Here is a 55,155-nt window from a genome sequence, read left to right on the forward strand (position 1 = left end):
TATCGCCGGCTAAAAGACCATCGGTCATCAGAAAACCGCTGGCATCAATGCTGAGGCCGGCAGCCGCCATTGCAGTGCCCTCACTCTCATACCACTCATCTGGCAATTCAGCGCTGGTGCTTTCGGATTGATCGGCAATCATGCCAGCAGGTTGGTAGCTTCCGAACAGGTCAACACTGACCGCACCCGTCACCTGATTAATGCTGACTCTCTGAACCTCCATAGCCCGATCTAAGCTGTATTCATCCATCCCTAAGGCAGGAAGTAGCCGGATGTAATCCAGCTCATAGCTATAGTCTGCAGTGTGGTCATGGCCAATATCGATGCGGATTAACTCGATATCACCACCGGCCCAGTCGCTCTCTTGAGAAAGGTCTAATACAAGCTCCTGCCACTCGTCTTTAGCACTATTCATGCGTTCGATAAGATCGAGCATCTCATCTGCACCTGCGGCAAAATAGCTACTGTCGCCAGTGTATTTGTAAAATACCTTGCTGCCGGTACCTGCAGCGATCAGTCCATCACTAGTACGACGTGCGCGCATTTTTATATAGGGTAAATCTGCACCAGAAAAAGTGGGCGAGAAAGTGCGGCTAATCCAGGGGTTCTCCCCAACTACATTAACCACCAGCACTCCATCATTCACACTGGATGAGGTGATGCCATCACGAGGTATCCAGCCTTCATTATCACTGGCGAAATTATATTCATAGGGGCGATCCCCTCGGATCGAGTGATCGCGCACCTGCGGTAAACTCACTCGCACTATATCCCCTACTTCCAGGTCATTCTTACTTGGGAGTAGGCCTAGGCGCAGGCTCAATGGAGGGCCGGCAAAGCGATCCCGCAACGCGTCGAAAGTGTTTTTAACTGTGGTGTAGGTGTGGCGGGAGTTGTGCAGCCCGCGAAATTCCAGCGTGTGCTGTTTGGCTTCGCCGTGGGTGGCAATGGAGTCTGCATCAATCAGGTTATTGGAGCGCAAATATTTGCCGTCGAATCCGGGCTGCTCGTACCAGCTCCACTGAACAGTAAATATATTGCGCAGACCCGTCAGGCTATATTTCAGTTCGCCGAGGCTAGTGACATCGTCAGGGCCGATCGCTGCCACTGTGCCAGCATCGGCGAGCACTCCGGCCATGCGGCGGAAGCCCAGCTGGCCAGAGGCATTAACGGGCATATAGGCGCCGAGCAATAAATTGATCTCGGACTCAATAAACTTTTTACCGTCGGTTTTTTCGAGGCCGTCAAAACGCAGAATCTTGCCTTTGGTGTGATCGCTGGGCTTATACCAGTCTGAGCCAACATTTTCGAACTGATCAAGCACTACATAATTTGGATCTATTCCTAAATGCCAGTTGCTGGGCAACACATCATTGGTACCCAAGATAGCACCTGTCAGCAGCGCATAGGCCAGCTGAGGGCCAGGGCCTTCCAGGTAGACAAACTCTTCTACCTCTACCCCGCTTTCATCATCGCTGTCTTCTGGCAGTACATGGTCACGAGCATACGTACCGAACAGGCCTCGACTACAGCCAGTAAAACTACTATCGGTTTTACCGGTAGCCCGAAAAATTTCGAAACCGTCCTGATATTTAATTTTCAGATAATAGACAGATTGGCTCGGGGCGTCACCGTAGGCCGTGGTGTGTGGGTTTGGCTCAAAACTGCTGGTATCATATACCTGCAATGTATCATCAGATTTAGAGAAATCCGCAGCTAGGCGCGTGCTGTTAAGCACAAAAATATCGCTGCGCATTTCCCGCTGAATATCCCGGCAGCGCACCTTGTACAAGCCCGTGGAATAACTAATGGATTCCTCAGCAATCTGGGTTTGTTCCAGTCGAAAATTCGCCCAGCCGAGGCCGGCAAAACCGCGATACAAACGCACAGTAACCCCTTTAATACTGCGGCCCTGCTCCAACTCATCGCGCAGTACATAGGAAAACTGACCAGCAATATCGACCACCTCAAAACTAATTGCCCCGATCTCGGCGCGACCCTGCTCGGGAATCAATTTCTGGCTGGTCGAGCTGCATTTTTTTAACGCCCCAAGAATCGCATTAACAGGCAGGCCGGGAATATCGTTATGACTAGTGATATACAGCGGAAGGTCATAGCCAATCTCAATAACCAACCGCAGCTCACGCTGTGGGGACTGGTTATGTATGTCAAAGATTTCAGAGTTGTTTCGCACGTTAGATCTCTATCGCTGTAAATGACACGTAGAACTCACATGCTCCATACCGCATTTCATGGAATGAGTTTCGCTTGAGTCGGAATACAGAGCTAGCTTTTCCTCCAGGGATATCAGAGGTATCTAACTCAAAGGTCTCGCCGTTTGTGCAGCTCGCTTCAAACTCACGCCAATATTGCAGCTGTTCTTCAGAAAAGGGTGATACAGTCAATTGCCATTCAATATCTCGCCGATAAAGAATGCTTTCAGTATTTCCTGACAGTGCCGCATGCTCTTTACCTACAGGTTTAGAGGTCCGATCGCATTTCGTAACGGCAAAAGAGATAGACCCAGGGGAGCTATCCACCAGATCCCTTGTTGGGGTGTAGTTAATGCTCGGCATAATTTTTTATTAGCTTGCTAGCTCTTGCGCTTGACGGGAGTTGGGATTAATAAATACAACATCCTGCTCATTAATCATTTCTTCGATTTGCTCTAGAACTCGTTCGGCATTATCGCCATTTACATCACCCGCAATCTGAAAAATTACTTGAGTTCCAGCCTGTTGTTCACTGTTAGTTGAGATCGAGTCATTTGCAGCCAATGGTGTTGCAGGCGAAGTCAGACCGCCAGCCGAAGTAGAGGTAGCAGCTCCACCAGAGACACTGCCATGGGAAGCACTACCACTTGAAAAGCTCGCGCTTTGAATCTGAGAGATTTGAGCCGCTCCTGCCGCCGCCATCGCAATAGCTGCAGGAATACCCCAGGGATAGCCGCCAGAGTTGTTATAGGATTCGATAATGGCTGAAGGTAAAGTGGCAACAGCTTTGGCAAGACTCAGAGACTTCTGAATTTTGAACAGCTTTTTACTGCTAGAAGCCGAAACTCCAAGCATCATATCGAAAGCACTGGAGAGAGATTTCCAGCGATTCTTATTGCTATCTTGGTCTAACTTTTCTCGCTGCTTTGCGTGCTTCGCTTCCAAAGCAGTGAGGTTTCTCTGGTACTCACCCTCCAGAGCTAGACTTGCTTGTCGAGACTCTTCTTCAGTCGCGCGAACAGCCTCCAGGTGTTCAACCAGGGCTTCCCGCTTGGAGAGGTATCCTTGGTCAAGGATTTCCATCTCTTCATCTTGGCGAAGCAGTAAGATTTCTCTTTCGCTCAGCCAGGACTCTCTCAACCCCTGAAGGCGAGCATCAATCTCTTCATTAAATTGGTCTCGATTTCTCTGCAGTAACTCCTCGCGCTTTGCGGGGTCTTGAACATTTTCTTCAATAATACGATTTCGACGCCGGTAGCTCTCGGCAAGAATCTCCTCCTCCGATAACAGGCTTTGGCGTAGGTTCTCGACAGTATCCAGACGGCTCTGTGCTGTGCGCTCAAACTGCTCTTGTAGGGCTCGCTCAAGGGCCGGAAGATCATCTTGGACACTGGCAGAACTTAAACCGGATTGCTCACTGACGGACTCTAGGGAAAGAGGCTCACCACCATTCGTGAGTGATTTTGGCTTCCCGAGCTGACTAATTTTCCGATCGGTATCAACCAGCTTCTGATTCAATGTATCTATCTGATCATTTAGCTCCTGAACCCGAGAGTTTTCATTACCGAGTGGAGCTTGAAAGCCAAAGCGAGTGCCAGGCTTGGCGCCGCCATCTCTTAGTAAATCGCGTTGCTTCGTGAGCCGATCGAACTCCTCCTTAAGGCCATCCCTCTCGGCCAGGATTTTCTGTTCGCGGTTTATTCTCTGAGCCTCAGTTAACCCCTCCCAGCTTCGAGTAAGCTCATCAATCTTGCCGGTGAGCGTTTCAGCTCGCTCTTCAGTGGTTGGCTGTGTCGCATTCCAGGCAATTAGTGAAGTCACGGCTAACGCGATAACTCCAACAGGCCCACCAAGAAATGCAAAGGCAGTACGTAGTCCTGCAGCTGCAACGGTCGCCGCACGAGTCGTAACCGTGGTTCGGCTAATTACCTGACCTAATGAATTGGTTTGAACCGTAGCTTTATAGGTGGCTGCATTTAGCAGGCCCATCTGAACAATTTGCTTACTAATGGCACCTGCGAATTTTCCAGCTAAGATTGCCGCAACAGCAGTAAGCGCGAACTCCATACCATCAGCAACCTCACGCACCGCTTCGGCATCTGTTGAAAAATCAATGAGGACTTGTGCAAGACTAGATATTGAACCGGCTGCCGACTCAGATGCACCAGACACACCATCTAACTGACCAATCGCAGCGGTGATACCCGAATTCAACTGCTCCAGGCTTTGCCCCATTGATGTGCTTAGCTTTAATGCCTCGGCATCTATATCAGTAGCTGCAGCCTGGAACGCCTCTACCAAAGTCTTCGCGCTTAACTCACCCTCCCCTGCCATATCTCTCAGCTTACCCGCAGCAGAGCCAGCAGCATCGCTAGTTAGGTTAAGGTGGTCTATCAAGGCTTGTTGTAACCTTGGGGCATTCTCCATTACTGAGTTGAACTCATCGCCTCGAAGCACTCCAGAAGCAAGGCCTTGGGCTAGTTGGCGTAAGGCCCCAGCGCTTTCTTGGGCTGAAGCGCCAGACACAAGCATGGCCTGGCTAATGGTTTTGGTAACCGCAAGAATGTCTTCCTGGCCATCAAAAAGCTCACCCGCCGATTGTGCCAAGCGCTGATACAAAACAGCGGTAGAGTCCAAGGAGCCACGTGTTTCAAATGCAATTTCAACCAAGCTATGTTGAACATCTACCAACTCTTGAGTTGTATCAGTCACCAGTCTTAAACGGTTGGTAAGATTGGTCCACGTATCGGTGTACTGAACAATCTCCCGAATGGACAGTGCAGCACCTAGAGCAGTGAGGGCACCGGCTAATAAATTGCTGCTCGTGGCCATAGTTTGAATACGACCACTAGCCTCATCACTACTGTGCCCAAGGCTCTCCACAGTCCGCTCAGCCTTTGCGCCAGAGCGCTCCATAGCATCCAGCTTCCGCCGCGCAGCGTCCGGCCCCTCGGCCTCCACACGGATACCCAAGCGAGCAATTTGATCAATCGGCATTTTGAATAGCCCAAAAATTAATATCGAGCGCACGAATCACGGAAACCTCCCACGCAGACACATTGCGGCGCGTGAGCTGGCTCCAGTTCTGGATCTCGATGAAAGTGAGGGGTTCGGTTCCGCGAATCTCGCGGTAGTAATGGAAGAGATAATCCAGCCCTTCTGGAGGCTGTTCAGTTTTAAGTTCCGACGGAGTTATGCCGGTTGTTCTTTGGACTTGCGTGAGTTGCTGGCGGAGGCTTTCTTTGCATCCTTTTGGGATTTTGTCGAGCTGGAATTGACAGCAAGCCCAGTCGATGAAGGCTTGCTGTCGCTGACGAAAAAAAGCGCGCGGTTACTGGAAGCCCTGTCAATCTGGTCAAGCAGTTGTGGGGCCTCTCTCAGTAGTTCTTTTACCGCTGTCTCGGTAAATTTATCCTCCAGAGACCAACCAATAACTAATGCAGCAGCTGCACTATTTTTAGCCTCCCTTACTAGTTCGAAGCGTTTTTCTTTATCCTTTTCCAGGTTGGCTACAGCAAGGTCACGCTGCATTTCTGATTGAGCCATCTGGAAAGCATCTGAGTCGACACTCAGGATTTCCAGGTAGTGCTCTGTAGCCTTGCCTTCGGGAGTATAAAGGGGGAATTTCACCCCTTTATTACCCTTTTCCCGCGTATAAAAATCACTGGCTTTCATTAGGTTGCTATCCTCTCAATACTCAGGTTGGTAACTTCAGTTTCGTCATACACCGCCTGGAAAGGCAGAGGCAAAATGATTGCCCCCTCACCGGAAACATCTACTTGGCCACCGGTATATTTAATTTTTGGAAGAGTGAAAACGTAAGAATTTCCGGCTGCATCAACCAAACTAAACTCTAAGCTTGAGTCTTGCTCATTCAAGAATTTCTCAAAGAGTGTAGAGTTTTCAAAATAGGCTGAAAGTTGGCCTGTAACATTAGAGCGTTTTGCTCCTGGCTGAATTGTGGAATCACTACCAACGACATACCGCGACTCAAGACCGTTATCCAATGTAAGGGTTAATTCGGTCACTACCGCCAGGCTGGCAGCTCCCTCCTTGATAACACCTTTGAACGAGTCAAAAACCCGAGTAGTTGTCTCCTCCCCATAAGTGGAACCTGACATGACAGCAGCTTCTGGAGACATGTCCTTACCAATAACACCAAAGCTGCCACTTACTCGTGCTCCAGGGGCCACAGTGAGATTTAGAGTGTTAATCTCGCAGCCTGTATAGCGGTGATATGGCTTATCAGAAATATCCCCGAACTTCCGCTCAATAGTAAAACTGCGTCGAGTCTTGCCAACGACCAACTTGTCACTATCCCAAGTGCCCATGGTTGCCGCTTCAAGGAAGTCATCGAAGGAGCCATAAGAAAGGTTGATAGTGATATCGCCACCAACACTCCTATTCATATGGCGATAGTCAGTGATTTGGCGATCATCGCGAAGCTCTTCGTCTGCAGAGCCTTCTTTGGTTAGCGCTAGAGTTGTCCCCTTGCTTCGAATCGCTTTAAACGTGGGTGAGGCTGGAGTAACGCCATAGGTGGATTCAGCCACGTAAGCCATCGAATGTTGGCTACCGTCTGCCATTTGTATGCTCCTAACGTAGAGTGGTTGCGGACCAAGCCGCGCTTATATCAAGTTGATACCAGCCATCTACCACCCTGCCGGGAGAGATGGTTGAAGATTGAATTGTTACGATTTGGCTTGAGTACTCAGGAGTTGAGCCTGCCTTGAAGTGTGTGAGAATTTGGTCGGCCATTGTTAGAGCATCTCCTCGCCCTTTGCCAACTGAATAAAAAATACTGACCTGAAATATTCCTATCCGCTCATCCCTACCGATTTCACCAATAGTGTCCTGGCTACTATCTGCGGGTAGGTTATACACTGTCGCATATGGCGTACCTACACTCGGTTCAAACCCGTCATTCTCATAACCAGTAGGCAAGCCGAATCCACCCGATACATAGTGCTGCACCAGGGCCGAATAGATTTTGCTGTACATGGATTATCTGATTATTCGTCGAATAATTGATTTGATACGGAGGACGTTGCGGCGAACCATCCCCGCCGGGGCCTGTTTAGAATGACCGTACTCGAGAGGTTGGATATACGGCAGGTTATTAATTAAATAATTCACTTTATCCAACCCCCTAACATTCTGAATCACTTCTGCCTGAGACTCAGTACCTGAACGGTCCAATCGCAAACTTGAGCTCTGGGCAGGAGTGCCAACAGTCGTCTGCCAATTTCCGCGAGCCCGGCCAGTATCAACTGGTGTATCGCGGATAACGGAGTTAAACAGCTCGATATTGGTCGCTCGATAAATTCTGTCAGCCTCTGCCAAAGCATCCTCATTGAACTGTTTTAAGCTCGCTGAGAATTTCATTTGCGCACCTGACAGAAGTAAACCAGTGGAGTGCCAGCCGGATTAACCTCTTTAATATTGACCACTTGCCACTTTGCCCCATTGATTTCAGCCTGCGTGGTGAGAGTTGGAGCCCATTCAAGTCCAGCCGCTGCAATAGTTAGTTTTTTATCACCTCGCTGAACACTTTTACCCTCTGCGTACATCAGACCAGATTCTTTGAGGTTGTAGTCTTGCAGGATTACCCGAACAGTTTGGCTTACTGGCGTATCGCCTGAGCGTTTTCCTGCAACCGGGTCATCAACACCTTGAATGACATCGTGTAGCATTTGCTCAGAACCAAAGCGCGCAATAAGCCGCAAGGCCGTAGCGGCCATACGGTTATAGAAGTCGCTCATAGATTATGTCCGGACTAGAAAAAGTCCGTTGTTTTTCAGAAGTGGAGCAAGCAGAGCATCCGCTTTGGCAAATGCAGGGGTGAACTGTTGTTGAATGGGTGCCGCATACGTGACATCAATAGCACCTTCAACGCGCTCTTTAGTTATCGGCCCTGTATCGGTTGGTAACCGGTTGGGCTGAAGGTCATTCTCTCTCGCCTCAATTGCCAAGGCCAACTGTGCGTATACCAACTCACGCGGAATCTCATTGCTTGGGAAAAGTGCATCCGGATAGGAAATTCCCCAGGCATCAGCCCGGGGCCACTGTAAGGGCTGGCCTTGCGTTGAAATGTACCCCTTGTACCGATCTCGCTTGCCTTCCAAGAAATCCATAGCCCTGATAAGAAGCGGCTCACACTCAGCATCCGATAATGCAGATAGGTCTACCCCTCGCGCACCCGCATAGTCGCGCAAGTCTTGCACGCTGGCATAGCTGTTAGCACTCGAATTAGAGCCGGTGCCGTCTTCTATTGTCAGGGCCATGGTGTCGCCTACTTATCGCCTTTAGGGGCTTCTGCCTTTTTAGGCTCAGGATCAAATCGTGCATCAACGATTTTAAAACCCTGTTCGCGCAACTTCTTTTTCTCTTCCCGTGAGATGGGATGTTTTACATATTTAATTTTAGCGGACATGCTATCACCTGCTTGTCATGCACTGGCGGCCAAAGCCGCCAATAATTTACTTAGTGGAATCACCAACCGCGATAACGCCGGCAGTGTGTTTATCTGAGGTCATCACCTTGTCCCAGTTAGCACCGGTAGCTAGGTCCGCATCGGTGGGAGACTTACCACCGTTGGCCTCATCCCAGGTGTAACCCTTCAGACCCAACCCAAAGGTGTAGTCGACCTGCATAGTGGTTTCGATACGCTCCTTACCGTTGGAGGTCTGGATATTCGAAATCAGGTCGCCACCGTCATGCACAACAGCGGCGCTATCCACCAGCCCCAAAACCTTTTGCTTATTTGGGCTCCCTGACTCAAAGAGTGCGGGTGCGTCGGTGACAATTACTGCTTTACCGAGGATATCCACTACATTGACGTTTTGAGCTTCAAACAAACGGGTGGCATTGGTAAGGTTCTGGCCAATCAGCTTGTGCATTACCTCCCCGGTCATCACATTGGCAATCAGACTTCCGGAGTGGTCACCAAACTTAGCGTGAGCACTATTGAGAGCGGTGTAGCTGATACCCGCAGTTGCAGACACATCATTGACCACCGAGGTGTTGTTTTCGATGGCTGCCACTAGCGCAGCAATTGCAGTGAAAAGCTGGTCCTGCAAAAGTGCTTCGGCAAAGTTGCGGGATGCCACCTCCACCCCCTCTGCGGTAGGCTTGTTTAACCAAGTCATCTGGCCCGGCTCGAATAGGATAGGACCAAACCCACCGGCCACTTTTACAGAGCTGCGCTTGAGTTGGGTTAGATCAGTCGGAGCTTGGTTACCATTTGCTCCATATCGATTCACCCGACGCTGTGCTCCGTGAATGGCAGCAAAGAATGACTCTTGCAAGAAGTCACCCTCGAAACCCTCCGTGGTCAATCGGATAGCCCCATTAGAGGCCGCGTTAAACTTCTGCACCATTACCGCCAATGTTTCGATTGTGGCAGGCATGATGTACTTATTAAAAACTTCCATATGCGAAAGCATGGCTATTTACCTTTAGCTGTTTAAATCAGGGAATTTGGCCGAGATGGCCGCTGTGCGCTCCGAACGAGAGCCGCCCATGTTTCCGGTTGCAGCCCCGCCACCACCTTGGCCACCTCCACCAGCACCAGCACCAGCACCACCACCAGAAGCTTTGCTACCAAGAATCACCGGGGCGAATGCGGGATTGTTGGCAAATTCAGTTTTAAGATCGTCCAGGCTTGCCGCTGAGGGCTTGCCTTGGCCATCTTTAACCACCGTTACGAACTGACCGTCACGTTGCTCAGCAGCCAAGCGGGCCTTGATATGGGGAACCAGGATATCGGCGCTCCCTTGAACCGCTATCTCATTGGCCATGGACACAGCAACGTTATCCACGGTCATTGTGGTAATGCTGCCGTTCAAGGTGTCGATTTGTCCTTGAAGTTCAGCCTCACGATTGGCTAGCTTTTCCTTCCAAGAGTTATCAAGAGCTTCTACATCCCCACTCTTGCGAGCAGCCTCTTCCGCTGCGTCCTTGGCCTTTTTGGCTTCGGCCTTTTTCTCTTCCAGCAAGGAGGCAACCTGTGCTTTTAATTCAGCTACTCCCTCCCCTTGCGGGATGCCATCAACCTTCAGCTTGTATCCGTCGCCGTCCTTCTCATACATCGCGGCAACGGCCTCATCTAAACCCTCCAGGGTTTTGAGCCTGTATTTCAGCATGGTGTCTCCTGAGACATTTCGCCGGGATTTCCGGCAGATATAAAAAAGGCCCGCCGAAGCGAGCCTGTTATAGGGAAATAAGTAATTTGCTTAACTTGGGATAAGGTTTTCGCTAGCTTTTATGACCTGAAGTGTTTTCGCCTTCAGGCCAAAAATATCACCGAATATTCCTCCTGTTATATTTATGGAGGACGTGGAGTTGTCAGCAGCAATGATAATTCCCTTGGAATTTTGCAATTTGATAAACCCCTCCCATGATGAAACTTTCTCAAATTCTCCAATAGCAACCCCGTCAACTTCTACAGCGAACTTCTCTATAGGCTTTATAGATATATTCATTGAATCCCCGCTTTCTTAAATGCAATTGGCTCTTTCTGTTTCATCTCATCCAAGGTCAAGGGCTTAAAATTCCGCCCTAGATTTAGTGCTGCAAACCGCTCAGCAGACAACCCACCATTGAGGAGAAGCTTAGCCCGAGTTGGACCAATAGCATCTTGTATGAAGCTCAATGGCTGCTTTTGTAGCCACTGGTAATAAGTCAGGCCAGCATCGACATAACCATCCTTGCTAGCCCGAGTAGCGCCCTCACTTAGTGCCTGATACTTTTCCTTCAGGACCGCAATAACTGTACTGCGGCAGCGTATGTGAACTGGTGGACGCGGCCCTTTATCGAGAGGGAATACTTCGTTATCCAAACTACGGCACTGAATCGATGTACGGCTATCCAAAGTCGAAACCCAGCGCAATCCCTCCAGCAAGTCGGAGTTATTCTGAAGCGTCTCCATCCGCGCCGTGGTGGCCGTATGGGCAACCGCTGTTCGAACTACCGCATCCGCATTGCGCTGGGTTATCGCCAAAATACCGTCGCGGTAATTGTTGGCTTTGGATCCCCGGACATTACGAATAATCTGGAGAGTTGTTTGCCCCTCAAAGAAACCCTGACGGATTGCCCCGGTAACCCGCTTTCTCTCGCTGCTAGTCCAGTCCTTGATAAATGGCTCAATCAACTGACCACCATCAGGACCACGCACAGAGAGCGGTGTGGAAAGCACGGCGGCACGGACCTGAGCCGGTGCAGGAATTACAGTCTCTACCCCGGCAATCAATGCGGCCTGTAAATTGCGGACCTCAAATTCCGATTCATATTCGGCTAGGTCCAGCAGGTGGCCGGCAAGCTGGTCGTAATACTTACTGAATATCTCGGATAGATCGCTATCAACTGCGGCAAGCAACCGCTCCAGCCTTGCCCGGGAGAAGTCGGTTAAATCGTGGTTTGATAGGCGCTGCTTTATCGAGCGGTCTATCTGCTGCAGGAAAGCCGCAAACTGATTTACCTCACCAGACTTTAATCGCTCCAGATAGACAGCATGGCGAGTGCTTGAGGTGGCGAGAGCTTCACTCATCGTTTAACCCCGGCTCAGGCGCCTCGCTATCCAGCTCCTCACGAATTGCCTCATCAGTCTTCTCAGCATCAATAACGCCATGCTTCCGGAGGTTCGCCCACAGGTCGGAACTCGGTAAGCGACCGGACTGCCAAGCATTCACCAGAGCGGTGAGCATCTGCGCATCAAGATTGGATTCAGCAAAGTCCTGGTTGAGTTTGTACTCGGTATCAGCCTGTACATTCTGGAACTGGGCCACCCATTGAATAGCCTGGGTGTAAGCCTCACTGACGTTCTCGGCGACCAGAGACAAAACAGAGTGCTCTGATTCGTTTTCTGCCTGGGCTTCAGTGGCGGTCTTTACTGCTGAACCGCGCTCAATCAAGCGAGCACCCAAGGCGACCATTTGCTTTTCTTTCTGGTCCATTGCTTCTTTGACCAGAGTGTTCGGCTCAACCTGGGCAAATCCAAAGGCTCCGCCATCGGGGAGCAAAATTGGAGAGCGGGAGCCAATATAAATGCCCTGCTTCTCCATATGGTCACGCCATTTCTCAGTTAATCCAGAAATCCAAGGCTGCGCCTGACCGACGAAAAACGCTGAATCCTCATAGTCCGCTGAGTTGCGGTAATGAGCCTTGTTGAGGTTTGCCAGGTCTAACAATGGAGACCGATCGATACCCGAATCATTGTTCTCGGCGCCGACAAAGGTAAACGGGATAATGTCCCAGGCCTTCCCTACTCCATCTAACGGTGTATACGTATCGTGAATAATCCAGGTGCCAGTGTTTCCACTGCGCCATATCTCCACTGTGTAGCGACCATCAATCAGCTTAAGTGCGCGGTACTGAGTTTTCTCTTCGATGCCAAAACCATCTGAGGTGATTTCTTCATAGCTCTCACGGATAACAACCAGCCCCAGCCGGTGAACACCGCCAACCTTGATGGTCCGCCAATTGATAATCTGATTAGCGGGATAGCTCACTATCGATGCACGCACTAGCCCGGCTTGCTGTTCGGCCTTGGAGGTTTGCCCTTCAGTTTTTGGATAATCTACCAGCAGACCGCGTCGGCCAGACTTAAGCACCGCAGCAACCACAGACTGAGACTGCTGGTAGATGCTTACCCCATTGCCATTAGCATCTGAAGTCAGGTATTCCAGACCTGCCGGGATATCAACTGTTGGCGCTCGGCGAAATACGGCACCAACCAGGCCCTGTAACGTGCGACCGGTTGCGTTATAGAAAACTGCCCTGTCTGTGTACTGCTGATAGCGAGCTCTATTTGCTTCACTCTGGTCTTTTGGGTTCGGCATAGGCAGATAGGTGATGCCCTTAGCCTTAATAACCCGCTCACCCGCACAGATATCATCAACCAGCGTCCAGTCTGGCAGCGCCTTGGTGAAGTCGTCGCGCTGGTAAGTAACGTCATTTGCCATTAGTAGGCCATTCCCATGTTGATACTCATTGCCATAGTGCGGATGTTCTTCACTGAAACTGCGAAATAACGGAATGCGTCTGCGCCGTGGCTGGACCAGTCATGCAGCGGTCGATCTTTCCAGCAACCGTTCTTGTCATCCCACTCTTTGCGGTAGCTCTCCAAGCACTTGATACCCTGGTCGCACTTCTCTTGATCGAAGACACACTTAGGCAGAACTTCACGAACCGACTCAATACCGCCATCGACACTGCCATGTGGTGCAACATTAAAATTCAGGCTGTATGTCTCACCGTCTATCTCGTAGCCCTCGCGAGCCATTTCTCTACGAGATTTACCATTGCCACTGAAATCCCGGTTATCTATATCGTGAGGCGCCCAGTGTTCGGCATAGTTGTAGCCGCGCTCTTTCAGCACCTTCATGTAGTGAGCTATGCCTTCGCCGCTATTCTCGTAGTAATCAATAACGTGGTACTCCTCCCCCACCACGCGCACAAACCAAATGGAGGTCGAATCACCAACCCCGATATCCCAGAAGGTGTAAACCGGTAAATGTGAGTTATCAGGCAGCGAGCCAATCCGCCCCTCTTTGTAGAGCCGCTGGAACTGTCGTGAGTAGTAAGCGCCTTGGATAGATTGCTGGAAGGCCTCAGCGGGAAATGATGGGTACTCCCGCTTGATGTCATCACCGAGTGTTTTCTCTTTGGTGATGTACCAGAGCTTTTGCGCGTCGGTTAGGCTGATTCCCTGCTTGCTTTCGAGTTCGGCAAAGTACTTTTCGAATCGCTCAGGGACAGACAAAGCCCCCGACAGTGAATATTCAGGGTTCTTCCACCAGGGGTAGAAAAAGAACTTCCAGTCCAGGGCCGTTAAGGTTGCCCCTTGGTTATGTAACTTCTCCGATGACTGGCAGTAGTCGAAGAAATACCCCTGTCGGCCTTCTGCAGTCGATTCAATAGTGACATCGCAATCAATGGAAACGGCTTCAAATGCACCCGTGACAATCTCTCGAGCCTTATCCGGATACTTAGCGCATATCTTTCCGAATTCAGAGACGTGCAACTTACGGAGAGTGCCGCCCCGAAATGAGGTACTGACGGTTACCGAGCCGCCATTATGGAAAACCAGCTCGCCTGCCCTGTCGTTTCTGGCTGGGTTGGCCGCCTTGATAACATCCGGCAGCTGGTCATATGCGTATTTAACTTTCTCGCGGAATAGCCGTTTTGCATCATCCAGGTTGTGCGCTATCAGTGCACAGGCGCCAGACTCAAACAGGGCGCAATCAAGTTGGATAATGCACTGCTCAGTGGTGAACCCTAGCTGCCGCGCTTTGAGGATGATGTTCCGAGTGTGGTGGTTCTCGTAGTAGTCGCGCTGTTCCGGGTTCATCCGGAACTTAACTTTCTTGCCCCGCTTATCCTTAATCCAATAGAGATTGTTTAATCTCCAGTCTCTATTCGTAAGGTTGTTGACCAGTTCATGTGGTAGCGCCATCGCTGATTTGCTTCATAAGGGTTGCCATTTCATCAACTAGCTCTCCCTCATGATTCACCCTATCGCGGAATGCTTGGACTCCAACGTGCTTGCCAAGAAGTTCCAGGTTTTTGAGTTTGTCTGGCCATTTGATTTTCTTTAGGATACCGATCACTTCGCGGTCATCACCACGACCTTCCCAGAGTTCAGCGAGGTCCATGCCTGCCAGATATTGCCGCCAAACCTTGGGCCACTCGCTAATAGACTTTAGAGAGCCGTCATCCTGCAGAATATCCAGAACATCCATCTGGTCGATCTCAACCAGGCGATTCAGTACATAATCGGCATTGATTTGGGTGCGCTCAGAGCGGGCTCGTTGTGCTTTCCCGATGTATTTCGCCACCTCAGGTTTTCTCAGGAGTTTTGCAGCTTCTACTTCTGCGCTGCGCTGCGCTGCTTTGGGGTAGGCCAACCTGTAAGCCCTTGTTGCATTTAGGTTTTTATCAGCCAGATATGCATCAGCGAATACCTGCCATTTATCAGTTAAGTTATTTTGATTTCGCCTAGCCATTGTTATCACTAATTAAATGAATATTGCGCCATCAGGGTTTAAGATAATTATCTAGCCCCAAAGTACTTAAATTCGATAACTAACGGAGATTAATCATGGCCGATTTCTATCAAACAGCACTTGGTGCAAGCTCGACTTATTCCAGCGACCCTAAAGAGGCTAGAGCCCATGCCGTTGCAACAGCGTTAGAAATTATTCGTGCAAAAGTTAGTAGCTCATCGAGTCAAACAACAGAACAGCTAAAATCTGAATTTAATAGCCTTTCAAGCTACGCTAACCTAATCCAGGCAGCCATGGAGGGCGGCAATAAGTAGCTAACCTATTCCCCTCTCTCAATCAACCGCTCTAGCTTGCTATCAATACGCTGGAGCCTGGTTCTGATTTCGTCTTTGAATTCAGCTATGTGCTTTTGCTCTAGGGCACGCATAGCTGATTCGTGCTTAATTGCTTGCGCGTTCTCCCCTACCCGTTTTTCTACATCTGAGCCCCAGGCAAACAAGCCAGCCGCTAAAAGTATGATGCTGGCTATCTGAGTGATAGAGATGCTTTTGCTGAGGTGCCAATGCTCTGTTTGTTGGGTCATGATTGCTTCCAAGCCTTCATTGCTTTCTCAGCGCTTCGCCCCACGACATAACCACCGAGGCCGATTTTTACTATCTCTAGCAGTGCCAGGGTTTGCTCCTCGCTCAGATTTGGAGCTGTCCAGCCTAGCCAATGAAATACAATCAGCCCGACGAACGTGAGCATTGTTACTGGCCGCCAGTTTCTCTGTAGCCATGACTCCCCCGAGGCTTCTGCCGTGATTACCTGGGTTGCCGCTTTTAGCTCTTCCAGGTCCATTGAAATCAGCTGCGAATCAACTTGAGCTTTTAGGCGATTGGCTTCTGTCTTATCTGGGAATGCTTTGTCTATGACCTTACCGAGTAGATTTGATATGGCTGAAATCATTAGTAGCTCCAGACTGTGGGGCGGGTACGCTCGCCAGGTATTGATTCAAGGTCATCCAGGTGGAGGAATCGCTTGCCGACAGCGCCCTTTTGCTTAACTCCTATACCGGTAAACCCTTCCTCTTGAGCGATTTGGATTAACCGATAGGCTCGGCCTAGTGCCACTTGAACATCAACGGCCTGCCCGGTGGTATGTGTCATGGTGGCATTTAACCGAACGTTGTGTGCTGGGCAGCGATAGCCAGAGTTAATAATCATTGGCTTGCCGAAGCGCTCTCTAACTCTAATCAGACGCTTTAGCGTTTCATCTTTGAAATGATTTTTGCCACAACAACGACAGGCCAACTCCGACTCTGTGAAGTAGTCGTTTTGGAACATAGGAGTCTCAAATTTCAGGCATAAAAAAACCGGCTTGGGGGCCGGCTTAAGAAAGGATGGTCGCTGCATGAAAACCAAAGCAGCTGTGAACATACTACTCTCGGGCACAGATACTGTCAATACATACATCTGTACATATATACAGTTACACTAATTTGTGCGCCGTTCAGGCAATCTGGCACAAAAAAGCCCGCATTGAGCGGGCTTCATGGGAGGTTAAGAACCTTTATAAATTAGGTTCCACCATTCCCTATATCTGTACATACAACGAAGGTATCACATTCATCATTTCCATAACCAAATCCAGAGCCAGAACTGCCTCCTGTGCTAAAGCCTCCATCTCCACTACCGCTACCTCCAGAGCTGCCTCCTGATTCACCACCAGTTCCGGAAGTAATGAAGTGCTTTCCATACAAAGGATGATATTGATAAGTAGCTATCTGACCTGTCGTTCCAGATTGTACAACTACCACATCCCCTGGCTTCCACTGATTTACAGATTGGTTGACCTCAGAGCGAATATGGGCATTAACCTCGCCATCACTATAAATGTCACCTGTCATTGTCGTGTAGTACGTTGCAGCAACAACAGCTACAGAAGCCAAAACTAAAGGAAGTCCCCAAAAGCTACTTTTTTTCATAAAAATCCATTTATCTACAAATTGTTTCTAAGACGAAAATAAAATACAACAATTCTTATTGTTTTGTGAGTAAACCTCCCTTAACACTGGCTCCCTTTGATACGGATATAAAACTGCTTCCAAATGATTTACCATTTTTGTGTTCTCATTCACGTATGAAGATGGCACGGCTCCATTCAGTGACGAATAGACAATCTCAGCAGTTTTTGCATAGAAGTAAGACTTAAGTAAATCTTGCTCAACACCAAGCCCATAAAAGTATGTTGCCGAGAGCTCATGTAGAGCTTCTAAACTACCAGAAGCCCAAGCTGATTCTAAATATTCAATTCTTGTATTTCTTAGAGAATCAATTTCTTCTTGACTTAAGTCTTCGTAATTTGGAGGTATAAAGTTTGAAAACTCCAATTGCGCTTTTACATGCCCTTGATCAGCTGCACTGGTCAAGCTTTCAAACTCAGAAGGAAGTGAATGCCTACCTATTTCCTGACAAAGATTTGGAGATGCTAGGTTCGAACCTTTTCGGCAATATGAGCGCGCCTTATATAGCTCATATGTAGAATCAACATCATAAGGGTTTTCTATATATTCTTGCAGATCAAAGTTAAGCGTAGGGTCATATTTGACCATTTCTAACTCTACAGTCTTAAAATCGCCAGATTTTTTTGCAGAATCATCCTCAGAAAAAACGACTCTACTTCCATCTGCTCCATCTTTCTTGACCACCTGCTCGTATTCGACAGTAGGAGGTGCCAATTCACTCTCCCCCCTCAGAGAAAGATCATTAGATGCATAAAATGCATCGCCCCTAACAACAAAAAAAATCAGAGCAGCAGACAAAACTCCGAAAGTAATAAGTACGCTTGTTCTTTTTGAAAGTTGCATTTTTAAAGTGAATATAATTGCACGGCGCTGGATTCTACAAATCACCTAAAAAAAATCAACTATAAAAACCAAAAACAATCATGACGTTAAAGAACAACTCATGCGAAACATTCAGATGTGACTTTTATGCCCACAGGTTAGGGGTTTCAGCTCACTTATAAACATAAGCAAATTAATTTAATTAAAAGGTCCGCAAGATGATTCTAAAAAACCGGCTTGGGGGCCGGCTTAAGAAAGGATGGTCGCTGCATGAAAACCAAAGCAGCTGTGAACATACTACTCTCGGGCACAAATACTGTCAATATATACAGATGTATACATATACAGTTATGAAAATTTATGCGCCATTCTGACAATCTGGCACAAAAAAGCCCGCATTGAGCAGGCTTTAGGGCGTTTCGCTAGGAATCTGCATATTTATCCCAGCATGGGGTTTTTATACAGTTCTGACACAGAGAAAGTCAAGGGTTTCCAATTCATTGGTTTTTTGGGCTTTTGCTAATGGCCTCTAGGAAGAACAACAAGACTTCCCATCCTGTTGAACTGGCGGGCATGGAATCGTTCCATAAGAGCAAAATACACAGCAATCGCCCTTCTTAGGGCTTAGTAACTCACCACATTTTTTACATTCATAAAACCACTGGCAAGCATCTACTGGCATAGTTTCCGCGTGTTTGTAACCACATTTTGGGCAGGTAATCGTAGATGTTCTATTTATATCTATCGCCATTGCTTAATTGCCCTTTCCTGGAAAGCTATATTTAGAATTCTACTACCCAGCACCTAAATCTCTATGGGTGTTTTTCGACCCTCTTTAAGCCCAACCAGCCCTGCATCTTGTTCAAAACTGGTATGCCTTTGGAACTCCCCTGTTAGTTCTAAGAAACCAAAAGGCCCGTACTGAAAAGGCCTTAGAGTGTTTAACCTGGAGTCTGCGCACCTCTCTGAACATAGGGCTTATATGTAGTTCTCATACAGAGAAATTCAGGGGTTTTTGCTCCTTTATTGCCCCCCTGTAAAAAATATCACTATCTGCGAAGCTATCTACTTACTTCGAGCATACAACTCATCAACACTCTGCCTGCTATATATTTCTTCAATTTTATCTTTAATTGGACCAAGCTGCTTACATACCCAATCTATCATTTCTTCAAGCAACGCAATTATAGCTTTTGTATCTTTATCTTCACTTCTCAGTGAAACGTCCCTCGCCATATAAAATGTAAGAAGCCCTCTTCCTTTTGACGGCGGGAGTAAAGCTAATCTCCCTGAAATATTATCAAGATCAGTGATTCCTGCGTGCGCGGAGAAGTTATGCCGCTCCCTTATAAGGTACTTATGAGTCTCAAGCAGCCATTCTAAATCCCCACGGAAAACTTGCCTTTCTTCAAGCTTAATACCCCTCCCTTCCGTAGAAACAAAATTGCGCGCATACTTTGTGATAAATGATTCCCATAACGCATTCTGTATATATGGATCTCGATCATTAGTATTTACAATATCAAGGAATACCTTTCGGCATATTTCCAAGTCATTCTTGATTGACTCATACCCTATATATCTTTTCTCAACAGGCCCACTTAACTCTACATATGGACATGCTTCACCATCATAAAAAATTCTTATATCACCTTTAACCAAACCATCAATTTCATCTGCAATAGGAAGGACTGCCACCTCTATTTTATCTTGATTCACATCCATCATAAATCTACTCGTAAAACTATTGCGAAAAAAACACAACCCCATCTAACTAAAAGCTATTTATTACTACTGCAGCTTACAGCGAGCCAGAATTTCCTTATGAGTCTCACACTCACCAGCATACCACCTCAAACTCCAACTCCAGCTAGTATCCCTAGGCTCACAATCTGAGCAGTTGCCACAAAATCTTTCTCTAAACCCTTGGGTATCTGGGTTATCGTAGAGATCTTTTAGCAACCCTCCGGTGGCCATCTTGTGACCATGCTTTAAACACACCATGAAATGGAATCCACCTGCTGAGTGCATCTGCAAGGTTTCTGCAATAATTCCACCAGGCCGATAACACACAAATAAATTGCTGCAGTCACGCATTATCTCAGTAGGATCATAGTTCACAAGCGCTCTAGCTACCACTCTACCAAACTCGCACTCGGAATCATCGGGATCTAGCCTGAGACTTTTAGCTTGCCTATAAAAATATGACTTCTGCTCTTCAACACTTAGGTCATAAAAATTATTTATTTTAATGTTTTCCTTATGCTCGAAAACAATCTGCTCAGCCTGATCTAACTTCCCGTCTAAATGTGGCAAATATTCAACAACTCGCTGTCTGATCCTTTTAACAACATCAGGACTGACATCCACTTGAGAGGCGACCAGCAAATAAAGCCGATAAATTCTTGAGGCATCTCTAACTGCAACGAGATATGACATGACAAACGTTGACATATTGTTGCTCCAGCCTTCTAAGAAATCTATCGATTCCCTCCCCCCTCTTTCCTTATGAACATCATTAAATATCAATATACCTGCATATATATCTATAAAAATATCAGCCAAAATATGATACTGACCTTCCTTCAGCAGGCGATTACATAAATCAATTATCTTTTTCAGTAAAACACTGCAATCGTAGTGCATTTCCTGAATCTTACTCTCAAAAATCAAACGATAAAGCGAACCTTCCTCATGGCTAAAAGCTGAGAAGTGCGTAGCGTGAAGCTCATCCAATACGGACCTAAATGCTATGCTACGCGCCTTCCCAAAAGCAATATATCGCTGCCCCCTAATACCACTCTTTCTAGCCAGATCAATTAGCTGAATACACAGCATCTGTTTTTCTTGTAAAATTTCATAACGCACCGATTTATATGGCGCAATATTGAATGCCTGCAAATAATACAGAGCTGCCACAAATCTATCTTTCGGAGGAACAATAGCAGAAGCAAGTAAATTCCCTGCTGTTTGATATACTTCGTCGTAGTTATATTTAGCTAACGAGTTGTCGAGTTGTTGATGAAAAGCCTGATACAGGGTATCGCCTAGCTCCCCGATGCGCTCACTTAAAGAAAGAGGTTCTAAGTCACCAAATCTAGAAGTTGACTCTTTAAGTCCCTTTATGCTCAAGTAATCCCAACAATCAACAACCGCGTCAAAAAGACCATCAAAGGAATTCTTATCTTTCCGAACCAATCTGCTATCAACGGGAATATGAATCTGCATAGATTCTGTATTCTTTGATGAAAAGACATCCTCTCTTAACTTTGTATCATTTGTAATTGGCAACCAAAAAATTCTCTCGGATGACACCTCCACAACTACAAGAATCACAGGAATTCTAAAATTCAAATAATACTTAAGTCTCTCTATTTTAATTGTAAAAGACAGAACGGCCCCACCGTTAATAAAAGTTGATACTTCCTCTCCTTTTATCTGGACCTTAAAGACACTATTTTTACCTAAGGCTTTGCCCCTTTCGTCCTTTATTTCTATTTCACCATCAATACCAAAATCATCCTGATCCTCTTGGGAGCGATATATCCAATTACTTGGAAGGTTGTATGTAAAAATACGACCAGCTTCAACTCCTATTTCACCCGCATTCATAAAGCACCAACACCTTTTCTCCGGAAAGCCCTAATTCAATCAAGCTTAACCATAAAACCACATGCTAATTTTTAGATTTTGCATATCTATATCGCGCAATAACTTCATCAATTGGCTCAAGCGATCGAGCAGGCAAAGAATCAAGCAATCTCTCCAGCCGACTCCATAACCTTCGCCAGATTCTGTCCCACTGCTCCTTATTGCAGCCTAAGAGCTTTCGCGCCTGACGAAGATCAATTCTTCTTCCTGTAACATCACGAACCACAACAGAATGGATACAAAATAAGGCCAACTGCCCAACTTTCAACGGGTCATGAGGCTCGCCCCAGCTATAAAACTTCTTCATCATGTAACTCAGAAGATAAGCTCGCTCCTTATACCGGTTCCCCGGCGGTGCATAGGCAGCCATCCCCCAACAGTAAGCCAGCTCATCGGTTTCTCTCAGCTTGGCAATGGCATGCTGCACCAATCCCTTTTCACAAGCATCCATTATTCGCCCACTACTGCCCTTCCCCACCCTAGTTTCAGTTGCATAAACGGTCTGACCTGCCAAACGAGCAGTAACTTTTCCATTCTCATTCCGAATCTCATCGATGTAATGCTTCGGTCCCCGGCTCCGTACCGTCTGCCCACCCAACATTGCCGCATAATCAGATTGCTGGGTAGCTGTATCGAATGCATCATGCCAAGCCTGCCGAGCTGAGTGAAAATTCATTGATTCACCTTGAAGATTTTCCGGAATATCTTTGATGTGGGTTCTCTATCTCGATACCTGGCTTTGCCTGTGTCTTGCCAACGTAGGTAATCACTGCAAGCGAGCTCTTCGGCTGCACACCTGTCCCTTTGCTTACACGCATCGCACGGAGATGGCTCAAACAAGGCGCTCTGCTGGTTGCGAGTTAGCTCTGTATTTCCCCAGCTAGGCATTGGTTACTCCTTTATCAATCCCTTTTCCCGCATCTTGCTTTGGGTTTCGTATAGCGCTCTTAACTTGCTGCGCTCCATCTATCGCATATTCATTTCAGCTCTGGCGTTCGCCTGCTTAGTGCGCCAAGTTTCCACCTTCATCTCGGTGACCTTTATTCCCATACGTAACTTGAGCGCTACTTCTGTTGCGTATCTCAAGCCCTCCAGCAGCTCCACATACTCGGGGTGGGCGTAGGCTTCACGCTCTTGGGCTGCAGCAGAGAGGCCAGGTTTTGCACGCTCAGCATCCTTCATCAGTAGGGCCTTCTTGGACTTACGGAATTCGGATAGGTAAACCCGTTCAGCTTCTGCTTGCGCATACTGGGCCGTCTTTTGACGTAGCTCCTCAAAAGTCTTCTCTTGCTGGTCCATAAATCCCCCTACTCCAACCCAATCAAAAACCAAACACCTGAGCCAACCGCCACTACCCACAGAGAGAATTCCAAATAAAGAACTGTTTTGGTTGGGGCTGGCTCATTCATCACGCGACTTCTCGCATACTCTCTGAGTAGTCACGAAGCCGCTGACGGGCCTCGCTCAAGCTCTCCTTGTGGAAGCTACCCAGATAGTTGATATCGCCCCACTCGATGCGCTGCTGGGTGCGGATAGTGCTTGCAAACATCACATCTACTTGGTCGTCTCGCTTGGTGCGGAATACTGCTAGCGGACTACAGGGCTCAGTGGTTGAGATCCGCTGAAGGGCTTCTGGAATGGTGGCTATGGTCATGGGTATCACTCCCTGATGGTTCTAGGTTTACCAGTTGGTGTCGGTGAGTATTTCGGTCACGGACCGGTCTCGGGTCCGACCTTGATGCATCGATTGAGCGTGAGGCTGCTGCCCTTGCCCCTCGTGATTTAGCAGCCACTGGAACTGAAACCCTCGCCACCCCCTCTCGCAGCAAATGGCGAGACAGTGGTCAACGCTGTAGCCATGTTGGCTGGCTAAGTGAAGCTGCTTAGCAATCTGGTTGACGGCGGTTTGAGTGAGCGGCGCCTTGCGAACTTTTTTCCAATCCTCCAGAACTTCCTTCCCTGGCTCAGTTGGCCAAGATGAAAAATCTAATCCCCTATTAATATTTTTAGGTTCTTTTAGATTCTTTTTAGATTCGTGGTCCGTTTTTGGTACTGGTCCAGTCCCGTTTTTGGTACTGGTTTTGTCCGTTTTTGGGCCTGGTCCGTTTTTGGGACTAGTACCGTTTTTGGTACTGGTGATTTGGCCAAAATTCAAAGTGAATTGATTGCTGGAGCCGCTCGATTTGAGGCGAATAATCAGGCTAGATTCTTCCAACTGCTCCATTGCAGAAATTACAGTTTTGCGGTTGAGGCCAGTAGCTTGAGCAATGTACGCAATAGATGGATTACACTGTCCATTTGCTTCATTGTGGCAATTGGCAAGAGATAGCAGCACTAACTTGTGCGTAGACTTCACGCCCTGCTGCCATGCCCAGAAAGTGGCCTCAGCGCTCACGGCTAACTCTCCTTCACTTCAATAAAGTCAGAGGGAGTCTCTGAGACTCTCTGAGGATTAAAAACCGAGTCGACAACATCACCACACAACTGAGCCATCTGCTGGCGCCGACTTTCGTCTACTTGTAATTCACTGTAATTTTTCGGCAGCTGGGCAGGAATTGTTTTACGCAGCTCATTTTGAGTTAGCGCATTAGAAGTTTTATTAGACATACAATGCCCCTTTCTTTTGCTCTTGATGTGTGAACCATTTTATTTTTTATGGCACTTCTACAGCAGGGAATTTAGATCTTTCTAAAACGCGCGGACCTTAGAGAGGACCGCCATACTCGTAAGGGCTTCTTTTAAATCTGCCTGAGTCTGAGCAACGTAAACAGGTAAACATGCTTCAACCATGATTCGTAAAAGCTGTTCATGGCCGATACCCAACTCCGTCGCCCTGGACTTAAGTTGATCGAAGTCCGACTGCTTAATTCTTAAATTGCACTTTCTTAAGCTGGTCTCCATTGCTATTACCTAAACCATCCTTGAGTTAACGTTGTTTTCAGCTCTTCGGCTAGCTTTCACCTTCAGGGTTTTCACTTACACTCTCTGTAGGTCGAAAGTATTTTTCTGGGAGTGAAGGGGCACCATAAATATCCGGGCGTAGCTCATATCGAGTGACTGCACCGCCTGTGGCCGCTTCAATAGGGCGACATCGACCTGGAGGGATTGGTCTCACATTTTTAAACCATTGGGTTATTACAGGTGGCTTAACTCCGATACTCCTCGCCAGACCTGATTTGCTACCCACAATTGCAACAGCCCTCTCCAGGGCTTCTAGGTTGACGCTGTTATGAGCTTTGTACGTTTTCATAACCCAAATATAAGGCAATGCTTTACTTTTATCAAGCATTGCCTTTCAGGCATGTTATCCACTTAAATCAGGCAATGCTTGAAGGTGAAAAGCTCGGAAGAGCTATAGAAGAGGCCCGGAAAATCAAGGGCATTAATAAGGCAGAACTGGCACGCCAGTTCGGGGTCTCGAGCCAGTCTGTTCAAGGCTGGGTGAAAACTGGCCGAATAAAGAAATCAACACTTTTAGAGCTCATTGCTTACTTCGGTAAGGATGTTAGCCCGGAACATTGGGGGCTAACCAAAGCCCCGCTTGGCTACCCTACTACAGGCTCAAAAAGCCAAACCAATATTGGTGAAGAACGCGGCCCCTACGATTTGAATTTGCGGGAGGGCCCTCCGATAAGGGGGAAGGTTCCGCTAATCTCAACCGTTCAGGCCGGCAAGTGGATGGAAGTAATAGACAATTTCCAACCGGGCGATGCCGAAGAGTGGCGTGAAACAACTGCTAATGTAGGTCCAAACGCATTTGCGCTCCGCGTTGTGGGTGATTCAATGACATCCTTAGCAGGCGTTAGCATACCCCACGGGTCAATAGTGATTGTTGACCCTGATGCCGCTTACTGTAACGGGTCAATTGTAGTTGCCAAATTGATGGACGTTCAGGAAGCGACACTAAAGAAGCTGGTCGTAGATGGCCCAAACAAATACCTTAAACCACTAAACCCTGCTTATTCTCCAATACCTATTAATGGCAACTGCCAAATTGTTGGAGTAGCCAAAAAGGTAGAGTATGACCTTTAACGCTAAAGAAGGTTAACCTGAAATAGGGGCACCAGCTTTTATCGCCTGCACTCGGGCCATAAACTCCCTCAAAGAGAGTAATGCTGTTGGTTGCCCCCCAGGAATGCGCTCTTCTGAAAAAACGGAGTCCTCGTAGCCATCTCCGCTATGGATTCTTATCCGCACATCTTCAGCGGCTAACATTTCTTCCAGCAGCCCAATAGGCACGGCAACTGAGTTAGTGCTTGTGGTGTAAATTGTCCTAGAAACACTATTCCATCCACTGTTCGAATGGTCCGTGAGTTCAGCTGTCTTGAATGAGTAGATACTTCCAGAGATATTTACTTCTAGCCCAGTTAGATTTACGTGTGCAGAGTCCATAGAACTGCTAGAGCTATACTCCATAATTAGGGCCAAATACCCTGGAGACAAGCTGTTCCAGCGAGCACCAAGCTTATATGAGTTCCCCATTAGTCGTTTAGGGTTATAGAGGAATTGCGGTGTAACCTCTACGACTTTTGCGCCATCGAAAGTGGAAACTTTCTCAGTAACTACGCCCTGCCCGCCCATCTTAGACATCGCATCTGCCATTCCTGTGCACCCGCTCAGCGCCATTACTGCCAAGAAGACCAATAAGCAATAACTTATCATTTTCATTTTGTAATCCCTTACGCTTTTAAAACACTGAGAGTACCAGTTGCCTTCCTCGCAAGAAAGAAAGCTCGCCTCTAATCAAATAAAGCTCCAGATAAGGTAAATGACGCCAAAAATAAGGCATTGCCGTTGCTTTATATAAAGCATTGCTTTACATTTACTTTAACAACTCAGGGAGAATCCCCATGTTAGGAAGCAGCTCAACCGCCCCCGCCGAAGACGCTCTCAACGCCCATGAGAATCACCAAGACTCTCTGCCGGACGAAACCGCAGCTGAGGTAGAGAGCACTGAAGCTGGCATTGTTGAATACGTCCTGGAGTGCATTCTCTCTGGCGATAACGGTCGCCCACTCATTGAAGCCATGTATCGCCGCCGCTTTCTTGAAATCGCTCTCGATGAACTCGACAAGTTCCAGTTAAAGGACATCCTCCAGTGCGCGACCGCAAACGAGAAATTCTCTCGGAGCTGTGCATTAAAGCTGGCCAGGGAGTACCGCGAGGAACTTGAACCGCGCGCAGCAGAAGAGGGGCACATCGAAGGCCACCCACTTTCCCGCCGAAAGCCCACACAAGACGAAATTGAAAACACCGTATTTTTCATTGAGATGCACCTATTCCGTGAAACGGGAGCACTCAGCAATGAGTCGGCGCTAGCTCGGAATCTACTTGATAAGCACATTGGAAAGTTTCTCGAAAAATACGCTGAAGATTGTGATTCAACCGGAAACGGAAAAATTGCTGAAATTGCCATCGGCGGCGACCACACAGAGGCGGGTTACCAATATCACTCCATAGCGATGGAAACTGTGAGATTTATTGCTGGAAAATATTTCTGGCGATTCGCGCACGCTGCCCGTGATGCTGGTTACCTTGAATTGCCAAGTTCTTAAATCACTCAAAATTACTAAGCCCCCCTCTAATCACAGGAGTGAGCAAAATGTCTGAGAATCTAAGCATCTGGCAGCGAGTAAAGAAAACTGATGCTCGCTTTGTAAAAGAGTCAACGTTTGAAGGCCGCAAAACTGCCAGCATCAACCATATTGCCATGGTTGAGAAAGCAACTGAATTATGGGGACCAATCGGAATTGGTTGGGGTTATGAAATTATCGAGGAGCGTGACGATAAAGGTGCGCCAGTGTTTGCAGAAGGTCAGGAAGTTGGACACAACCTCACCCATACCATCAGGTTGCGCCTCTGGTACGTGATAGACGGGGTGCGCGGCCACGTTGAGAACTACGGTCACACGCCTCGTATTTACTGGTCAGATAACAAGAAGCGTTTTATCGAAGATAAAGAAGCGGCCAAGAAGTCACTTTCTGACGCTTTAAAAAAGTGCTTTTCCTTCCTCGGATTCTCCGCAGATATTTATAGCGGTGAATGGGATGACCCCGAATACCGCCAAGAACGCCAGCTAGAAAGCCAAATAGATAAGGCAGAAGACAAAGACTCCGCACGAGACAAGCAAACCAAAGAGCTTACCGAGTACGTACAGAAACACCTGAAAACATTGAAAAGTTCCCGCCACCTGCATGAAGCCGCCGGGATATTTAAAACCTCAATCAAGCATCTTGAGCGGCAAAGAAATATGCCGCACCTAACTGACGTTGCCAATAAAGGAATTACCGCCCTAACCCAAACCTACGAAGCACAAAAGGAACAACTCCAAGGAGCTGCATAATGACCGCATTAAAGCTGTACGAAATCACCGACCAAGCCCGCGATCTGAAGCAACTGGCCGAAGATAACGATTTAACCCCAGCGGATATTGCCGACACGCTGGAAGGTATCGAGCTTGAATTCAATGAGAAGGCTATTCAAATAGGCAACCTTCTCATGAACTTCACCCCCTTCGAAAAGGGGCTTGATGATGAAATTAAGCGGTTGCAAGCCAAGAAAAAAGCTCTGCAAAACCGCCGTAATTCAATCACCGAATATCTCCGCTCTAATATGCAGGAGTGCGGCATAAAGAAAATCGAATGCCCGGTGTTCACCATCTCCCTGAAAAAGCCAATAGCCAAAGTTGAGATTGAAAACGAAGACGCCCTGCCCGGCGAATACGTCACTGTGAAAAATACATTCACACCCGACAAGAAAGCCATTTTGTCCGCTCTTAAAGAAGGTCAAGAAATTCCAGGGGCTCGATTAGCTGAAGCTAAACCAGCACTACAAATTCGCTAGAACTCTCAAGGATAGGAAAATGGAACTACAGAAACTCGTCACCGAAAGTCTTGGCAGATACATTGATAGTGGAAAACTGGAAGAATCAATCGATTCGAAAGTTGAAGCAACCATTGTTGGAATTCTGGATTCAGTACTTAGAGAGTACAGCGATTTTGGACAGTCTTTAAAAAAGGCTATTGAAGATAAAATCTCTATCTGTACAAACCAAATAACCCTGCCCGAGTACAACAAATATATTACCGATATGATCGGTGAGCTGTACATCAAAGCTCTCCATGAGCAAGCAGGCGCACATTTAAAACCACTACTTGATAAGGCTCTAAAACCTGTTCCATCCGTAATGACATCTAAAGAGTTCTTGGAGCTCATTAAAAAGGAATGGCAAGAGGAGCACCTTCATAATGGGCATGAAGAAATAATACTGGAGTGGGAGCGATCCGAATATTTCACATGTGTAAAAATCCTCCACGGTGAATATTCATTCAATAATATTGAGATTTCACTTTATAAAGATCGCGATGAAGAGCATCACTACATCTCGATTATCCGAGAGGATGGCAAAAACTTTAGAAGAGGAGTGCAGGCCCACACAGTTAATTACGGGCTTCCCGGTGAACTTTTCAAGCTGTATGCCCGCAGAACAATGATAACGGACCTAGAAGAGATCTACGACGAGTCTATTTATCTTGATTGCAATTAGCGGAAGCTAAACCTGCACCACAGATACGTTGACGCGCGAGGCTAGCGCCGCTGGTACGGGGCGCATTTTTAGGGAGAAAGATATGTTTTCAGGAAGAGGTTTATCGCTGGCTGCACTGCAACTAAGCCTTATCAGCAGAGAGTGGAACAGCATTATTCAGCCAGAACCGAATAATTATGCAGGAAAAGCAAACAAACTAAGCCAAAAGGCAAGGCGTAAGCGGGCTAAGTGGAATTAACTATGGAAATCCAAGAAATGAAGAGATTCGCCATATTTTGTGGCACTTACAACCTGCTAATGGGTGGAGCTAAGGACTTTCGTGAGTCAGTAGAAACTCTGGAAGCCGCCCATAAAGTAGCGAAGCAAATCGCCAAGACAGAAATCTTTAAGCAGTGGGTGCAAATCTTTGACAAGAAAACTGATGAGCTTACCACCTACACCATAGTCGATGGTGAGCTGAAGGAACAGGAGTGCAAGTGATGGCAAGAGGTATTAATAAAGTCATATTGATTGGCAATCTAGGCAATGACCCAGAAACCAAATATATGCCCAGCGGTGGAGCGGTAACCAATGTCAGCTTAGCCACCAGTGAAAGCTGGAAGGATAAGCAAACCGGCCAACAGCAAGAGCGCACCGAATGGCACCGCGTAGTCTTTTTCAATCGCCTTGCAGAAATAGCCGGAGAATACCTTCGCAAAGGGGCGAAGATTTATGTTGAGGGCTCACTTCGCACGCGGAAGTGGCAAGACAAAAACAGTGGCCAGGACCGCTTCACTACAGAAATTGTCGCAGCTGAAATGCAGATGCTTGATGGCCAGCAGAATGGCGCTCAGCAGGGCCAGGGATTTCAGCCGCCCTCCCCTATGGCCCCGCAAAGCCAGCCACAGCAAAGACCAACCCAAGGCCAGGGATATCAACAGAACCGACAGCCCCCAAACGCCATGGGTGGAACAAATGACTTCAACCAGCAGTTTGATGAGCCACCACCATTTTAACTATCAATCTGGGCCGCTGGTTCAGGGCCTCTAACGGGGTTCACATGGAAATTTCAAAACTACCTCTCAATAAGCAGGCAACAGCAGTAGTAGCAGAAGTAAAAAAATTCCTTTCTGCATTCCAGGTTTTAAAAAACCGGAAACCCGAAAGAGTCGCGGTTAAGTCAGATAAATTCCAAATGATTCAGCGTGCTGTAGTAGCGGAGTTAAGAAGACAAAACAAAGGGGCTGTATCTGCAAAAGAGATTACCCCCCCCGATGTGCTGCAGGTAGAGGGAGTTCATATTTATCCGTTTGCAGCGTGAGTAATAAAAGTAAATAAGCGAGGGATATGCAATGGGACACCCAATATACAAAGACCTCCTGGAGCAATGGAGAGAAAAGGCTAAAGAAATAGCCGGAACCAGCGAAGGGTTTACTTTCTACGACCCAGAATTTAATGAATTCTTGCACTGGATGTTTTCGCAGTTTCAGGTGGCCACTGAATCAACTGGAAACAGGCCCACAGAATATAACTTAGCTGTCTGGCGCATGAGAGATACCGGCACCAGAAGAGCGTCATATAGATATTTTCCCTCAAAAGAGGAAGCAGAGCAGACTGCAAGCATTGAATCGATGTCACGCGATGATGGCCATTTAACGGACCTCACCCCACTTTATGAAATAAATAATGGCTCATGCAGTACATGCTGCGGGCGTGGTGAAATCGGTGGAATAACACAAGAACATCCATGTGGATATTCGGAGCCCTGCCCTGATTGCAATCCTGCGGAATCCAACTCAGCCATATCATAGGTGACGGTATGAAAGCACAATCCGGAGTTGTTGAGGGCGGCCAGCAAAGGGCGCCCCAAAGCATCAATCAACTGATGTACTGGAAAGATTGGGTTAGAGAGAGCTTTGCCGGAACCCAGCCCGCACGCGAGACCGTTATAAAGTGGGTTTCAACTGGTGAAGTTGCTGGGCGCTGGTTAGGCGATAGATTATATATTTACCGAAATGGGTTTCATGACCCTTACACAATACGCACGGAAGAGCGGACAGCGGTAGAAGCAGAGCCAATCTCACCGCTACTCGCACGCAGATAACACGGAAGAAAATAATGGCTAGACCAAAAAAACCTAGATATGTAGACGGTCTGGAGTTGCCAGAAAACCTTTATACCGACCCCAAAAAGCGGGCAAACTATTGGCGCTATTTACGCCCAGATGGCTCTAGTCTCACATTCCACGGCACAACAGCCGAAGCGATTCGTCAGGCAAAACAAGCCAACCGACAGCGCGACCTCTATGAGCGTCAGCCAGCAACAACGGATACCGTTTGGACTGCGCGAGCAGGAAGCCTGCTGGACCGCTACAGCGACTGGGTTGCCTGGATGGAACTAAACCACCCCAAACAGGCCACAGCTGCACGCTGGAGCCAAAAGCGCCGCTATGTTGAGCGTATGTGCGAACAGCTTAAAAACCCTATGCCGCATGAGCTAACGCTGACAATGGTTCGCGACTGGTGGGAATCGCAAGATTATCATCCCCAACGAAATAGCCGTGCTGCCCTGCGCAGCTTCATTAATTATTTAATGCTGGAGGGCTCGGTTCCAAAACTTACATTTAATCCATTTAACACCAGTGACGAAGCCCCTAAATTAATTCCAAGGCAACGACCGGAAAAGGTACGTCAACGGCTTACCCTGCAAGATTTTTGGCGCATACACGACGCAGCTGGCGAGCTGGGTTATACAGGTCTGCAAATTGCTATGGATTTATCACTGCTTACAACTATGCGCCGCGGTGATGTGTGCAGCTTAAGGCTGGACAAGCATGTAACCGATGCAGGGATTGATAAAGGTGTAGAGAAATCAATTAATCAACGCGGCGAAGAAAGGGCTACATATTTGCGTTGGTCTTACAATCATCACCCTGGATTACGTCAAGTAATTAACCAAGCCCGACAGCTCTCCCTACAAAACTACCGATGCCCTTTTGCAGTTTCATATCAACCAAAGAAAAGACAACCCCGAGCGAAGCAAGATGAGCATTGGTGTAGATTGATGCCAGCAAGGCTATCAAACCAATTTAAAGATGCACGAGACGCCGCAGAGGTTCGCCAGGACTTACCCAGCAGTGCCAGGCCGACATTTCACGAGGTGCGCGCCCTAGCCTCTCACCTGCTCAAGAAATCCGGTCACAGCCCGGAAGAGATTGCAGAAATATGCGCCCATACGGATGCGGAAATTACTGAGAAGTTTTATCTCGGAGGGCATGAGCGAGAATACAAAGAAGTGGGTATCAGCATCGACCCGAAATTACTGATGCGGAAGTGATTGAGAGTTTTTGTACGGGGTTTTTGTACGCTTGAGAATTGGTTTTTGTACGCTCAATCTCGAAAATTGGCTGAAAGCCGCATGAGATATGAAGAAAGATGGTCGGAGCGGCCGGATTTGAACCGACGACCACCACACCCCCAGTGTGGTGCGCTACCAGGCTGCGCTACGCTCCGATTTTAAAAAATCGTTCACTTCGCTAAGTGATTGATTTTTAAAGACATCGTGTCTCGATGTGGCGTGAATCATACCTGAGTGCGGCTGGATTGCAAGCCCAGGTTTACAGTTTTTTATAAATTATTTTTCCCCTCCAACAGGGCCACCACGTCCTTTAGTTCTGCGATCACTTCTGGCAGTACTTGCTGTAGCTGTACCACCTCTGCCCGCTCGCTGCCGGTTTCGATCTGCTGGCGGGCTCCACCAATGGTATAGCCCTCTTCGTACAGGAGCGCACGAATCTGGCGGATCATGATGACATCTTGGTGCTGGTAGTAACGGCGGTTGCCGCGACGTTTGACGGGTTTCAGCTGGGGGAATTCCTGCTCCCAATAACGCAGGACATGGGGTTTAACGGCGCACAGTTCACTCACCTCACCAATGGTGAAATAGCGCTTACCGGGGATTGCAGGCAGCTGAGCGTTATTGCTCGGTTCCAGCATGCTCTTCTACTCGTGTCTTGAGTTTTTGCCCGGGTTTAAAAGTGACTACCCTGCGGGCCGAGATGGGGATTTCCTCACCTGTCTTGGGATTGCGACCGGGACGCTGGCTTTTATCGCGCAGGTCGAAATTGCCAAAGCCGGAGAGCTTGACCTGCTCGTTACTTTCCAACGCATTGCGGATCTCCTCGAAGAAATATTCGACGATCTCTTTCGCTTCGCGCTTGTTAAAGCCCAGCTCTTCGTACAGTTTCTCGGCGAGCCCGGCCTTGGTCAGTGCCTCTGTCATTGGATCCTACCAATTGATTCAGAGGCGTCGACTCCAGATCGGAAGCGGCCCAAACCGCGGCGGCTTTCAACCCGGTAGCAGACGCTCTCGGGGTGCAATTCAGCCTGCACCCGAGAGCATCATGCTCTACTAGCGCAGACTAGCGTTATATTTTTCTTCTAGTTTTCCGACCACCGCATCTACAGCGGCATTGATTTCGTCGTCATTAAGGGTGCGTGACGAATGCTGAAACGTCAACCCCAAAGCGACACTTTTTCTATTTAAATCAATACCTTTGCCCTGGTAGACATCAAATATCTTGAGGTCCGTCAAGGTTTCACCTGCAACTTCGACAGCAGTTTCCACCAGGCTGGCGGCAGGAACCTCTGCATCAATCAACAGGGCCAGATCGCGGCGTACTTCCGGGAATTTGGACAGCGGACGGAAAGCGGGGGTTTTACCCTCGCCGATCGCTTCCAGGCTCAGTTCAAATACGAACGCGGGCTTGGACAGGTCCAACTTCTTCTGCAACTGCGGGTGCAGGGCTCCAATAACCCCTACTTCGCGGTCGCCGCGCATAATCTTGGCGGTTTGCCCGGGGTGCAGCGCGGGGTGTTGGCCAGCAACAAAGCGGAACTCATCGGCTACACCGGTGCGAGCCAACAGGGCTTCTACATCGGCTTTCACATCGAAGAAGTCCACGGCGTCTTTGCTGCCAGTCCAGTTTTCTGCGTAACGGCTGCCGTAAGCGAGACCGGCAATCATTTGCTCCTGGTGCAATTCGGCACCCGGCACAAAGCGCAGCCCAGTTTCAAACAGGCGCACGCGGTTTTGCTGGCGATTCAGGTTGTACTGCAACGCTTTGCACAGGCCCGGCAATAAGGTGGTGCGCATAACCGCCAGCTCGGCGCTGATCGGGTTTTGCAGGGCCACCGGATCGGCTTCCGGATCAAACAGCGCGGCGCTGTCGCTATCGATAAAGCTGAAGGTAATCGCTTCGTAGTAACCACGGCTCAGCAGGGTTTGCTCCAGGTTGTCCTGGGCAATGGTGCTCTCCGGGCGCGGGGCAATTTCCAGCTCGGCGGTAAAGCTTTCGCTGGGGATACGGTTGTAGCCGTATACACGGGCCAGCTCTTCCAGCAGGTCTGCTTCGATGGCGATATCGAAACGGAAGCTGGGGGCGAGGAAGGTCCAGCCTTCGTCGTTCTGGTCGATTTTTTCCAGGCCCAGACGGGTGAGAATATCGACGATTTCGTCATCGGCCAGTTTGATGCCCAGGCCTAACTCTACTTTCGCACGGCGCAGGGTAATGTGGCGCTCGGCGGGCATAATTTCAGTCAGCTCACGCACGTGTACCGGGCCGGGTTCACCGCCAACGATATCCAGCAGCAGCTGGGTAGCGCGCTCCACTGCTTTCTCTTGCAGGTGGTAGTCCACGCCGCGTTCGAAACGGTGGGAGGAGTCGGTGTGCAGGCCGTAAGAGCGAGCCTTGCCGGCAATGGCCAGCGGGCTAAAGAAGGCGCTCTCCAGGAAGATATGCTGGGTGCCCGCTGTCACGGAGGAATCCAGGCCACCCATAATACCGGCCATCGCCAGAGGTTTTTCCTCATCGGCAATTACCAGGGTGCCCTCTTTCAGTTTGACTTCCTGGCCGTCCAGCAGGGTCAGCTCTTCACCGGCTTCTGCCATACGCACTTTGATGCCGCCGGAGAGTTTCTCCAGGTCGAAGGCGTGCATGGGTTGGCCCAGTTCCAGTAGTACGTAGTTGGTAACGTCCACTACCGGATCGATACTGCGCAGGCCGCTGCGACGCAGGCGCTCTTGCATCCACAGAGGCGTTACCGCTTTGATATCGATATTGCGAATCACACGACCTACGTAGCGCGGGCAGGCGGCTTCGGCCAGCAGGGATACGGGCATGCTCTCGTCGATCTGCTGGGGTACCGGAGCAACTTCCGGGCCCTGAACGGCGCAGCGGTTCAATACACCCACTTCGCGAGCAATACCGGCAACACCGAGGCAGTCGGAACGGTTCGGGGTGAGATCCACTTCGATGGTCTCATCATCCAGCTGCAAGTATTCGCGCAGATCGGTACCGGTGGGTGCGTCTTCTGGCAGCTCCCAAATACCGTCATTGTCTTCGCCCAGTTCCAGTTCGGTCTGTGCGCAGAGCATACCGAAGCTCTCTACACCACGGAGCTTGGCTTTCTTGATTTTAAAATCGCCCGGCAGCTTGGCGCCTACCAGGGCAAAAGGAATTTTGATTCCGGTGCGCGCATTGGGAGCACCGCATACAACCTGCATTTCACCGTCGGGGTGGCCTGCCACTTTACACACGCGCAGCTTGTCCGCATCCGGGTGCTGTTCACAGGCGACAATCTCACCGACAACCACTCCGGAGAAATCGCCCGCAACTTTTTCTATACCGTCCACTTCCAGGCCGGCCATGGTGATTTGGTCGGCCAGTTCCTGCGTGGTGAGTTCCGGGTTTACCCATTCCCGCAACCAGGAGTTGCTGATTTTCATAGTTGATCTCTTTCTGTATTCCGTCAGCGCAACTTGGTGCGCATTTCGCCTGGGGCTATTTCGCCTCCCAGGCCTCCACAATTCGACTGCTGTTGCGAAGGGCCATTGCCATTCGCGCTGTCACTTGGCTTAGAACTGTTTCAAGAAGCGCAGATCGTTATCGAAGAACAAGCGCAGGTCGTTGACGCCGTAGCGCAGCATGGCGAGGCGCTCGATACCGATACCGAAGGCAAAGCCGGAGTATTTTTCGCTGTCGATATCGCAGGCGGCGAAGACGTTCGGGTGCACCATGCCGCAGCCGAGAATTTCCAGCCAGCCGGTGCCGGAACATACGCGGCAGCCTTCACCGGAACAGGCGGTACACTGGATGTCCGCTTCTGCGGAAGGCTCGGTGAACGGGAAGTAAGACGGACGGAAACGCACCGGTACTTCCGCTTCGAAGAAGGCGCGCAGGAATTGGTCGATGGTGCCTTTCAGGTGGGCGAAGCTGATGTTCTCGCCGATTACCAGGCCTTCTACCTGGTGGAACATGGGCGAGTGGGTGACATCGGAGTCGCAGCGGTATACGCGGCCCGGGCAGATAATACGCAGCGGTGGAGACTTTTTCTCCATGGTGCGGATCTGCACTGAGGAGGTGTGGGTTCTCAGTACGGTGGTGGGGTCCACGTAGAAGGTGTCGTGCATCGCGCGCGCGGGGTGGTGCGCGGGAATATTCAACGCTTCGAAGTTGTAGTAGTCCTGTTCGACTTCCGGGCCGTTCTCAACAGAGAAGCCAATGCTCGCAAAGAATTCTTCCACGCGCTTTAAGGTGCGCGTAATGGGGTGGGCATTGCCCTGCTCTTCGCCGCGTCCCGGCAAAGTGACATCAATGGTCTCTTCGGCCAACTTCGCATTGATGGCGGCCTGCTCCAGCATATTGCGGCGCGCGTTAATTTTTTCCTGAACCTGCTGCTTGGCTTCGTTGATCTTGGCACCCGCCGCCGGACGCTCCTCAGCCGACAGCTTGCCAAGGCCTTTCAGCAGTGCCGTCAGCTGGCCCTTTTTGCCCAGGTAATCAACACGCACCTGATCCAGCGCGGCGAGGCCATCGGCCTTCTCCACCAGCTCCATAGCCTGCTCGGTGAGGGACTGCAAATCTTGCATCGAACTGTTCCCGTTTGAATCCAACTTCGATTAATTTTTTCTGCTTTGTTCGGCCGGTACTTTCTGTACCGGAGGGAATTTCCCCAGGCACCGCCACCGGTAAAAAATAGCGGAAACTCCATAAAAAAATAGGGAAGGGCCACTACAGCCCTTCCCTATTTTGAGTATTCAGTTTTACAACTGAAGTGACAGCTTACGCTGCCAGGGCTGCCTTAGCTTTTTCAACTACGGCAGCAAAAGCGACTTTATCGTAAACAGCCAGATCAGCCAGTACACGGCGATCCAGTGCGATGTCCGCTTTTTTCAGACCTGCGATCAGGCGGCTGTAGCTCAGGCCTTCAGCACGGGACTGGGCGTTAATACGAGTAATCCACAGAGCGCGGAAGTTACGTTTTTTAACGCGACGGTCACGGTATGCGTACTGACCAGCTTTAATTACTGCCTGCTTGGCAACGCGGAATACGCGTGAACGCGCACCGTAGTAACCTTTAGCCTGCTTCAGAATCTTCTTGTGACGACGACGCGCCTCTACACCACGTTTTACACGGGCCATACTTCTATCCTCTTAAACCTTTGCGATTTGGGCCAATTACTTGGCGCGCAGCATACGATCGACCAGACCAGCATCAGACTTGTTCATAGTCTGGGTGCCACGCAGCTGACGCTTGCGCTTGGTGGTCATCTTGGTGAGGATGTGGCTCTTGTTAGCGTGCTTGTGCTTGTAGCCCGCAGCCGTCTTCTTGAAGCGCTTGGCAGCGCCACTATGAGTCTTTGCTTTCGGCATTTTGTACTCCAAAGTTAATATTCGCCTGTAAAACAGGCACCTTTAGTAACTGCCGACAACCGAAGTTACCGGCACTGCGAGAGTGGGGAGGCAGCCGTCGCCCAACCACTTCTCAAAGGAGATCCCGGGAATGACTTCCCCAGACCTCACTTTTTCTTTTTGAGCGGAGCAATCACCATCAGCATTTGACGACCTTCCATTTTCGGTCGCTGCTCTACGGTGCCCAGCTCTTCAAGGTCCTTTTCGATGCGCTGCATCATTTCCATGCCCAGCTCTTGGTGAGCCATTTCGCGGCCACGGAAACGCAGGGATACTTTGGCCTTGTCACCCGCTTCCAGGAAGCGGGCCAGGTTGCGCAGCTTGATCTGGTAGTCACCGACATCGGTGCCCGGGCGGAATTTCATTTCCTTGATCTGCTGCTGCTTCTGCTTCTTCTTGGCGGCATTCTTAGCTTTTTTAGCTTCGAATACGTGCTTGCCGTAGTCCATGATCTTACAGACTATCGGCGTGGAGTCCGAGGCAATTTCAACGAGATCCAAGCTAGCTTTCTGTGCAGCTTCCAGCGCTTCATCCAGGGAGACAATGCCTACCTGTTCGCCATCAGCGCCTATCAGGCGGATTTCTGACGCTTCAATCTGATCGTTTATGCGGGCCTTTTTGGACCGTCCCTTAGTGTCTCGTTTAATAGCTATGGTCTCCCAGTTGCCAAGTTGTTATGCATTATCTTCTGTCAAACGACCGCGACGATTCACGTCTTGCTCGAGGATCTCGAGGAATGACTCATACGTCATTGTACCAAGATCCTCACCGCTACGGGTACGTACTGCCACGGTTTGACTTTCTACTTCCTTATCGCCAATTACCAATAGATAAGGAACACGCTGAAGCGTGTGCTCGCGGATTTTAAAGCCGATCTTCTCGTTTCTCAAGTCAGCTGTGGCGCGGTATTGCAGCTCACCCAAACGATCTTGCAAATTGCGACAATATTCGGCCTGGCGATCGGTGATATTCATGATCGCCACCTGCTGCGGCGCGAGCCAGGTGGGGAACGCGCCTTCGTAGTGCTCGATCAGGATTCCGATAAAGCGCTCGAAGGAACCCAGGGCTGCACGGTGCAGCATTACCGGGGACTGGCGCGAGCCATCTTCCGCTACAAACTGGGCATCCAGACGGCCCGGCATGGAGAAATCCACCTGAATGGTACCGCACTGCCATACACGGCCGAGACAGTCTTTCAGGGAGAATTCGATCTTCGGTCCGTAGAAGGCGCCTTCACCCGGCAGCTCTTCCCACGGCAGGCCAGCGGCATCCAGTGCGTCGGCCAGGGCTTTCTCAGCCTTATCCCAGCTCTCATCGGAACCTACGCGCTTCTCCGGGCGAGTGGAGAGACGGTAGATAACGTCCTGGAAACCGAAATCCTTATAAACGGAGTGCAGCAGATCCATAAAGTCAGAAACTTCTGACTGGATCTGGTCTTCGCTACAGAAGATATGGCCATCATCCTGCACAAAGCCGCGCACGCGCATCAGGCCGTGCAGGGAACCGGAGGGCTCGCTGCGGTGACAGGAGCCAAACTCCGCCAGACGCAACGGCAGGTCGCGGTAGCTGCGCAGGCCCTGGTTGAATACCTGTACGTGACAAGGGCAGTTCATCGGCTTAATGGCGAACTGACGCTCTTCACTGGTCAGAGTGAACATGTCATCGCCGAACTTATCGGCATGACCGGACTTACGCCACAGACTGAAATCTACCAGCTGTGGAGTCTTGATTTCTTTGTAGCCGAATTCGCGCTGGCGGCGACGCATGTACTGCTCGATAGTGCTGTAAATGGTCCAGCCGTTCGGGTGCCAGAACACCATGCCGGGCGCCTCTTCCTGGATATGGAAAAGGTCAAATTTCTTCGCCAACTTGCGGTGATCGCGCTTTTCTGCCTCTTCGATACGACGCAGGTAAGCTTTCAATTCTTTTTTGTTGGCCCAGGCAGTGCCGTAAACACGGGTCAACATTTCATTGTTGGAGTCGCCACGCCAGTAGGCACCGGCCACTTTGGTCAGTTTGAACGCTTTCAACCTGCCAGTGGAGGGTACGTGGGGACCGCGACACAAGTCTTCAAAGTCGCCCTGGCGGTAGAGAGAAATATCTTCATCACTGGGGATGCTGTCGATAATCTCAGCCTTGTACTCTTCGCCCATCTCGCGGAAATATTTCACCGCTTCTTTGCGCGGCATCAGGCGGCGGCTGACAGTGATGTCTTCTTTGGCCAGCACTTCCATACGCTCTTCGATCTTCTCGAGATCTTCTGGCGTAAACTGACGTTCGTAGGCGAAATCGTAGTAGAAGCCATCATCGATAACCGGGCCAATGGTGACCTGGGCTGTCGGGTACAGCTGTTTAACTGCTTGTGCCAGCAAGTGCGCTGCGGAGTGACGGATCACTTCCAGGCCTTCAGGCTGACGATCAGTAATAATTGCCAGATTTACGTCGGTATCAATAACGTAACTGGTATCGACTTCCTTGCCGTCTACAACGCCAGCAAGTGCGGCTTTTGCCAAACCTGGGCCGATATCAGCGGCTACATCGTGTACGGAAACCGGAGCAGAAAATTCTCGACGGGAACCATCGGGGAGAGTAACAACGGGCATTGTTTATCCTTTGTTCTCAGTGGCGATCCCTACCAAAGACCGCATGAAACTATCCATGAATTTATTCATGGAACTCTTGATCGGGATGGGCAATCCATCCTTTTGAAAGGTGGTAGACCCGGGCGGATTTGAACCGCCGACCTCTGCCATGTCAAGGCAGCGCTCTAACCAACTGAGCTACGGGTCTAAAGCTCTACAGCGGGGGAACCCTGTGCTGTGAAGAGCGCGAACTTTAGCACCGCTTTTCAGTGTTTTCAACAACTTACTGAACTTTTGTGTGAAATTTTTTAAGAGCGACCAAGCACCAACAAGGCAGTGCGGGACTATCAAAATGTAGATCCAAGTCCCGCCCTTCAGCAAGGATTATTCCACACCTTTTAAGTGGGTAATCTCATCACGCAATTTTGCCGCTGCTTCAAATTCCAGGTTCTTCGCATGCTGGTACATTTGCTCTTCCAGTTCGGCAATTCGGGCCCAACGCTGCTTATCGGTGAGGGCCTCGACATCCACCTTGTACTCACCTTTACCCTCGGCAACTTTGCGGCGCCCTTTCTTCGGCACGCCGGGGGCCACCGCTCCCTCCAGAATATCCGCCACACTCTTGCGGATACCTTTTGGAGTAATGCCGTGCTCCTTATTAAAGGCCAGCTGCTTCTCGCGGCGGCGACGAGTCTCTTCAAGTGCGCGCTCCATAGAGCCAGTTACCTTGTCCGCGTAGAGAATCGCCCTCCCCTCCAGGTTTCGCGCAGCCCGCCCAATGGTCTGAATCAGCGAGCGATCGGAACGGAGGAAGCCCTCTTTATCAGCATCGAAAATTGCCACCAGGGCAACTTCCGGCATATCCAGGCCTTCTCGCAGCAAGTTAATGCCAACTAGCACGTCAAACTCGCCGATACGCAGGTCCCGGATAATTTCCACCCTCTCGACAGTATCAATGTCGGAGTGTAAGTAGCGGACACGAACACCACTTTCGGAGAGATATTCCGTCAGGTCTTCCGCCATCCGCTTGGTCAATACGGTAATCAGTACTCGGTGATCGGCATCCACACAACGGTGAATTTCAGACAGGGCATCATCTACCTGGGTCAATGCTGGGCGAACTTCGACTTCCGGGTCCACCAACCCTGTCGGGCGCACCACCTGCTCGACCACTTGCCCCGCATTCTCTTGCTCATAGGCCCCTGGGGTTGCGGACACAAAAACCGTCTGGGGTGCCAAGCCTTCCCACTCCTCAAATTTGAGGGGGCGATTATCCAGGGCCGATGGAAGGCGGAAGCCATACTCCACCAGGGTTTCCTTGCGCGATCGGTCTCCGCGATACATTCCGCCGATTTGCGGCACCGTTACATGGCTTTCATCGATAAACAGCAACGCATCGCTGGGCAAGTAATCGAATAGCGTGGGCGGCGGCTGGCCTGATTCACGACCAGAGAGATAGCGGGAATAGTTCTCCACCCCGTTGCAGTAACCCAACTCCTGCATCATTTCCACATCGTAGCGGGTGCGCTGATCCAACCTTTGCGCTTCGACCAGCTTGTTGTTGCCACGCAGTTGCTCGAGTCGCCCTCGCAGCTCATCTTTGATTTCATCGATGGCACTGACGATGGTCTCTCGCGGCGTCACATAGTGGCTCTTGGGGAAGATGGTCACCCGGGGCACCTTCCTGAGCTGCTCTCCGGTGAGCGGGTCAAATATGGTGATCTCTTCGATCTCTTCATCAAAAAGAGACAAGCGCACCGCCTCCAAATCGGAGTCTGCCGGGTAGATATCGATAATATCGCCGCGCACCCGGTAAGTAGCGCGACGGAAATCCGCATCATTGCGGGTATATTGCAGCTCAGCCAGGCGCCTGAGGATAGTGCGCTGATCAACGAGATCACCGCGATCCAGATGAAGCACCATTTTCAAATACTTGTCGGGGTCACCCAAACCGTAAATTGCCGAAACTGTGGCGACCACAACCACGTCGCGCCGCTCAATAAGTGCCTTGGTGGCCGAGAGGCGCATCTGCTCGATATGCTCGTTTACGGATGCATCCTTTTCGATAAAGGTGTCCGAAGAGGGAACGTAAGCTTCCGGCTGGTAGTAGTCGTAATAAGAGACAAAATACTCCACCGCATTCTTGGGGAAAAACTCTTTAAACTCCCCGTAGAGCTGAGCCGCCAGTGTCTTATTGTGGGCCATCACAATGGCCGGCCGCTGCAGGCGCTCAATAATATTCGCCATAGTGAAGGTCTTACCCGAACCGGTAACACCCAGCAGCGTTTGATGGCTCAGACCATCATCAATCCCTTCTGACAACTGCTCTATCGCCAGAGGCTGATCGCCCGCTGGCTGATACTTGGATTCCACCTTAAAAGGTCGCGACTCCATACACTTCCCCCAACCGCTTAATCATTCATGCAACGTAGGATTGTAGGCTGTCGTCATACGACCCACAATTACAAGAGAATAGCGTCCTACCCTTCCCAACTCTGACCTGCGGCATTTTGCGCATGACCCCAAAAAATAATTTCCTGACAAATCAATTAGTTAAAGATGAAAAAAGGGGTTGACCTGTTCGGAAGTGCTCTATAATATACGCGCCATCTCAACGGCACGGCCGAAAAGATATTCCGCCTTAGCTCAGTTGGTAGAGCAAATGACTGTTAATCATTGGGTCGCTGGTTCGAGCCCAGCAGGCGGAGCCAAATTTCAAAGCGCAGCTTAATTTGCGCTCTATAAATTAGATTAAATTCCGCCTTAGCTCAGTTGGTAGAGCAAATGACTGTTAATCATTGGGTCGCTGGTTCGAGCCCAGCAGGCGGAGCCAAACAAAAGCCCGGATAGATTCCATCTATCCGGGCTTTTTCTTTTCTGTTCAAATATTTTTAATCTACATAGAGATTGTGAGGTAGCGACCAACCATATTGGTTAGCCGCCCAAAATAAGCACTAACGGGAACCAGCCTCCCCGGCCAAAGGCAACCTCTCTACCGTCGCCCCTCCAGTCGGTTTCCGCACCTGCCCCTGCCTTGCCCAAACAACATCAACCAACCCCTGCTTGGGCGAATAACCTTTTACTGCTCGGCATAGAATCCTGCGGACCTGCTCGCAATCATGAGAGCCGCACGCATCCCTGAGCTCCGAAACCAGAAGTTGCAAAGCCTCACTGTCGAGACGCTCCTCTTCGGCGCGCATAATCATTGGGTGGTCCGTGCCCAGCACGTTATCCCCCAACAATAATTCTTCGTACAATTTCTCCCCAGGGCGCAATCCAGTGAGCTGGATTTCAATATCGCCATCAGGGTTCTCTTCATCCCTTACCGTGTGCCCCATCAAACGAATCAAGCGCTCAGCCAGATCGTAGATGCGCACCGGCTCACCCATGTCGAGAACAAATACATCCCCATTGCGCCCCATACTCCCAGCCTGCAACACTAACTGGGCCGCCTCGGGAATCGTCATAAAGTAACGGGTTACTTTTGAGTGAGTTACAGTTACCGGACCACCGGCATTAATCTGATCCGTAAATAGAGGAATTACTGAACCGGAGGAGCCGATAACGTTGCCAAACCTGACCATGCACACACGCATTCTGTTAAAGCGACGACCAAAGTCTTGGCAAATTAGCTCAGCAAATCTCTTAGTGGCCCCCATCACATTGGTTGGCCGGACAGCCTTATCAGTGGAGATAAGCACAAACTGCTCAACCCCACACTGCTCAGCGGCCTCAAGCACAGAGAGAGTTCCCAGAATATTATTATCGGCACCAATAACAACATTCTGCTCAACTAAGGGCACATGCTTGTATGCGGCCGCATGATAAATCGTATGCACGGAGAAGCCCTGGATAATTTCCGCCATACGCTCAGCATTGCGCACATCACTAAGCAACGCGGTTACTTCAAACTGAACCCCATCATCCTGGTGCTGTTGTCGCAGCTCGCGTTCTATCTGATAGAGAGCATATTCAGAAGACTCAACAACAACTAGCCTGGCAGGCTTCCATTGCGATATCTGCCTACACAATTCTGACCCGATAGACCCGCCAGCACCAGTGACCAACACCACCTTGCCGCTGATGGAGCCAGAAACAAGCTCCTTCTGCGGCTCAACAGGAGCGCGCCCCAGGATATTCTCATAGGTCTGCGTGACATCCTCTGCTCGCCCCACACCGTCGAGCAGCTCCTCCACTCCAGGAATCGCCTTTACCACCAGACCTCGCTCTCTGAGCGCCTTGGTTATCTCCCTGCGGCGGCGCCTGGGCACTCCCGGCATAGCCAAAATAACTTCTGCAATATCTTTACCCCCAACGACTTCGAGCATGTCTGCAGGGTTATACACCAGCAACCCATCAATAAATGTCTTTTGTTTGGAGGCGTTATCATCAAAAAAAGCAACGGGCTTATATAGCTGCCCATGAACCAACGCCTTATACATTTGCAGACCCGCAGTACCAGCACCATAAATGGCCACCCGGGTTTTATGAATTTCAAGCGCTGTCTGATAGTAAAGGCGGACCAACCAGCGAGACCCACCCACGGCAATAAATGCAAAGCACCAATAGATCACAGGGACAGAACGAGGAACCCCTGCGGTGGTCAAGTAGGAAAAGAGTGCCAGCATCACTGCAGAAAGGGTTACCCCTTGCAGAACCGCAATAATAGCTTTTTGCCCCATGTACCGGATAATCGTCCGGTACAAACCGAGCCGCAAGAAAATAAAACTAGTAGCAACTAATGTTAACCCCAGGCAAGCAAACATTCGCCACTCAAGAAATTGAGCGACACCATTGAGCCGGATTGCCATAGCCAGCAGAAAGGCCAAACTTAACATCAGCATATCAAATGCCAACATCAATACAGGCTTTTGGATTCTCTTTACGCCTCGCCAAACCCTTGTCACATGACTCCCCGGAATCTACCTACAAACAAAAAACCATCCTCTACAGAGGCTACTCAGACCTTCTCAAATACAGCAACTGCTAATGCCGCTGAAGAGAAGAGCAACATCACGCCCAACTGCACAACGAGCGCTTTTTTTGCTCCAACCCGAATCGCATATCTTTGGTAAAAGTGCTCGCGATGGGCCTCCCACCAACGCTGACCGCCCAACATTCGCTTTAATAACGTGTAAGTAGCATCCAGCCAAAAAGGTGCAAATATTAGCACCGGCATCCAAAGCTCAAACGCTCCCCGTTGCCAGCCATACAAACTGACAGCAACCACCGCCAAACCTATACCTGTTGAACCGGCATCACCCAAAAAAATCTTCGCCGAAGGCCAATTGAAGACCAAAAAAACAGACGCACATACAGCCAGCAGTGCACAGAGCCAAGCTAGCTCAGCGTCCCCATTTAAAGCGCAAACTAACCCCAGAGAAGAAAAGCCGATAAGCGTCATTGACCCCGCCAAGCCATCCATCCCATCCATAAAGTTATAGAGGTTGATAGCCCAGGCTCCAGCCAAAATGAATATTGGGTAGAGCCACCAGTCCAACCCTCCCGGTAGCGCAATTAACAGCAAGGCTACCGCCAGAAGATGAGCTGAAAAGCGAAAATGTATAGCCACACTCCTCAAGTCATCCAGGGCGGACACAGCTAACAGTAACGCAAACGCCCCCAAAACCAGCGGGGACAAATCAAGTGGGCTAGCAACTACCGCGACCAAGCAGCCAAGCAGGAAAGCCCACCCACCTGTACGAGGAACCGGCACCGAGTGCATCGAGCGATTATTTGGTATGTCGAGCGCAAAATTGCGCATTCTTACAATAAACACCGATGTAGCGCCATAGCTTGTAACCACAGCAAGCAACAGTGGAATTACCCACTCCCAAGCCACACTACTCAACCAACCAACCCCTTATCACTTTCACGCAAGCCAATCCCTCCAGCCACTCTTAACACAGACAAATATTTGCACCGCAAGCAATTACAACTTTCTACACACCCCTAAAGGGAAACCCTAGAGGTCGTCCAAGCAGAGAACATTCGCTAATGATTAAAGGAAGATCAGAGCGGGGGACAGAACACAATAAATTACGAAGCTTTGTGACTAATGTAATCCAAGAATTACATCTTACCGGGGGAAGCAGTTGAACGGTACCAAGGGGGCTCATCTATCGCGACTCTCTTGTCTATCAACTCAAAACCCCGACCGGAGGCAACTATGGACCTACCAGTCGGGACCCGTAAATCTTCAGAGCCGAATTATACCCCTGTTCTTGTCCAGGGTTGCTGCACCTACACCTTTAACATTCAACAACTGCTCTACAGATGTGAACGGGCCGTGCTCTTCTCGATACTCAACAATCAGTTGCGCTCGCGCCTCGCCAATACCATCCAATTTCTCAGCAAGCTCAATGGCTGAAGCACTATTAACATTGACTGACAGCACAACTTCCTTGGCATCAACACTCTCCAACTCCTCCGCATATGTAGAGGGGTTTAGAAAGAGCGAAACAGCTAGTGCAAAAACAACAGAAAACAATCGGTAGGTCAATTTCATGGTCAACTCCCAGTGAATTATCAGTTTCACTTTGGGACTGCAATTACCTCCCCTAAGCAACGCCATGATATCAACAGGCGACTTTCTGTCGGCTCAGGCCTAATTACACATCATTACAAGCTGCGAAGCAAGATAACCATCCTAATCTGCCACTTCAGCCAGTACTGACTTTAGGGCCGCTAGGGGTTCAGAAGCCGCGGTGATGGGACGACCCACAACCAAATAGTCAGAACCTTGCGCCAAAGCTTCAGCAGGCGTCAAAGTGCGTCGCTGATCCCCGGCATCAGAGCCCGCGGGACGAATTCCTGGCGTCACCAGGGAGAAATCGGCTCCGCATTCACTTCGCAGCAGTTGGGCCTCCCGTGCGGAGCAGACTACACCGTCGAGACCGCAGGATTTAGCTTGAGAGGCCAGGTGCAACACCTGCTTTTCCAGCGGAGCAGCCACACCAACTGCAGCCAGCTCCTCTTCAGTTGTGCTGGTAAGTACGGTAACCGCAATTAATAGAGGCCTATCTTCGCCAAATTCCCGCAGAGCCTCGGCAGCAGCCGACATCATCCGCTCACCACCACTTGCGTGAACATTAACCATCCATACACCCAATTTCGCAGAAGCTTTAACAGCCTTCGCAACAGTATTGGGGATATCGTGAAATTTAAGATCCAGAAATACCTGGAAGCCCCGGTCAACCAGCGTTTTCACCAGGTCTGGACCAGCAGCAGTAAACAGCTCCTTACCAACTTTGACCCGACACAGTGACGGATCGAGCTGATCTGCCATTGCCAGTGCAGACTCAGCATTGTCGTAATCCAGAGCAACGATAACCGGAGAAGAAACTTTAGACTGCAAGAAAAACCTCATTTATTTCAAAAGCCGTCCCGACCAAGCCGCCAGCCCGGTGAATAGGACAGTCATTACTTTACTCGCCCTCAATCCCCTTAACGGAGCGTACCGAATCCCAGTGCTTGCAGCTCGGGCACAACCAGTGCAACTGATTGCCCGAAAACCCACAATTGCTACACCGGTAGTGAGGGCGGCTCGCTATTAGCTGATCGATTAGCGTCTTGAGCAGAGAGAGATTCTCTCTCGCCCTACCCTCTGTACTATCAATATGGAGGTCGAGAAAGCGTCCCAACCCCCTCAAAGACGGGCGCAGCGCCAGCTGCTTCCCCATAAATGCGGCCGCTGCAGCCTCGCTATCCTGCTGCTGAATACGCTCAGCCAGGGCAATCAATACGCTATTAGAGGGGTGCTCTTTCAAAAGGGATTCAAGATAGCGATCCAACCCCTTGCCATCCCCTAAATCCCCATAACAAGTAATCAACAACTCAAGGATTTCAGGAATATAGTCCGGACTCTGCTTGGGGATCCGCTGTAAAACCTTAATGGCCTCTCTCGGCTTGCCAAGCAGATATTCGAGGCGACCCCACAGCAAATTTGCCCGCACTGAGCTGCGCTCATAACTCAAGGCAGAATCGATATGCTTCCTCGCACTTAGGTAATCCTTTGCCGCTATTGACTCCTCTGCCAATTCGCAACAAAAATGAGCTTGAACCGGGGCCCAGTCAGCCGAGAGGCGCTTGAACCGTCGGCCATGCAATAGGTTTACAGCATGAATCGCTTTAGCCCATTCCCTTTCATCCCGGTAGACTTCAATCAGACGCTCCAGGCTAACAGCCTTTAACTCCTGAGAGGTCTCAACCAGCTCTTGTAGCAGACGTTCAGCTCTATCCAGCCAGCCAGCAGAAATATAGTCACAGGCAAGTTCAAGTTGAGCTTTGTTTTGACTAACCCTGGACAAGCTCGGGCGCCCGAGTAAATTTTGATGGACTCGAATCGCCTGATCGTACTCTCCTCTTCGGCGCAACAGACTTCCAAGAGCCAGGTGGGTGTCAAAAGTAGCCTGACTTACTTCCAGAGAGTCAATAAATTTATCGATGGTATCGTCGTGGCGCTCACTCAATAAATAGTTTAAGCCCTGGGCGTAAGACCTCACCAGCGCATGCTCTTGCTCACTATAATCCGCCACTTTCTTTTTGGCGCTGCCTCGCCCCAGCACCCAGCCGATCGCGATTGCCGCAAGCAGGAAAAAGAAATAGGTAAAATCGAGCAAATCAGTCTCCAGAAGCCTTGCGGTGGGCGGTGTGTAATTCCCGCTCCATTTTCTTCAATTGCTTCTCGAGCGACCGCACTTGGCGACGCTTGGCATAAACAGGCTGCAGACTAACGACAAAACCCAGCAACAACCCCAGCAACAAGAAACCAATCAACCAAAAGCCTACACTTCCCGCCGGCAGTTGATAGCCCACAATATTTGGTTTGATAGTCTCCGGATTGGCAACTGCGAAATAAATCCCCAAGGCGATGCAAAGCAGGGCGACGACCCCATAGACGATGCGTGTCAGCCAACGCAAAAATGACAAGGGAACCTCCACGTTCCACAAAAAACTTTATCGATTAACGACGAAGCTCTAATGGCAGTATTTATACTGCTGCCAGGGAATCTAATCATACTTCGATACTCGCCTCATCGTGCATACTTCGATTCACTCTGTCGCGCAACTCTTTGCCAGGCTTGAAATGCGGGACATATTTCCCGGCGAGATCAACCGCATCCCCAGTTTTGGGGTTCCGGCCCGTACGCGGGGCTCGATAGTGAAGAGAAAAGCTACCAAAGCCGCGTATCTCTATACGCTCACCCTGGGACAGGGCATCTGACATGGTGTCGAGCACCACTTTCACCGCCAGCTCTACATCCTTAACTGGCAGCTGATCCAACCTCAACGCAATCCTTTCGATCAGTTCGGACTTGGTCATGCGCTCCGCAACCTTTGTAAGTCATTGATTATTCTGGAGTAGAGCACCAATCATCTAATAGAAAGCCGGACTGGGCAACCCCAGTCCGGCTTTCGGGTCGCTCCAAATGATCCATTTGGAGCTATGAACACTCAAAGACGATTAGTCTTTGTTATTCATTTGAGCCTTGATCAGGTCACCGATAGTAGCGGGCTGAACTTGTTCAGACTGCTTCTTGCTGTGATCCTTGATAGCTTGCTTCTCGTCGTCCTGGTCTTTGGCTTTGATAGACAGGCTGATCACGCGGTTCTTGCGATCCACGCTGGTGATCTTAGCTTCTACTTCTTCGCCTTCTTTCAGAACGTTGCGAGCATCTTCAACCTTGTCGCGGCTGATTTCAGAAGCGCGCAGTACGCCTTCTACTTCGTCCGCCAGGATGATTACTGCTTGCTTAGCGTCAACTTCCTTAACAGTACCTACAACGATGCTGCCGCGATCGCTGGTGGTAACGTAGTCGGAGAACGGATCGGACTCCAACTGCTTGACACCCAGGGAGATGCGCTCACGCTCGGAATCGATACCCAGGATAACAGTCTCGATTTCGTCGCCTTTCTTGAACTTGCGAACAGCTTCTTCGCCAGCTTCGTTCCAGGAGATGTCGGACAGGTGAACCAGACCGTCGATGCTGCCGTCGAGACCAATGAAGATACCGAAGTCAGTGATGGACTTGATCTTACCGGAAATCTTGTCGCCCTTAGCGAATTTACGCGCGAAGGCATCCCACGGATTTTCCTGGCACTGCTTGATACCCAGGGAGATACGACGACGCTCTTCGTCGATATCCAGGATCATCACCTCTACCTCGTCGCCAACCTGGACAACTTTGGACGGGTGAATGTTCTTGTTGGTCCAATCCATTTCGGAAACGTGTACCAGACCTTCCACACCTTCTTCCAGCTCGGCAAAGCAGCCGTAGTCGGTCAGGTTGGTTACAACCGCCTTCACGCGGCTGTTCTCTGGGTAACGCTGCTTGATGGATACCCAAGGATCTTCGCCCAACTGCTTCAGGCCCAGGGATACACGGCTGCGCTCGCGGTCGAACTTCAGTACTTTTACTTCGATCTCGTCGCCAACGTTCACGATCTCGCTCGGGTGCTTGATGCGCTTCCAAGCCATATCGGTGATGTGCAGCAGGCCGTCGATGCCGCCCAGGTCTACGAAAGCACCGTAGTCGGTCAGGTTCTTCACGATACCCTTGACGCTCATGCCTTCCTGCAGGCTTTCCAGTAGAGCTTCACGCTCTTCGGAGGTGGCAGCTTCCATAACGGCGCGGCGGGAAACAACTACGTTGTTGCGCTTGGAGTCCAGCTTGATAACTTTGAACTCGAGCTCTTTACCTTCCAGGTGCGCGGTGTCGCGAACCGGACGAACGTCAACCAGAGAGCCGGGCAGGAACGCACGGATATTGGCAACATCAACAGTAAAGCCACCTTTAACCTTACCGCTGATAACGCCTTTAACCACTTCGTCAGCTGCGTGAGCTGCGTCGAGGATTTTCCAGGCTTCAGCGCGCTTGGCTTTTTCGCGGGACAGACGGGTTTCACCGAAACCGTCTTCTACAGCTTCCAGGGCAACCTGTACTTCGTCGCCCACCTGCAGCTCAACTTCACCTTTATCGTTGGCGAATTGTGCAGCAGGGATAACGCCTTCAGACTTCAGGCCCGCGTGAACGGTAACCCAGTCTTTATCTACGTCGATTACAACACCAGTAACAATTGCGCCCGGTGCCATTTCAACGCTTTTCAGGCTCTCTTCAAATAGATCAGCAAAGCTCTCGCTCATTACATTACCTATAGTGCTGGGTCCAGCCGTTGGTAACTGTTAAGTCTAGTCAACCGCCAGCCGCGACCCCAACCGCGCTGCCAGCACGCGGGTCGGATTACGATAACGGCCGGGCGATTCTGGCTGATCCCGGCCGCTGTCGTTAGAAAACTATTTACTGCCCGAACTTCAGGATAAAATGCGGTCCTGAACCAAATCGAGCACTTTTCCGAGGACTTCATCGATACTCACCCCCGTACTATCCAGCTCAACCGCATCCTCAGCGGGAGCCAGGGGGGAGGCTTTTCTATTCATATCCTGCGCATCTCGGGCACGGATGTCCTCCAGCAGGTCGCGGAGGCTAACAGAAACCCCCTTCTCCTGCAACTGAGCGAAACGCCTGTTAGCGCGCTCCTCAGCGCTGGCGGTTAGGTAAACCTTGACCGGCGCGTCGGGAAACACGTTAGTGCCCATATCCCGACCATCGGCAACCAAGCCGGGGGCCTGGCGGAAGTCCCGCTGGCGCTGCAGCAGCGCTGCCCGCACTCCGGGAATTGCCGCGACCTTGGAAGCGGCCATACTTACCCGCTCCATACGGATATCTGCGGTGACATCACGCTCTTCCAGCCACACCTGCAACTGACCGGCACTCACGGTAAAGCGCACATCGAGGTCTTTCGCCAATTCGGTCAGCCGCTTGTCATTGGAGAGATCAACTTCCTTATTAAGTGCGGCCAAAGCGGCAGCCCGATAAAGGGCCCCGGAGTCCAACAAGGAAAAGCTCAAGCGATCAGCCAAAAGCTTTGCAATGGTTCCCTTACCCGAACCACTGGGACCATCAATGGTAACTACTGGTGGCAACCCGTTTGTATCACTCATATTTTCTTTACAACTCAACATCTCTGGCGGATGCACTCAAGCGAACCACAACCGCCCAAACCTGAATGCCCGTGTCACGCCAACTGCAACTTGAGACCCGCACCCATTGCCAGTTCGGCAAAGTTCGGGAATGAAGTCGCCACATTGGCGCAGTGAAGGATGCGGATTGTATCCTTTGCGCGCAGCGATGACACTGCAAACGCCATAGCAATACGGTGATCCCCCAAGCTATCGACGGTGCCGCCAGAAAATACCGCACCCTCTTTGCAGCCCTGGATCACGATACCGTCCGGTGTTGGCTCAGCTTTTACCCCAAGTGCAATCAAGCCATTTGCCATCGCCTGAATCCGGTCACTCTCTTTGACCCGCAACTCCTCCGCACCAGTCAGGACGGTCTCACCTTCTGCACAAGCTGCCGCAACAAACAATGCGGGAAACTCATCAATCGCCAGGGGTACCTGATCCTCAGGGATGCGAATTCCCTTTAAGGGCGCATAGCGAACATGAATATCCGCCACCGGCTCACCGCCCACTTCGCGCATATTCAGCAATTCAACATTGCCGCCCATTGCACGGAGGATATTGATAACCCCATCGCGGGTGGGATTGACCCCCACATGCTCCAGCACAACATCGGAACCGGGAGAGATAGCGGCAGCAACCATAAAGAATGCAGCTGAAGAAATATCGGCAGGCACATCGATGCGACAGGATTTCAGTGAGCCACCGCCCACCAACTTAGCCTGAGCACCATCCCGCTCCACCTTATAACCAAAGCCCTGCAACATGCGCTCGGTATGATCTCTAGTGGGCGCCGGCTCAACGGTAGACGTTTGACCCTCACTATAGAGCCCAGCCAGCAATACCGCTGATTTCACCTGGGCACTGGCCATCGGCAGCGGGTAATCAATCCCTTTCAACGCGCTCCCCCCCTTAATCAAAAGCGGCGGACGGCCTTCCGGGCCAGTCTCAATATTTGCACCCATCTCACGCAGGGGGTTAGCCACGCGATTCATCGGGCGCTTTGACAGGGACTCATCACCAGTGAGTGTTACGTCGAAATCCTGCCCGGCAAGCAATCCAGCCAACAGGCGCATGGAGGTCCCGGAGTTACCGAGATATAGCGGTCCGGGCGGTGCCTGCAAGCCATTAAGACCCACGCCATGAATTACAACCCGACCATTGTCCGGCCCCTCAATTACGACCCCCATATCGCGGAAAGCCTGCAGGGTTGCCAGTGCATCCTCACCCTCCAGGAAGCCCTCAACTTCTGTAACTCCCTCGGCCAGGGAGCCCAGCATAATTGAGCGGTGCGACATGGATTTGTCCCCCGGCACCCTGAGCTTGCCATTTACAGCCTTGCCCGGCTGCACGATAAAAGTAATCTCTTGTTCTTGCATAGGTTCCGAATACGCTTGTTTTGCCAACATTTTGGTAAAGTGATCCCGTGCCGCTTTGGCGCGAGTAAAAACCCCCATCAGGGCAGCGCTATCACCGGAGGCAATAGCGTCGCGTAGGGAAGAAAGGTTGAGGCTATATAGGTCGATGGCCTTTAAGATGGCATCCCGATTGGCGAGCATAATATCTCGCCACATAATCGGGTCACTGGAAGCGATACGAGTAAAGTCACGGAAGCCTCCCGCCGCATAGCGGAAGATATTTTCGTTTTCCGCATCGTGGGCCAAAGTGTCCACAAGGCTAAAAGCAATGACATGGGGAAGATGGCTCGTAGCAGCCAGAACCTCGTCGTGCTCCTCCACTGACATTGTCAGGGGCTCAGCTCCCACGGCCTGCCATGCTCGCTCCACAAGCTGCAAATGAGCAGCCCCTGTATTCGCAAGCGGCGTCAGGATAATGCGGTGATCCCTATAGAGGTCATCTCTCGCCGCGGTAACACCACTTTTTTCAGAACCAGCGATTGGGTGCCCTGGCACCAGAAAATCTGGAGCACTCCCCCACACTTTTTCTGCCGCTGTCACCACGCTACCTTTTACGCTGGCACCATCTGTCACAGTGACTCCCGCCGGCAGGTGTTCTTTCAGCTGCGCGAATACAGACTCAATCGCCAGTGTCGGCACAGCCACAAACACCAAATCGCCCGGCTCCAGCTGCGGCAATACCAGCTCGAGACTGGTGCTGGCCCGATCAACAATACCGAGCGCCCTTGCTTCATCGCAGACACTCTCTTCCAGAGCGACCCCGATAACCTCTCGGCAAGCCCTGGCAGCTTTCAGTGCAAGGGCAAAACTCCCCCCAATTAAACCGATCCCAACAACCAGCAGTCGGCCAATTTGAGCTTGCGCCATCACAGCACTCCGCGAGGGTAGGAACCCAGCACTTTCAAATCTGAGGCACAGCCTCCAACCTCTTTTAGCGCCTCGGCAATTCCCTGGGTATCGCGGTGGCCGCTAAAATCGATAAAGAACACATAGGTCCAATTGCCAGACTGCGATGGTCGGGTCTCTACCCGGGTCAAATCGACGCTGTAGCGACGAAACGGCTCCAGGAGATCGTGCAGAGCACCTGGCTCATTGCGCATTGACACCATCAATGAGGTCTTATCATCCCCACTCGCAGGCACTTGCTGGGTACCAATA

66 protein-coding genes and 4 tRNA genes (2 of these 70 running past the window's edge) are annotated in these 55,155 nt (G+C 50.1%); 15 read left to right on the top strand and 55 right to left on the bottom strand.

The window, feature by feature from the left end; genetic code table 11:
• The 18 genes from ACJJI1_RS00265 to ACJJI1_RS00350 all read right to left on the bottom strand — a co-directional run.
• Positions 1–2,194, bottom strand: partial view of a hypothetical protein gene (locus ACJJI1_RS00265; RefSeq protein WP_444958214.1) — the start only. 3,125 nt of this gene lie to the left of the window's left edge; 2,194 of the gene's 5,319 nt are visible here — the first part of the coding sequence; it begins with the start codon at positions 2,192–2,194; the stop codon falls past the left edge of the window.
• A gap of 1 nt (position 2,195) precedes the next feature.
• On the bottom strand, positions 2,196–2,576 hold the full coding sequence (locus ACJJI1_RS00270) for a hypothetical protein (RefSeq protein ID WP_444958215.1): 381 nt from the start codon (positions 2,574–2,576) through the stop codon (positions 2,196–2,198).
• A 9-nt stretch (positions 2,577–2,585) separates the two neighbouring features.
• A complete protein-coding gene (locus tag ACJJI1_RS00275; RefSeq protein ID WP_444958216.1) occupies positions 2,586–5,210 on the bottom strand; it encodes a tape measure protein in 2,625 nt (874 codons plus the stop codon).
• The gene (locus tag ACJJI1_RS00280; RefSeq protein WP_444959416.1) at positions 5,200–5,508 is read right to left on the bottom strand and encodes a phage tail assembly chaperone; all 309 of its coding nucleotides are present in this window, start codon (positions 5,506–5,508) and stop codon (positions 5,200–5,202) included. Before ACJJI1_RS00280 ends, ACJJI1_RS00275 begins: the two co-directional genes overlap by 11 nt.
• Complete coding sequence (locus ACJJI1_RS00285) at positions 5,406–5,888, bottom strand: hypothetical protein (RefSeq protein WP_444958217.1); 483 nt, start codon at positions 5,886–5,888, stop codon at positions 5,406–5,408. The genes ACJJI1_RS00280 and ACJJI1_RS00285 overlap by 103 nt, the downstream gene beginning before the upstream one ends.
• A complete protein-coding gene (locus ACJJI1_RS00290; RefSeq protein WP_444958218.1) occupies positions 5,888–6,799 on the bottom strand; it encodes a phage tail tube protein in 912 nt (303 codons plus the stop codon). The genes ACJJI1_RS00285 and ACJJI1_RS00290 overlap by 1 nt, the downstream gene beginning before the upstream one ends.
• Positions 6,800–6,809: 10 nt before the next feature.
• Positions 6,810–7,214 (bottom strand): phage tail terminator-like protein, encoded by a 405-nt coding sequence (locus ACJJI1_RS00295; RefSeq protein WP_444958219.1) that lies wholly within the window; start codon positions 7,212–7,214, stop codon positions 6,810–6,812.
• Between the two features lie 3 nt (positions 7,215–7,217).
• On the bottom strand, positions 7,218–7,598 hold the full coding sequence (locus ACJJI1_RS00300) for a hypothetical protein (RefSeq protein WP_444958220.1): 381 nt from the start codon (positions 7,596–7,598) through the stop codon (positions 7,218–7,220).
• On the bottom strand, positions 7,595–7,975 hold the full coding sequence (locus tag ACJJI1_RS00305) for a hypothetical protein (RefSeq protein WP_444958221.1): 381 nt from the start codon (positions 7,973–7,975) through the stop codon (positions 7,595–7,597). Before ACJJI1_RS00305 ends, ACJJI1_RS00300 begins: the two co-directional genes overlap by 4 nt.
• Positions 7,976–7,978: 3 nt before the next feature.
• Positions 7,979–8,497 (bottom strand): DnaT-like ssDNA-binding protein, encoded by a 519-nt coding sequence (locus tag ACJJI1_RS00310; RefSeq protein WP_444958222.1) that lies wholly within the window; start codon positions 8,495–8,497, stop codon positions 7,979–7,981.
• 8 nt (positions 8,498–8,505) lie between these two features.
• On the bottom strand, positions 8,506–8,646 hold the full coding sequence (locus ACJJI1_RS00315) for a hypothetical protein (RefSeq protein WP_444941245.1): 141 nt from the start codon (positions 8,644–8,646) through the stop codon (positions 8,506–8,508).
• A gap of 46 nt (positions 8,647–8,692) precedes the next feature.
• Positions 8,693–9,658: a major capsid protein gene (locus ACJJI1_RS00320; RefSeq protein ID WP_444958223.1), complete on the bottom strand. Its 966-nt coding sequence runs from the start codon at positions 9,656–9,658 to the stop codon at positions 8,693–8,695.
• 12 nt (positions 9,659–9,670) lie between these two features.
• On the bottom strand, positions 9,671–10,357 hold the full coding sequence (locus ACJJI1_RS00325; protein WP_444958224.1) for a hypothetical protein: 687 nt from the start codon (positions 10,355–10,357) through the stop codon (positions 9,671–9,673).
• Positions 10,358–10,447: 90 nt separating this feature from the next.
• Positions 10,448–10,696, bottom strand: coding sequence for a hypothetical protein (locus ACJJI1_RS00330; RefSeq protein WP_444958225.1), 249 nt, complete (start codon positions 10,694–10,696; stop codon positions 10,448–10,450).
• Positions 10,693–11,760 (bottom strand): minor capsid protein, encoded by a 1,068-nt coding sequence (locus tag ACJJI1_RS00335; RefSeq protein WP_444958226.1) that lies wholly within the window; start codon positions 11,758–11,760, stop codon positions 10,693–10,695. Before ACJJI1_RS00335 ends, ACJJI1_RS00330 begins: the two co-directional genes overlap by 4 nt.
• Positions 11,753–13,174, bottom strand: coding sequence for a DUF4055 domain-containing protein (locus tag ACJJI1_RS00340; RefSeq protein ID WP_444958227.1), 1,422 nt, complete (start codon positions 13,172–13,174; stop codon positions 11,753–11,755). Before ACJJI1_RS00340 ends, ACJJI1_RS00335 begins: the two co-directional genes overlap by 8 nt.
• Positions 13,174–14,667, bottom strand: a complete 1,494-nt coding sequence (locus tag ACJJI1_RS00345) for a terminase large subunit domain-containing protein (RefSeq protein WP_444958228.1) — start codon at positions 14,665–14,667, stop codon at positions 13,174–13,176. The genes ACJJI1_RS00340 and ACJJI1_RS00345 overlap by 1 nt, the downstream gene beginning before the upstream one ends.
• Positions 14,651–15,217 carry a terminase small subunit gene (locus ACJJI1_RS00350; RefSeq protein ID WP_444958229.1) on the bottom strand — a complete coding sequence of 189 codons (567 nt, stop codon included), beginning with the start codon at positions 15,215–15,217 and terminating at the stop codon, positions 14,651–14,653. Before ACJJI1_RS00350 ends, ACJJI1_RS00345 begins: the two co-directional genes overlap by 17 nt.
• 95 nt (positions 15,218–15,312) lie before the next feature.
• Between ACJJI1_RS00350 and ACJJI1_RS00355 the strand changes: the two genes are divergently transcribed.
• Positions 15,313–15,531: a hypothetical protein gene (locus tag ACJJI1_RS00355; RefSeq protein WP_444958230.1), complete on the top strand. Its 219-nt coding sequence runs from the start codon at positions 15,313–15,315 to the stop codon at positions 15,529–15,531.
• A gap of 5 nt (positions 15,532–15,536) precedes the next feature.
• Here the strand turns inward: ACJJI1_RS00355 and ACJJI1_RS00360 are convergent, their stop codons facing one another.
• From ACJJI1_RS00360 to ACJJI1_RS00425, 14 genes are all read right to left on the bottom strand, one after another.
• On the bottom strand, positions 15,537–15,800 hold the full coding sequence (locus ACJJI1_RS00360; protein WP_444958231.1) for a hypothetical protein: 264 nt from the start codon (positions 15,798–15,800) through the stop codon (positions 15,537–15,539).
• On the bottom strand, positions 15,797–16,165 hold the full coding sequence (locus tag ACJJI1_RS00365; RefSeq protein WP_444941238.1) for a 3TM-type holin: 369 nt from the start codon (positions 16,163–16,165) through the stop codon (positions 15,797–15,799). The genes ACJJI1_RS00360 and ACJJI1_RS00365 overlap by 4 nt, the downstream gene beginning before the upstream one ends.
• Entirely contained in the window at positions 16,165–16,542 is a 378-nt protein-coding gene (locus ACJJI1_RS00370; protein ID WP_444958232.1) for a D-Ala-D-Ala carboxypeptidase family metallohydrolase, read from the bottom strand. Before ACJJI1_RS00370 ends, ACJJI1_RS00365 begins: the two co-directional genes overlap by 1 nt.
• A 233-nt stretch (positions 16,543–16,775) precedes the next feature.
• Complete coding sequence (locus ACJJI1_RS00375) at positions 16,776–17,183, bottom strand: hypothetical protein (RefSeq protein ID WP_444958233.1); 408 nt, start codon at positions 17,181–17,183, stop codon at positions 16,776–16,778.
• Positions 17,184–17,210: 27 nt separating this feature from the next.
• A complete protein-coding gene (locus ACJJI1_RS00380; RefSeq protein ID WP_444958234.1) occupies positions 17,211–17,936 on the bottom strand; it encodes an SEL1-like repeat protein in 726 nt (241 codons plus the stop codon).
• Positions 17,937–18,573: 637 nt separating this feature from the next.
• A complete protein-coding gene (locus ACJJI1_RS00385) occupies positions 18,574–18,795 on the bottom strand; it encodes a GDCCVxC domain-containing (seleno)protein (RefSeq protein ID WP_444958235.1) in 222 nt (73 codons plus the stop codon).
• 314 nt (positions 18,796–19,109) lie between these two features.
• Positions 19,110–19,772 (bottom strand): hypothetical protein, encoded by a 663-nt coding sequence (locus ACJJI1_RS00390; RefSeq protein ID WP_444958236.1) that lies wholly within the window; start codon positions 19,770–19,772, stop codon positions 19,110–19,112.
• A gap of 63 nt (positions 19,773–19,835) precedes the next feature.
• On the bottom strand, positions 19,836–21,656 hold the full coding sequence (locus ACJJI1_RS00395) for a DUF4365 domain-containing protein (protein ID WP_444958237.1): 1,821 nt from the start codon (positions 21,654–21,656) through the stop codon (positions 19,836–19,838).
• Between the two features lie 64 nt (positions 21,657–21,720).
• Positions 21,721–22,371 (bottom strand): hypothetical protein, encoded by a 651-nt coding sequence (locus ACJJI1_RS00400; protein WP_444958238.1) that lies wholly within the window; start codon positions 22,369–22,371, stop codon positions 21,721–21,723.
• A gap of 290 nt (positions 22,372–22,661) precedes the next feature.
• Complete coding sequence (locus ACJJI1_RS00405; protein WP_444958239.1) at positions 22,662–22,994, bottom strand: hypothetical protein; 333 nt, start codon at positions 22,992–22,994, stop codon at positions 22,662–22,664.
• A gap of 109 nt (positions 22,995–23,103) precedes the next feature.
• Entirely contained in the window at positions 23,104–23,349 is a 246-nt protein-coding gene (locus tag ACJJI1_RS00410) for a hypothetical protein (protein WP_444958240.1), read from the bottom strand.
• A gap of 27 nt (positions 23,350–23,376) precedes the next feature.
• On the bottom strand, positions 23,377–24,090 hold the full coding sequence (locus ACJJI1_RS00415) for a helix-turn-helix domain-containing protein (protein ID WP_444958241.1): 714 nt from the start codon (positions 24,088–24,090) through the stop codon (positions 23,377–23,379).
• A 2-nt stretch (positions 24,091–24,092) separates the two neighbouring features.
• Positions 24,093–24,302: a hypothetical protein gene (locus ACJJI1_RS00420; protein ID WP_444958242.1), complete on the bottom strand. Its 210-nt coding sequence runs from the start codon at positions 24,300–24,302 to the stop codon at positions 24,093–24,095.
• Positions 24,303–24,645: 343 nt separating this feature from the next.
• On the bottom strand, positions 24,646–24,984 hold the full coding sequence (locus tag ACJJI1_RS00425) for a transcriptional regulator (protein WP_444958243.1): 339 nt from the start codon (positions 24,982–24,984) through the stop codon (positions 24,646–24,648).
• Between the two features lie 35 nt (positions 24,985–25,019).
• Here ACJJI1_RS00425 and ACJJI1_RS00430 point away from each other — a divergent pair, with 35 nt between their 5' ends.
• Positions 25,020–25,727: a LexA family protein gene (locus tag ACJJI1_RS00430; protein ID WP_444958244.1), complete on the top strand. Its 708-nt coding sequence runs from the start codon at positions 25,020–25,022 to the stop codon at positions 25,725–25,727.
• A gap of 12 nt (positions 25,728–25,739) precedes the next feature.
• Here the strand turns inward: ACJJI1_RS00430 and ACJJI1_RS00435 are convergent, their stop codons facing one another.
• A complete protein-coding gene (locus ACJJI1_RS00435) occupies positions 25,740–26,363 on the bottom strand; it encodes a hypothetical protein (protein WP_444941223.1) in 624 nt (207 codons plus the stop codon).
• 182 nt (positions 26,364–26,545) lie between these two features.
• Between ACJJI1_RS00435 and ACJJI1_RS00440 the strand changes: the two genes are divergently transcribed.
• From ACJJI1_RS00440 to ACJJI1_RS00490, 11 genes are all read left to right on the top strand, one after another.
• Positions 26,546–27,250 (top strand): hypothetical protein, encoded by a 705-nt coding sequence (locus tag ACJJI1_RS00440; RefSeq protein ID WP_444958245.1) that lies wholly within the window; start codon positions 26,546–26,548, stop codon positions 27,248–27,250.
• Positions 27,251–27,297: 47 nt separating this feature from the next.
• Entirely contained in the window at positions 27,298–28,038 is a 741-nt protein-coding gene (locus tag ACJJI1_RS00445; RefSeq protein WP_444958246.1) for a hypothetical protein, read from the top strand.
• Positions 28,038–28,538, top strand: coding sequence for a siphovirus Gp157 family protein (locus tag ACJJI1_RS00450; RefSeq protein WP_444941220.1), 501 nt, complete (start codon positions 28,038–28,040; stop codon positions 28,536–28,538). The genes ACJJI1_RS00445 and ACJJI1_RS00450 overlap by 1 nt, the downstream gene beginning before the upstream one ends.
• A 19-nt stretch (positions 28,539–28,557) precedes the next feature.
• The gene (locus ACJJI1_RS00455) at positions 28,558–29,241 is read left to right on the top strand and encodes a hypothetical protein (protein ID WP_444958247.1); all 684 of its coding nucleotides are present in this window, start codon (positions 28,558–28,560) and stop codon (positions 29,239–29,241) included.
• Between the two features lie 82 nt (positions 29,242–29,323).
• Positions 29,324–29,479: a hypothetical protein gene (locus tag ACJJI1_RS00460; RefSeq protein ID WP_444958248.1), complete on the top strand. Its 156-nt coding sequence runs from the start codon at positions 29,324–29,326 to the stop codon at positions 29,477–29,479.
• Between the two features lie 2 nt (positions 29,480–29,481).
• Positions 29,482–29,721 (top strand): hypothetical protein, encoded by a 240-nt coding sequence (locus ACJJI1_RS00465; protein ID WP_444958249.1) that lies wholly within the window; start codon positions 29,482–29,484, stop codon positions 29,719–29,721.
• The gene (gene ssb, locus ACJJI1_RS00470) at positions 29,721–30,236 is read left to right on the top strand and encodes a single-stranded DNA-binding protein (RefSeq protein ID WP_444958250.1); all 516 of its coding nucleotides are present in this window, start codon (positions 29,721–29,723) and stop codon (positions 30,234–30,236) included. Before ACJJI1_RS00465 ends, ssb begins: the two co-directional genes overlap by 1 nt.
• Positions 30,237–30,280: 44 nt before the next feature.
• On the top strand, positions 30,281–30,541 hold the full coding sequence (locus ACJJI1_RS00475; RefSeq protein WP_444958251.1) for a hypothetical protein: 261 nt from the start codon (positions 30,281–30,283) through the stop codon (positions 30,539–30,541).
• A gap of 31 nt (positions 30,542–30,572) precedes the next feature.
• A complete protein-coding gene (locus ACJJI1_RS00480) occupies positions 30,573–31,031 on the top strand; it encodes a hypothetical protein (protein WP_444958252.1) in 459 nt (152 codons plus the stop codon).
• A gap of 8 nt (positions 31,032–31,039) precedes the next feature.
• A complete protein-coding gene (locus ACJJI1_RS00485; RefSeq protein WP_444958253.1) occupies positions 31,040–31,324 on the top strand; it encodes a hypothetical protein in 285 nt (94 codons plus the stop codon).
• A 14-nt stretch (positions 31,325–31,338) separates the two neighbouring features.
• Positions 31,339–32,556 (top strand): site-specific integrase, encoded by a 1,218-nt coding sequence (locus ACJJI1_RS00490; RefSeq protein ID WP_444897931.1) that lies wholly within the window; start codon positions 31,339–31,341, stop codon positions 32,554–32,556.
• 99 nt (positions 32,557–32,655) lie between these two features.
• Here ACJJI1_RS00490 and ACJJI1_RS00495 read toward each other — a convergent pair.
• From ACJJI1_RS00495 to uvrB, 11 genes are all read right to left on the bottom strand, one after another.
• Positions 32,656–32,732: transfer RNA gene (locus ACJJI1_RS00495), tRNA-Pro, on the bottom strand.
• A gap of 114 nt (positions 32,733–32,846) precedes the next feature.
• On the bottom strand, positions 32,847–33,215 hold the full coding sequence (locus tag ACJJI1_RS00500) for a MerR family transcriptional regulator (RefSeq protein WP_108733836.1): 369 nt from the start codon (positions 33,213–33,215) through the stop codon (positions 32,847–32,849).
• A complete protein-coding gene (gene ihfA, locus ACJJI1_RS00505) occupies positions 33,196–33,501 on the bottom strand; it encodes an integration host factor subunit alpha (protein WP_108733837.1) in 306 nt (101 codons plus the stop codon). Before ihfA ends, ACJJI1_RS00500 begins: the two co-directional genes overlap by 20 nt.
• Before the next feature lie 129 nt (positions 33,502–33,630).
• On the bottom strand, positions 33,631–36,006 hold the full coding sequence (gene pheT, locus ACJJI1_RS00510) for a phenylalanine--tRNA ligase subunit beta (RefSeq protein WP_413662663.1): 2,376 nt from the start codon (positions 36,004–36,006) through the stop codon (positions 33,631–33,633).
• A gap of 129 nt (positions 36,007–36,135) precedes the next feature.
• Positions 36,136–37,149, bottom strand: a complete 1,014-nt coding sequence (pheS, locus tag ACJJI1_RS00515; RefSeq protein ID WP_108733839.1) for a phenylalanine--tRNA ligase subunit alpha — start codon at positions 37,147–37,149, stop codon at positions 36,136–36,138.
• 193 nt (positions 37,150–37,342) lie between these two features.
• Positions 37,343–37,702: a 50S ribosomal protein L20 gene (gene rplT, locus ACJJI1_RS00520; RefSeq protein ID WP_108733840.1), complete on the bottom strand. Its 360-nt coding sequence runs from the start codon at positions 37,700–37,702 to the stop codon at positions 37,343–37,345.
• 36 nt (positions 37,703–37,738) lie between these two features.
• Complete coding sequence (rpmI, locus tag ACJJI1_RS00525; RefSeq protein WP_020413351.1) at positions 37,739–37,933, bottom strand: 50S ribosomal protein L35; 195 nt, start codon at positions 37,931–37,933, stop codon at positions 37,739–37,741.
• A gap of 146 nt (positions 37,934–38,079) precedes the next feature.
• Positions 38,080–38,625 carry a translation initiation factor IF-3 gene (gene infC, locus ACJJI1_RS00530; protein WP_444898242.1) on the bottom strand — a complete coding sequence of 182 codons (546 nt, stop codon included), beginning with the start codon at positions 38,623–38,625 and terminating at the stop codon, positions 38,080–38,082.
• A 21-nt stretch (positions 38,626–38,646) separates the two neighbouring features.
• A complete protein-coding gene (thrS, locus tag ACJJI1_RS00535; protein WP_444925433.1) occupies positions 38,647–40,575 on the bottom strand; it encodes a threonine--tRNA ligase in 1,929 nt (642 codons plus the stop codon).
• Between the two features lie 110 nt (positions 40,576–40,685).
• Positions 40,686–40,762, bottom strand: a tRNA-Val gene (locus ACJJI1_RS00540).
• 176 nt (positions 40,763–40,938) lie between these two features.
• The gene (gene uvrB / locus ACJJI1_RS00545) at positions 40,939–42,948 is read right to left on the bottom strand and encodes an excinuclease ABC subunit UvrB (RefSeq protein WP_444958254.1); all 2,010 of its coding nucleotides are present in this window, start codon (positions 42,946–42,948) and stop codon (positions 40,939–40,941) included.
• A gap of 241 nt (positions 42,949–43,189) precedes the next feature.
• Here uvrB and ACJJI1_RS00550 point away from each other — a divergent pair.
• Positions 43,190–43,265 (top strand) — tRNA-Asn (locus ACJJI1_RS00550).
• A gap of 46 nt (positions 43,266–43,311) precedes the next feature.
• Positions 43,312–43,387, top strand: a tRNA-Asn gene (locus tag ACJJI1_RS00555).
• A gap of 121 nt (positions 43,388–43,508) precedes the next feature.
• Here ACJJI1_RS00555 and ACJJI1_RS00560 read toward each other — a convergent pair.
• From ACJJI1_RS00560 to pheA, 11 genes are all read right to left on the bottom strand, one after another.
• Positions 43,509–45,461: a polysaccharide biosynthesis protein gene (locus tag ACJJI1_RS00560; protein ID WP_444958255.1), complete on the bottom strand. Its 1,953-nt coding sequence runs from the start codon at positions 45,459–45,461 to the stop codon at positions 43,509–43,511.
• Positions 45,462–45,514: 53 nt separating this feature from the next.
• Complete coding sequence (locus ACJJI1_RS00565; RefSeq protein ID WP_444937378.1) at positions 45,515–46,396, bottom strand: MraY family glycosyltransferase; 882 nt, start codon at positions 46,394–46,396, stop codon at positions 45,515–45,517.
• Between the two features lie 357 nt (positions 46,397–46,753).
• The gene (locus ACJJI1_RS00570; RefSeq protein WP_444907759.1) at positions 46,754–47,062 is read right to left on the bottom strand and encodes a ComEA family DNA-binding protein; all 309 of its coding nucleotides are present in this window, start codon (positions 47,060–47,062) and stop codon (positions 46,754–46,756) included.
• A gap of 141 nt (positions 47,063–47,203) precedes the next feature.
• A complete protein-coding gene (pyrF, locus tag ACJJI1_RS00575; RefSeq protein WP_444936272.1) occupies positions 47,204–47,911 on the bottom strand; it encodes an orotidine-5'-phosphate decarboxylase in 708 nt (235 codons plus the stop codon).
• 70 nt (positions 47,912–47,981) lie between these two features.
• The gene (gene lapB, locus ACJJI1_RS00580) at positions 47,982–49,175 is read right to left on the bottom strand and encodes a lipopolysaccharide assembly protein LapB (protein ID WP_444907757.1); all 1,194 of its coding nucleotides are present in this window, start codon (positions 49,173–49,175) and stop codon (positions 47,982–47,984) included.
• Between the two features lies 1 nt (position 49,176).
• Positions 49,177–49,485, bottom strand: coding sequence for a lipopolysaccharide assembly protein LapA domain-containing protein (locus tag ACJJI1_RS00585; RefSeq protein ID WP_413662669.1), 309 nt, complete (start codon positions 49,483–49,485; stop codon positions 49,177–49,179).
• 85 nt (positions 49,486–49,570) lie between these two features.
• On the bottom strand, positions 49,571–49,879 hold the full coding sequence (gene ihfB, locus ACJJI1_RS00590; protein ID WP_282932044.1) for an integration host factor subunit beta: 309 nt from the start codon (positions 49,877–49,879) through the stop codon (positions 49,571–49,573).
• A gap of 141 nt (positions 49,880–50,020) precedes the next feature.
• On the bottom strand, positions 50,021–51,700 hold the full coding sequence (rpsA, locus tag ACJJI1_RS00595; protein ID WP_444914264.1) for a 30S ribosomal protein S1: 1,680 nt from the start codon (positions 51,698–51,700) through the stop codon (positions 50,021–50,023).
• Positions 51,701–51,868: 168 nt separating this feature from the next.
• Complete coding sequence (gene cmk, locus ACJJI1_RS00600; RefSeq protein ID WP_444958256.1) at positions 51,869–52,558, bottom strand: (d)CMP kinase; 690 nt, start codon at positions 52,556–52,558, stop codon at positions 51,869–51,871.
• Positions 52,559–52,632: 74 nt separating this feature from the next.
• Positions 52,633–54,864, bottom strand: a complete 2,232-nt coding sequence (locus tag ACJJI1_RS00605; RefSeq protein ID WP_444958257.1) for a bifunctional prephenate dehydrogenase/3-phosphoshikimate 1-carboxyvinyltransferase — start codon at positions 54,862–54,864, stop codon at positions 52,633–52,635.
• Positions 54,864–55,155 carry the final stretch of a prephenate dehydratase gene (gene pheA, locus ACJJI1_RS00610; RefSeq protein WP_444958258.1) on the bottom strand. It continues 812 nt past the right edge of the window, so only the last 292 of its 1,104 coding nucleotides appear in the window; the start codon falls outside the window, past its right edge; its stop codon occupies positions 54,864–54,866. Before pheA ends, ACJJI1_RS00605 begins: the two co-directional genes overlap by 1 nt.

Source organism: Microbulbifer maximicatervae (SeqCode) (genome assembly GCF_052467065.1).

Excerpts from the sequence above, each read along its gene's own strand:
- ACJJI1_RS00270 (WP_444958215.1), bottom strand. The coding sequence starts at position 2,576 with ATGCCGAGCATTAACTACACCCCAACAAGGGATCTGGTGGATAGCTCC.
- ACJJI1_RS00275 (WP_444958216.1), bottom strand. The coding sequence starts at position 5,210 with ATGCCGATTGATCAAATTGCTCGCTTGGGTATCCGTGTGGAGGCCGAG.
- ACJJI1_RS00285 (WP_444958217.1), bottom strand. The coding sequence starts at position 5,888 with ATGAAAGCCAGTGATTTTTATACGCGGGAAAAGGGTAATAAAGGGGTG.
- ACJJI1_RS00290 (WP_444958218.1), bottom strand. The coding sequence starts at position 6,799 with ATGGCAGACGGTAGCCAACATTCGATGGCTTACGTGGCTGAATCCACC.
- ACJJI1_RS00295 (WP_444958219.1), bottom strand. The coding sequence starts at position 7,214 with ATGTACAGCAAAATCTATTCGGCCCTGGTGCAGCACTATGTATCGGGT.
- ACJJI1_RS00300 (WP_444958220.1), bottom strand. The coding sequence starts at position 7,598 with ATGAAATTCTCAGCGAGCTTAAAACAGTTCAATGAGGATGCTTTGGCA.
- ACJJI1_RS00305 (WP_444958221.1), bottom strand. The coding sequence starts at position 7,975 with ATGAGCGACTTCTATAACCGTATGGCCGCTACGGCCTTGCGGCTTATT.
- ACJJI1_RS00310 (WP_444958222.1), bottom strand. The coding sequence starts at position 8,497 with ATGGCCCTGACAATAGAAGACGGCACCGGCTCTAATTCGAGTGCTAAC.
- ACJJI1_RS00315 (WP_444941245.1), bottom strand. The coding sequence starts at position 8,646 with ATGTCCGCTAAAATTAAATATGTAAAACATCCCATCTCACGGGAAGAG.
- ACJJI1_RS00320 (WP_444958223.1), bottom strand. The coding sequence starts at position 9,658 with ATGCTTTCGCATATGGAAGTTTTTAATAAGTACATCATGCCTGCCACA.
- ACJJI1_RS00325 (WP_444958224.1), bottom strand. The coding sequence starts at position 10,357 with ATGCTGAAATACAGGCTCAAAACCCTGGAGGGTTTAGATGAGGCCGTT.
- ACJJI1_RS00330 (WP_444958225.1), bottom strand. The coding sequence starts at position 10,696 with ATGAATATATCTATAAAGCCTATAGAGAAGTTCGCTGTAGAAGTTGAC.
- ACJJI1_RS00335 (WP_444958226.1), bottom strand. The coding sequence starts at position 11,760 with ATGAGTGAAGCTCTCGCCACCTCAAGCACTCGCCATGCTGTCTATCTG.
- ACJJI1_RS00340 (WP_444958227.1), bottom strand. The coding sequence starts at position 13,174 with ATGGCAAATGACGTTACTTACCAGCGCGACGACTTCACCAAGGCGCTG.
- ACJJI1_RS00345 (WP_444958228.1), bottom strand. The coding sequence starts at position 14,667 with ATGGCGCTACCACATGAACTGGTCAACAACCTTACGAATAGAGACTGG.
- ACJJI1_RS00350 (WP_444958229.1), bottom strand. The coding sequence starts at position 15,217 with ATGGCTAGGCGAAATCAAAATAACTTAACTGATAAATGGCAGGTATTC.
- ACJJI1_RS00355 (WP_444958230.1), top strand. The coding sequence starts at position 15,313 with ATGGCCGATTTCTATCAAACAGCACTTGGTGCAAGCTCGACTTATTCC.
- ACJJI1_RS00360 (WP_444958231.1), bottom strand. The coding sequence starts at position 15,800 with ATGACCCAACAAACAGAGCATTGGCACCTCAGCAAAAGCATCTCTATC.
- ACJJI1_RS00365 (WP_444941238.1), bottom strand. The coding sequence starts at position 16,165 with ATGATTTCAGCCATATCAAATCTACTCGGTAAGGTCATAGACAAAGCA.
- ACJJI1_RS00370 (WP_444958232.1), bottom strand. The coding sequence starts at position 16,542 with ATGTTCCAAAACGACTACTTCACAGAGTCGGAGTTGGCCTGTCGTTGT.
- ACJJI1_RS00375 (WP_444958233.1), bottom strand. The coding sequence starts at position 17,183 with ATGAAAAAAAGTAGCTTTTGGGGACTTCCTTTAGTTTTGGCTTCTGTA.
- ACJJI1_RS00385 (WP_444958235.1), bottom strand. The coding sequence starts at position 18,795 with ATGGCGATAGATATAAATAGAACATCTACGATTACCTGCCCAAAATGT.
- ACJJI1_RS00390 (WP_444958236.1), bottom strand. The coding sequence starts at position 19,772 with ATGATGGATGTGAATCAAGATAAAATAGAGGTGGCAGTCCTTCCTATT.
- ACJJI1_RS00395 (WP_444958237.1), bottom strand. The coding sequence starts at position 21,656 with ATGAATGCGGGTGAAATAGGAGTTGAAGCTGGTCGTATTTTTACATAC.
- ACJJI1_RS00400 (WP_444958238.1), bottom strand. The coding sequence starts at position 22,371 with ATGAATTTTCACTCAGCTCGGCAGGCTTGGCATGATGCATTCGATACA.
- ACJJI1_RS00405 (WP_444958239.1), bottom strand. The coding sequence starts at position 22,994 with ATGGACCAGCAAGAGAAGACTTTTGAGGAGCTACGTCAAAAGACGGCC.
- ACJJI1_RS00410 (WP_444958240.1), bottom strand. The coding sequence starts at position 23,349 with ATGACCATAGCCACCATTCCAGAAGCCCTTCAGCGGATCTCAACCACT.
- ACJJI1_RS00420 (WP_444958242.1), bottom strand. The coding sequence starts at position 24,302 with ATGTCTAATAAAACTTCTAATGCGCTAACTCAAAATGAGCTGCGTAAA.
- ACJJI1_RS00425 (WP_444958243.1), bottom strand. The coding sequence starts at position 24,984 with ATGCTTGATAAAAGTAAAGCATTGCCTTATATTTGGGTTATGAAAACG.
- ACJJI1_RS00430 (WP_444958244.1), top strand. The coding sequence starts at position 25,020 with ATGCTTGAAGGTGAAAAGCTCGGAAGAGCTATAGAAGAGGCCCGGAAA.
- ACJJI1_RS00435 (WP_444941223.1), bottom strand. The coding sequence starts at position 26,363 with ATGAAAATGATAAGTTATTGCTTATTGGTCTTCTTGGCAGTAATGGCG.
- ACJJI1_RS00440 (WP_444958245.1), top strand. The coding sequence starts at position 26,546 with ATGTTAGGAAGCAGCTCAACCGCCCCCGCCGAAGACGCTCTCAACGCC.
- ACJJI1_RS00445 (WP_444958246.1), top strand. The coding sequence starts at position 27,298 with ATGTCTGAGAATCTAAGCATCTGGCAGCGAGTAAAGAAAACTGATGCT.
- ACJJI1_RS00450 (WP_444941220.1), top strand. The coding sequence starts at position 28,038 with ATGACCGCATTAAAGCTGTACGAAATCACCGACCAAGCCCGCGATCTG.
- ACJJI1_RS00455 (WP_444958247.1), top strand. The coding sequence starts at position 28,558 with ATGGAACTACAGAAACTCGTCACCGAAAGTCTTGGCAGATACATTGAT.
- ACJJI1_RS00460 (WP_444958248.1), top strand. The coding sequence starts at position 29,324 with ATGTTTTCAGGAAGAGGTTTATCGCTGGCTGCACTGCAACTAAGCCTT.
- ACJJI1_RS00465 (WP_444958249.1), top strand. The coding sequence starts at position 29,482 with ATGGAAATCCAAGAAATGAAGAGATTCGCCATATTTTGTGGCACTTAC.
- ssb (WP_444958250.1), top strand. The coding sequence starts at position 29,721 with ATGGCAAGAGGTATTAATAAAGTCATATTGATTGGCAATCTAGGCAAT.
- ACJJI1_RS00475 (WP_444958251.1), top strand. The coding sequence starts at position 30,281 with ATGGAAATTTCAAAACTACCTCTCAATAAGCAGGCAACAGCAGTAGTA.
- ACJJI1_RS00480 (WP_444958252.1), top strand. The coding sequence starts at position 30,573 with ATGGGACACCCAATATACAAAGACCTCCTGGAGCAATGGAGAGAAAAG.
- ACJJI1_RS00485 (WP_444958253.1), top strand. The coding sequence starts at position 31,040 with ATGAAAGCACAATCCGGAGTTGTTGAGGGCGGCCAGCAAAGGGCGCCC.
- ACJJI1_RS00490 (WP_444897931.1), top strand. The coding sequence starts at position 31,339 with ATGGCTAGACCAAAAAAACCTAGATATGTAGACGGTCTGGAGTTGCCA.
- ACJJI1_RS00500 (WP_108733836.1), bottom strand. The coding sequence starts at position 33,215 with ATGCTGGAACCGAGCAATAACGCTCAGCTGCCTGCAATCCCCGGTAAG.
- ihfA (WP_108733837.1), bottom strand. The coding sequence starts at position 33,501 with ATGACAGAGGCACTGACCAAGGCCGGGCTCGCCGAGAAACTGTACGAA.
- pheT (WP_413662663.1), bottom strand. The coding sequence starts at position 36,006 with ATGAAAATCAGCAACTCCTGGTTGCGGGAATGGGTAAACCCGGAACTC.
- pheS (WP_108733839.1), bottom strand. The coding sequence starts at position 37,149 with ATGCAAGATTTGCAGTCCCTCACCGAGCAGGCTATGGAGCTGGTGGAG.
- rplT (WP_108733840.1), bottom strand. The coding sequence starts at position 37,702 with ATGGCCCGTGTAAAACGTGGTGTAGAGGCGCGTCGTCGTCACAAGAAG.
- rpmI (WP_020413351.1), bottom strand. The coding sequence starts at position 37,933 with ATGCCGAAAGCAAAGACTCATAGTGGCGCTGCCAAGCGCTTCAAGAAG.
- thrS (WP_444925433.1), bottom strand. The coding sequence starts at position 40,575 with ATGCCCGTTGTTACTCTCCCCGATGGTTCCCGTCGAGAATTTTCTGCT.
- uvrB (WP_444958254.1), bottom strand. The coding sequence starts at position 42,948 with ATGGAGTCGCGACCTTTTAAGGTGGAATCCAAGTATCAGCCAGCGGGC.
- ACJJI1_RS00570 (WP_444907759.1), bottom strand. The coding sequence starts at position 47,062 with ATGAAATTGACCTACCGATTGTTTTCTGTTGTTTTTGCACTAGCTGTT.
- ihfB (WP_282932044.1), bottom strand. The coding sequence starts at position 49,879 with ATGACCAAGTCCGAACTGATCGAAAGGATTGCGTTGAGGTTGGATCAG.
- rpsA (WP_444914264.1), bottom strand. The coding sequence starts at position 51,700 with ATGAGCGAGAGCTTTGCTGATCTATTTGAAGAGAGCCTGAAAAGCGTT.
- cmk (WP_444958256.1), bottom strand. The coding sequence starts at position 52,558 with ATGAGTGATACAAACGGGTTGCCACCAGTAGTTACCATTGATGGTCCC.
- ACJJI1_RS00605 (WP_444958257.1), bottom strand. The coding sequence starts at position 54,864 with ATGGCGCAAGCTCAAATTGGCCGACTGCTGGTTGTTGGGATCGGTTTA.